Here is a 57,671-nt window from a genome sequence, read left to right on the forward strand (position 1 = left end):
ACGAATTTTAACTATTGGCCAGCAATTATTGGACGAAATTTCCAAACCCTTTGTACACGAAGGGCAGGAATTCTTTTTATCCGCTAGTGCAGGGGTAAGCGTGTATCCGGAAGACGGAAAGGATACAGTACTCATTTTAAAAAATGCGGATATGGCGATGAACCGGGCAAAAAAATTAGGGGGAAATAAAATCACCTTTTTTTCTAATGAAATGAATAATCAAATCAAGCAACGGTTTGAGTTGGAAAATTATTTACGAAGAGCGATTGAAAAGGACGAATTACGTTTATGTTATCAACCGCTGATCGATTTGAAAACGGGAGCGATTATCGGAAGTGAATCCCTTATTCGATGGCATCATCCAAAACTCGGTTTGATCTCACCGTTAAACTTTATCCCAATTGCCGAAGAAACTGGCTTGATTCATGAAATCGGTAATTGGGTATTACACGAGGCCTGTAAACAAAATAAAAAATGGATCGATGAGGGGATTGGAAATTTATCGATATCCGTCAATGTATCAGCCGTCCAGTTCCAACATCCGAATTTTATTGATTATGTAAAAAATGCTTTAAATACTTCGAAATTAGATCCGACGTTGTTACATTTGGAATTGACGGAAAGTGGAATGCTTTTTAATCTGCAACATGCGGTTGAGACGATGAAAAAATTACAAAAACTTGGCGTAAAAGTTTCCATTGATGATTTTGGAAAAGGTTATTCATCGTTAAGCTATTTAAAAAATTTGCCGATAAATATATTAAAAATCGATCGTTCTTTAATTCGGCATATTCATGAAAAGCAGGTGGATCGGTCTATCGTCCAAGCGATTATAACGATGGGAAATGGTCTTTCAGTGAAAATTGTTGCGGAAGGTGTCGAGTCCTTCGAACAAATTGAGGAGCTAAAGAAATTAGATTGCCATTACGCACAAGGATACTATATAGAAAAACCAATCGATGCACTTACTTTTTCAGAACGAATAAAAAACCACCGACAAATTCTTTCAAATCCATAATTTATAGGGGGGCTGTCTATTAAGTTGATTTTCCGGCTTATAGACGCCCTTTCTAATTTAGATTCTTTGTCAAATCGTGTTGGTGAATAATTTCGTGGATTTTTTTCGGATCAGGGTCCATTCATCCAAAATCGATTTGAAGTGACTCGTCCCATTGGCGGCCGCATCCCGCGGGCACGGCTCGAGCCTCCTCGCCACTTGTTTCTATTTTTTTTGATTAAAAAAAGGTGCTGGTTTTTAGTCACCAACACCAAAAATGATAGAGCCCTAATTTATTAAAATTGAATAATCAATGGTGATTGTTTCCTTTCAAGTGAAACTAATCTACTAGAAAGCCTATTTTTCTATCGATTGCTATACTTTAAACGTGCCAATTAATTGATTTAAATTGTTTGAGTAATCTTCCAGTCCTTTTAACACATTATCAATTTCCTTTAGCAAGTTCCATTGTTTTTCCGATGCAATGGATATATTTTGTGCATAATCGTTCGTTTTGTTTGCAATGGATGCCGTTTCGTTAGCTGAAACAGAGACCTGTTCGGTTACGGCAGATATTTGTTGGGAGGACGAAGTAATTTCACCGATATACGTATTGATCTCACCCATCGATTGTTTTAAATCGGTAAATAGTTTTTCTAAAGACCGAACGTTTCGAACCCCATTTTTGACGGTTTCGTTCGTTTTTACCATCTCTTCCGCTGCATGGAATGTGTCCTTTTGAATAATAAGGACCGTTTCATCAATTTGTTTTGTGAAGTTTGCCGTTTGCTCAGCAAGTTTACGAATCTCCTGTGCAACGACAGCAAATCCTTTTCCTGAGTCACCTGCTCTAGCTGCTTCGATTGCAGCATTTAAAGAGAGTAAATTCGTCTGTTCCGAAATTTCATGAATCATTTGTGTCATTTTTCCGATTTCCTTCGATTTTTCACTTAAGGATTGGACTCGTTCGGCAGATTTTTCAATTTGTTCATGAATGTTGTTCATTTCTTCTACCGTTTTCAACATTTGGGTATTTCCTGCATTCGTTTTTTCAGTGACAAGATTCGTTTGATTTAATGTATCTGTCGTTCGTTGTGCAATGGTAGCCATTTCCTTTGATGCCTCTTGAACGGCTGAAGCACTTTCTTCAGAAAGCAATCTTTGTTGTTGGGCCCGGTCAGCCATTTCCACGATTGACTGATTGATCGATTCGGTAAAAGTGGTGAATTCTTCGATATCCTTTGAAAGTTTATCCGATGCTGCTTTTAAGTCATTGGCATTCCGTTTCACCGTATGTACGATACTTTGTAAACTTCGTAGAAATTTGTTGAACCAAAATACTAATTCACCTAGTTCGCTATTCCGATTTTTAATTTGAATTTCCTTCGTTAAGTCTCCTTTTCCCGCAGCAATTTCTTTAAACTGACGAATCATCTGTCGCATGGGGATTAAAATTGAACGCATTAAAAAGATGGTAAAACTAATTGCTAAAGTAATAATAATAATCGCTGTAAGGATTTGGATTAGTTCCATCCGATTTTGTAAGGAGACTAAGTTGTTTCTTTCGTTCTCCACTTCCTGTTGAACAACTTTGACCATCGAATCGATGACCGGCTCGATTTTCGTTTCGTAAATCGTTCGTTGATCATATAAATGTTTTGCTTTCGCCCGCTTTTCATCGCCTTCATCGTAAAGTGCCATCGATTCTTCATGCAACTGTAAATATTGTTGGAAATATGTATCGAATTGTTGAAGGAATTCATATAACTGTTCTGTTTTTGCTCGACTTTGCAAAGAGGAAACGATCCGTTGCACGTCTTCGGTCTTTCGCTCAATTTCCTTCGTGTAATTCTCATTTCCCGTTAGTAATAATGCTCGCTCCTCCTTTGATATCCCGGTTAGCTGAAGTTGGAGGCTTTCCAAATCCCGTTGAAATTCCAATAATTCAATAAAGGATTCATTTTTCTTTAATTGATGATTTTGGATAAAAATAGATAAGCCACCGATCATCACCATGCCTATGACCATAAATATTAATAAAAACGTTAATCGACGTTTAATTGTCATCATCGTCAACACCTCGAATGTGAATAAGAATCGGTAAAATGGAAGAAACCAAAATACAAAAGATTGGATTGTATTTTGGTTTCGCTCTTTCTATATAAAAGGGGGAATAGATGTGAACAAAATTGAAAATTTATGAAATTGATATGGATTCTTTATTTCTGAAATAATAAAAACCGAAAACCGTAAGCATCCGTTTGAACTTTCATGTTATGGCCGGGAACTTTTCTTTCCTCCGTCCATAGATCGATATATGCGGAGTAAGGTGAAAGATCAATCGGGATTTGGATTTCTAAAGGCTTATCCGAATGGTTCATTACACATAGGAGCAATTCGGATTTATTTTCTTTCATATAAATCAAATGGTTCGTTTCATCATTTGCTTCAACAAATTTCAACGTTCCATCATTGGCCATAATTGGATATGTTTTGCGAAGATGAATTAATTTTTTTACATGCTGAAATAATTCTACATTTTGCTTATCCCGATCCCATATCATACACTTTCTACATCCCGGATCCTGTTTTCCAGTCATCCCTATTTCATCACCGTAATATATACATGGGGTACCGATAAAACTCATTTGAAATGCTAACATTTGCTTGATTTTCGGTTGGTGGAACTTGGCGACATTTTGAATTCGCGGTGTATCGTGACTCCCGAGTAAATTAAAGGAAACTTCATTGACATTTTGTGGATACGAATGGATGACATGCTGAATTGTTTCGGAAAATTCCTTCGCTTTCATCTCATCCTTCGCAAAGAAATTCAACGTACCGTATGTAAAGGGATAATTCATTACCGCATCGAACTCATCCCCCTGTAACCAAGGCATGGAATCGTGCCAAATTTCTCCAAGAATATATACATCTTCTTTAATTGCCTTTACTTCTTTTCGAAATTCTCGCCAAAAGGCATGATCCACTTCATTGGCAACATCTAATCTCCATCCGTCAATATCAAATTCTTTAACCCAATACTTTCCTACATCTAATAAATATTTTTTTACTTCTGGATTTTCCGTATTTAACTTTGGCATCTGACTCGTAAAGGCGAACGTGTCGTAATTTGGAATTGGCTCCATTTTTAAAGGGAACTCGCGAATATGAAACCAATCTTTATACTTCGATTTCTCTCCATTTTTTAAAACATCTTGAAAAGGAGGGAAGTAATAACCGCTGTGGTTAAAGACAGCATCGAGCATAATCTTTATTCCTCGTTTGTGACATTCTTCCACGAGTTTTTTAAAGGTTTTTTTATCACCAAATTGGGGATCGATTTCGAAATAATCGATCGTATCGTATTTATGGTTTGAATACGCTTTGAAAATCGGTGTAAAATAAATGCCGTTGATTCCAAGCTCTTCCAAATAATCTAAATGCTGCATAATCCCTTCGAAATCTCCACCGAAAAAATTCGTCGGTGTCGGATCCGTGCTACCCCATGGGAGAGTATCTTTTGGATCATTATTCGGGTCCCCATTAGCAAACCGTTCTGGAAATATTTGATACCATATTGTATTTTTCACCCAATCGGGCGCTTTAAAAACGTCGACCGGATTAATAAAGGGGAAACAAAAATAATAAGCGGTATCATCTAACGGTGCTTCTCGGAAAAACCCTTTTTCCGTATAAACGATCGTTTCTTCCCCTTCAAATAATTCGAAACCGTACCGCATACGCCGAAATTCCGGTTGAACCGATGCAAACCAATAATCGAAAAGAGTATCTTGTCCTGATTTAACCATCGGTATTTTCTTCGTTATCCATTTTCCATTATTCCATTCATACGGATCTCCATAAATTAGGGATACTTTTTCCATCTCTCCCTTTTTAGATCGGATCCGAATATGTAATGTTTTTTCATCGTAAGCATAGACGAACTCGTTTTTTGGACGGTGAAATATTGCTTCTTTAAGCATGGAATCCCTCCTTCGATTGTGCAAACGATTGCATAATAATTATATATGAAAACGGTGTCAAAGTCAATCGTTTTCATTACTTTTTTTGTAAAAATTTATGCTTGATTTTTTATTTTGAGCGTTTTATAATTAAATTCGAAAAGTGCAATCGTTTTCATTAGAGGCTTGAAATTTTAACTTTAATTATTTTTTTAACATCTAATGCAAACGTTTGTACAAATTTTAATAAAAAGGAGTAGGGGAAAATGAAAAAAGCTCTATCCGTATTTCTCGTCTTTCTTTTAATGGTAGGAATTCTTTCTGGTTGTGGTCCAGACCGTGATTCGGAATCGAAAACGGGAGATGACCAAAACACGAATAACTCTGGAGAAGAAGTAGAAAAACCGGACAAGCTCGTCGTTTGGGTAAACGATGAAGAAAAGCAGAAGGAAGCATTGGAACAAATTTTTAATAAGTACACAGAAGAAACTGGAATTGAAATTGAAATGGTTGAAGTGAGTATGCTAGATCAAATACAAAACCTGTCGTTGGATGGTCCAGCAGGTAAAGGTCCAGATGTGTTTTTCCAACCCCATGACCGAATCGGAGATATCGTTTTACAAGGTTTAGCTGATCCGATCGATTTAGGGGATGAGAAAGAAGACTATTCAGAAACGGCTATTTCAGCTGTCACTTATGATGGAGAAACGTACGGTGCCCCCCTTGTTGTGGAAACATACGGAATGTTTTATAACAAAGATCGGGTAAGCGAAGCACCGAAAACCTTTGAAGAATTACAAAAAATCGCTGATGAGCAAACGAATGCTTCCAACGAAGAATATGGATTTTTAATGGAAGCTGCAAACTTGTATTTTATATGGCCCTTTTTCGCTTCAAACGGTGCCTATATCTTTAAACGGGGAGATGACGGCTCTTACGATACAAACGATATCGGTTTAGCCAATGAAGGAGCGAAAAAAGCCGGAGAAATTATTCGAAATTGGTTTGATAAAGGTCAAATTCCGGTCGGTATAACTCCTGATATTATGAACGGATTGTTTAAAGATGGAAAGGTTAGTGTTGTCATTAACGGACCTTGGATGGCTCGTGAATATCAAGATGCTTTAGGAGATAAATTAGGCATTTCGATTTTACCTGAAATTGATGGTAACGTTGGAAAATCCTTCGTTGGTGTAAAATCTTGGATGCTATCCGCTTATTCGGAAAATAAAGAATGGGCCGTTGACTTTATGAAGTTTATTACAAATAAAGAGAATTCCTTAACGTACTTTGAAATAGCTGGAGAAATGCCTGCTAACGAAGCTGCTCTTACTGACCCGTTAGTAACGGACGATCCGATTGTTGGTGCCTTTGCAGAACAAGTTCAATATGGTGAACCGATGCCGAGCGTTCCAGAAATGCAACAAGTTTGGGAACCTGCGAATAAAGCATTAGAACTTTTGTCAAAAGGTGAAGATACAGGAGTATTAGATGAAGCAGTAGATCAAATTAAGGCTAATATTATCGCCAGCGGTGGCGGACAGTAAGCGGAATGGGTGGATAGGAACGTTTCCTATCCACCGTATTCCTTAATGGGAGGGATTTATATGTCGAAGGTAAAAAATGAAACTCGAGACAAAAGTAGACATAACCCAAAACTTGCGATGATTTTATCCATTTTGTATGCCGGGCTTGGACAGTTGTACAATCGACGTTACGGAAAAGCAGCTGTGCTAATCATCGTCGAAACTGCCTATTTAATTGCCTTTGCTGATTATATGAATATCGGATTTTGGGGACTTGTTACTTTAGGCGAGATTCCAATGGTCGATCATTCGATTTTTCTACTTATTCAAGGACTAATTTCTGTTTTATTACTCGCTTTTGGATTGACGGTTTATATTATTAACGTACGTGATGCGTATAAAGAAGCGACGGAAATACGGAATGGGAAAAAACGGCCGTCCTGGAGTGAAGCTCTACGCCATGCTTGGGATACGGGCTTTCCATATATATTCATCACCCCCGGTGTCGTCATGCTTATGTTCGTCACCTTTCTTCCAATTATGTTTATGATTGCCCTAGCCTTTACAAACTACAACCAATACAATTCCCCACCGAGGAAACTGTTGGATTGGGTCGGCTTTGAAAACTTTGTTAACTTAGTCAAGATCGATATTTGGTCGGATACGCTGTTTAGTGTTTTGGCTTGGACATTAATATGGACGCTCGTAGCAACAACGTTACAAATTGCATTAGGCTTATTCCTTGCCCTACTTGTAAATGATCCCCGTATTAAAGGAAAAAGAATTATTCGGACGATTTTAATTTTACCTTGGGCGGTTCCTGCTTTTGTAACGATCTTAATATTTTCAGCGATGTTTAATGATCAATTTGGCGCAATTAATAAGGATATCCTCTCCATATTTGGATTGTCCTTCCCGTGGTTAACGGATCCTTTTTACACTAAAATTGCATTAATTATGATTCAAACGTGGTTAGGTTTTCCCTTTGTCTTTGCGTTGTTTACTGGCGTTTTACAAAGTATTTCAAAAGACTGGTATGAAGCCGCTGAAGTGGATGGGGGAAATCGTTGGCAAAAATTTCAATATATTACGTTACCGCATATTTTATATGCAACTGCACCCCTTTTAATTATGCAATATACTGGAAACTTCAATAATTTCAATATCATCTATTTGTTTAATCAAGGGGGTCCAGCCGTTCGTGGGCAAAATGCTGGAGGAACGGATATTTTAATTTCTTGGGTTTATAAATTAACTTTTGAAACGAATAACTACAATATGGCAGCGGCTATTTCGATTATTATCGGTCTCATTGTGATCGGGTTTGCCTTTTTCCAATTCAGACGGACGCGATCCTTTAAAGAGGAGGGGAATATCTAATGTCTAGAAAAACGAAATCACGGATCGAAGTGACCCTAATTTATCTATTTCTCACTTTTATGGCAGTCGTAATCTTTTATCCACTACTTTGGACGATCGGTTTATCACTTAATCCGGGGACAAGTTTGTATTCATCTTCCATGATTCCTGAAAATTGGTCGCTGGAACATTATAAATGGTTATTTACAAGTCCAGATAGTGATTATTTGCTTTGGTATAAAAATAGTTTGATCGTGGCGTTTGCCAATTCCTTTTTTTCTGTTATTTTAACAGCATTGATTGCTTATGCCTTTTCTCGATATAATTTCATAGGTCGAAAATGGGGACTGTATTCTTTCCTACTTTTACAAATGTTCCCATCTTTAATGTCGATGGTTGCATTATACATTTTATTGAATTCTTTAAATTTACTTAACACATTAACGGGATTAATCCTCGTTTATGTCGGTGGACAAATTCCATTTAATGCTTGGCTTGTTAAAGGATATTTTGATACGATTCCTCGGGAACTGGATGAAGCGGCAAGAATCGACGGTGCGGGTCATTTAGGGGTATTCTTTAAAATTATGCTACCTCTTGCTACACCTATTTTATCCGTTGTCGCTCTGTTTAACTTTATGGCACCATTTACCGATTTCCTTTTGCCAAGTATCATTATTCGGAATCCGGAAAAATATACGTTGGCTGTCGGTTTATTCAATTTTATTAATGACCAATTCGCTAACAATTTCACCCGATTTGCTGCAGGTTCCATTTTAATCGCTGTACCAATCGCCATCGTATTTTTATATTTGCAACGGTATTTGATCACAGGGCTTACGGCAGGTGGAACAAAGGGTTAAGATGCGGAAGGAGGACTGGAGATGAAAAAATTCTTTTTTGCGGTCATTTTCCTATTTTCATTCCTTTTGAATACGACCGTGTGGGCAGCTCCTTCTTTGGAAAGACAGTGGCGGGATGAAACGATCTATTTTATCCTAATCGACCGCTTTAACAACGGTGATGAATCCAATGATTATCATGTCGATCCTTCCGATCCGTTGGCATATCATGGCGGTGATTTTCAAGGCATTATCGACCGGTTGGATTATTTAAAGAATTTAGGTTTCACCGCCCTTTGGTTGACTCCGGTTTTTGATAACTCTGATAAAGGATATCATGGGTATTGGATTCGGGATTTTTATAATACGGAAGAACATTTCGGTACCATTGACGATTTGAAAAGATTGGTGGAGGAAGCCCATAAACGGGATATGAAAATAATTTTGGATTTCGTCGTCAATCATACATCACCAGATCATCCTTGGGTAACGGATCCGGAAAAAAAGAACTGGTTCCATGAAAAGAAGGAAATTTTCGATTGGAAGAACCAGGAACAGTTAGAAAATGGATGGATATTTGGGCTTCCCGATTTGGCCCAAGAAAATCCAGAGGTGAAGCAATATTTGATTGACGTGGCGAAATGGTGGATTACGGAAACGGATATCGATGGCTATCGACTCGATACGGTGAAACATGTGCCGATCGATTTTTGGAAAGATTTTTCGAAGGAAGTAAAATCGGTAAAAGAGGATTTCTATTTATTAGGAGAAGTGCTAGATTATGATCCGAACTATATTCACGAATACTTCGATGCGGGAATCGACGGTTTTGTTGATTACCCCCTTTATGATCGGATACGAACGGCCTTTTCTAAACCTGGGAATTTATCGAGAGTAATCGACCTTTTAGAGTACAATGAAGAACTGTATGAACATCCGGAACTGATGGGACAATTTATCGATAATCACGATACTCCCCGATTTACGAGGGAAATATTACAGGCAAATGAAAAACCTGAAATTCGTTGGAAATTAGCGCTTACCTTTATGTATACGACACCAGGAATTCCGATCATTTATTATGGAACGGAAATTGCCCTAGACGGGGGAGGAGATCCGGATAACCGACGTTTGATGGATTTTGAAAAACAAAGTGATTTAACGGACTATATTAGCAAATTAGGTGAAATTAGAAATGAAAATCGATCATTTACTCGCGGGGATATAACATTTCTTTATAACTCAAATGGAATGGTCGTATATAAGAGGGAATACGAACATGAAACGACAATTGTCGCCTTAAACAACACGGATCAACCCCAGGAATTATCCCTTTCTGAACAAGATATTGGAAAAGATGTCGTGTTAAATGAATTGACTGGGAATGGTGAAACGATCCATAACCAAAATGGTTCGTATATTTTTAAACTCGATGGGGAAACCAGTACGATTTATCGGATGGAAGAAAATGAACGGGAACATGTATCGGGAATATCTTTCCTTTTCATTTTCCTTGCAATTTTAGCAGTGATTAGTATTTTTTATCTTTTCAGACATAAAAGGGTTATCGAAAAGTAATAAGAACGTAGTAAGTGAGTGAATGACTTACTGGAAATAGATGCACGATTTTCGTCTCACCCTTTTGAACAGGAGGAATTTGCGATGGGTTATTTACGACTATTTGAAATTGATGAATGGAAAATAAGAACGAAACAACTTAGCAAAGAACATAAACGATTGCAAGAAAGTCTCATAAGTATCGGAAATGGCTATATGGGAATGCGGGGGAATTTTGAAGAGGATTATTCCGGTGATCACCATCAAGGAGTTTATATTGCAGGCGTTTGGTTCCCAGATAAAACGAGGGTTGGCTGGTGGAAAAACGGGTATCCTGAATATTTCGGAAAAGTGATTAATACGGTTAATTTTTTAAAAACAAATATTTATATAAATGGCGAAAAAGTCGATTTATTTGTAGATCAACTGCATGATTTTCATTTAGAATTAAATATGAAGACTGGTGTATTATACCGAGACTTTACTATTGAAAAACACGGCTTACGTTATCGCATACAAGTGGAACGGTTTGTAAGTCTAGATGTAAAAGAACTTTGTGCTGTAAATATTTCCGTTACTAGTCTAGATGCTGATGCGGATATAAAGATTGTATCTGCTTTGGATGGGGATGTTCGGAATGAAGATGCCAACTACGATGAAATGTTTTGGATGCCGGTAAAATCGGAAAAACGTTCGTTAGTAGTGGAAACGAAGCCGAATCCCTTTGGAATCGAACAGTTTTCCGTGGCGGTAACGATGGAAAATCGAACGTCAAATTTAGAAAAACAATCTGATCATGTGACCGATTTGGAAGTGTCTGAAAGTTTTTTAGGAACCGTTTTAAAGGGAGAAAAGGCGACATTAGAAAAGCGGATCATCGTTACAACAAGCCGGGATTATGAAAAGGAAAAGGTTCTCTCAGCTGGAAAAAAAATATTGGACGAAATCGGAAAATTTCGTTATGATGAATTGAAAGAAAGCCATGAACGACTTTGGGAAAAGCGGTGGGAAAGGGCAGATGTTACGATCGGTGGTGATCCAGCCAATCAGCAAGGAATCCGATTTAATATTTTTCAACTGTTTTCCACCTATTACGGGGAGGACAAACGGCTCAATATCGGCCCTAAAGGATTTACTGGTGAAAAATATGGAGGAGCGACCTATTGGGATACGGAAGCCTTTGTTTTCCCTTTTTATTTAGCGACGGCGGATCCAAGCGTTGCGAAACATTTATTGGAGTACAGATACGAACAGTTACCTCAAGCTTATGATAATGCGAAAAAGCTCGGATTGAAAGGTGCCCTGTATCCAATGGTAACCTTCAATGGAGTCGAATGCCATAACGAATGGGAAATTACCTTTGAAGAAATCCATCGAAATGGTGCAATCGCTTATGCCATTTACAATTATACGAATTACACGGGAGATCAGAGTTATTTAGTTGAAAAGGGAATCGATGTTCTTGTTGGCATTAGCCGATTTTGGGCAGATCGGGTTCATTTCCATAAAGAGAAACAGGTATATATGATTCATGGTGTTACCGGACCAAATGAATATGAAAATAATGTCAATAACAACTGGTATACGAATTATATTGCGGTTTGGACGTTGAAATATACGTTGGAAGCGTTGAAACTTGTATCAAAAGAAAAGCGCTTAAGTTTGAATATTACCGATGAGGAAACAAAAGATTGGCAACATATTATCGACCATATGTATTTTCCGTATGATGAAAAACGGAAAATTTATGTGCAACACGATACATTTTTAGATAAAGAATTAAAAACCGTTCAAGATTTGTCATCGGATGATCTACCCCTTAATCAAAAATGGTCGTGGGATAAAATCTTACGCTCATGTTTTATCAAACAGGCAGATGTATTACAAGGGATATACTTTTTTGGTGATCATTTTACGATGGAGGAAAAAAGACGCCATTTTGAATTTTATGAACCGATGACCGTTCATGAATCCAGTTTGTCACCGAGTGTCCATACGATTTTAGCAGCGGAACTTCGGAGAGGCGATAAGGCGGTGGAATTATACGAGCGAACGGCAAGGCTTGATTTAGACAATTATAACAATGATACAGAAGATGGTCTTCATATTACTTCGATGACTGGGGGGTGGCTTGCCATCGTCCAAGGTTTTGCCGGTATGAGAACGTATAACGGTCAATTATCCTTTGCACCGATTATCCCAAAAAAGTGGACCGATTATAGTTTCCATGTGAATTATCGCAACCGCCTTTTATTCGTTCATGTGAAACGGGATGAAACGTCGATTACTTTGGTAAAGGGTGATCCGTTAGTTTTAAACATGTATGAAAAGTCAATTGAAGTTCAACATGAATATAAATGTAAGACCGAGATCGTTGAATAGAATGATTAAATAGGGAGGAACCGATGATGGCAGTGACAATCAAGGATGTGGCAAAGGTGGCAAAGGTGGCCCCATCCACGGTTTCTCGGGTAATCGCAGACAGTCCGAGAATTAGTGAAAAAACGAAAAAGCGTGTTCGAGAAGTAATGGTTGAACTTGGTTATCATCCAAATTTGATTGCTAGGAGCCTTGCAAATCAATCGACTCAAACGATCGGGATTGTTTTCCCTAATTCCGGTGATTTAGCCTTTCAAAACCCGTTTTTTTCCGAAGTGTTACGGGGAATCAGTGAAGAACTTCATGAAAAGCATTACGTATTACAAATGACAACGGGAAAGACGGATGAAGAAATTTTTGACGACGTCGTTAAAATGGTACAAGGAAAACGGGTTGATGGAATCATTTTACTCTATTCTAAGGTGGACGACCCGGTAACGGATTTTTTATTGGAAAAGAATTTTCCCTTCGTCGTAATCGGAAAACCAAATGAAAAGGCGGAACAAATTACCCATGTGGACAACGATAATATTACCGCCGCGTTGGATGGTACCAACCATTTACTACATTTCGGACATGAACGAATCGGTTTTATCGGTGGAAATAAAAATTTGATGGTTACACTGCACCGATTAGAAGGTTATAAAAAAGCGTTAGAAGAAGCGAATATCCCGATCCGTGAAGATTATATTATTCATGAAGAGTTTTTACTTGAAGGTGGTCAGGAAGCGGTAAAGGAATTGATGACATTACAAAAGCCACCGACCGCACTCCTTGTTGTTGACGATTTAATGTCATTAGGTGTTTTACGAACGATTCATGGAATGGGATTGGAAGTGCCGAAGGATATTTCAATCGTTAGTTTTAACAATGCACTATTTGCACAACTTGCCACACCGCCCCTTACATCCATTGATATCCATATTCTTGACCTCGGTGTTGAGGCGGTAAAACATTTAATTGCTCGAATCGAAAATCCGAAGGAACCGATCAAACGAATCATTATTCCCCACGATCTACTCGTTCGTTCTTCCTCAGACTTTTGTATTGAAAAAACGAATCATTGAACGGATAAAAAACGGGGCTGTCCATAAGTACAGCCCTTTTCTTTATTAGTGAAATTCGATTGATTCCATTTCGATAGCGGCGCATTCCGCGGATACGGCCTAGCCTTTTCGAATCGCATCGTTAAGGGGTTCGGCTCGTGCTGTTCTATAAAGAATAGACCGCATCTCTTTCATCAACTTAGGGACGAATCGAGCCCCTTTTTCCATAAATTATTTGTCCATTATATTGCTTTAACGGAAATTGATAAATTGGATATCTAAGGACAATTCTGTTGTTTCTCTCAAGAGAGCGATTACCTTTTGGAGATCGTCCTTATTTTTTCCGAACACGCGTATTTGATCTTCTTGAATTTGGCTTTTCACTTTCCGTCCGCTCTTTTTTATGATTGAGTTGATGATTTTGGCGTTCTCCTTATCAATTCCTTGAATGAATATAGCCCGTTGTCTCACCAGTCCACCGGAGGCCTTTTCAATTTTCCCATACTGTAAATTTTTTATAGGGACTTTTCTTTTAATAAGTTTTCCAAGGAGAACATCCTTTAACTGGCCGAGTTTATATTCGTCATCGGAAATGAATACGAGTTCATCTCCATCGATCGTGATTTCACTTTTACTTCCTTTAAAATCGTAGCGGGTACGGATTTCTTTCATCGTCATTTGAACCGCATTCGTTACTTCAGAAAAATCAATTTTTGAAACGATATCGAATGAAAATTCTTTTCCCATATCGATGCCTCCGTGTATTCATCTTTTTAAAAAAGAGCGATGAGAAGATCCCCTTATACAGAAGTTACTTCTTTTGATTTAAAAAGAAAATGGCAAGGGTACCTGGTCCGGAATGACTCCCGATGGCAGAACCAATCATATTAATATAAAAATTTTTACATCCAAGCTTTTCTTCTACTAGCTCCTTTAATTCGAGGGCGCTTTGTTCATCATCACCGTGACTGATGGCGATCGTTTGATTTTGTAAATCGTCGCCCCTTTCTTTCATCAATTCAATAATCCGATTGAATAATTTTTTTCTACCGCGATGTTTTTCTAACGGAACTAATTTTCCATCTTCAACGTTTAAAAGAGGTTTGATATTCAACAGACCACCGACGAAAGCAGTCGCTTTGGATACTCGCCCTCCGCGATATAAATATTCCAAGTTGTCTACGGTAAATAGATGCTCCATATGGCGACTATACCACTGGGCTTCCTCTATGATGACATCCTTTGGTAATCCTGCTTCAATTAGTTCCGCTACTTTCATAACGACAAGTCCATATCCGAGGGAAGCACATTTCGAATCGATAATTGTTAAATCAAAATCCGGATATTCTTCCAAAACTTGATCGCGAATCATACATGCCAATTGGTAAGTTCCCGATAATTGGGAGGAGAAGGTAATATAGATCGCCGGTTGTTCATCTTCTGCTAGTTTTGTAAATTCCTTTTTCAATTGGTCTGGAGATGCTTGAGATGTTTTCGGGACTTTTCCTTTTCGCATTCCATCATAAATCACCTTTGGATCAATTGTAACTAAATCTTCATATTCTTCTCCATCTAGATGTACCCGTAAAGGAATGAATGTTATACTATGTTCATGGAAAAAATCTAAAGGAAGATCGCTGCCACTATCGGCAATCAGTTTTACGTTATTCAAATATAATCACCACTTTCCAAGCTTCTTTTTTCAGTTTACCGTTTTTATACCATTTGAACAATCTTTTTTCAAGAAATTTTTGAAATCATTTGATGAGAAGGGAATACAACAATGTTAAGCAATATGAGTTTCGTCGGAGGACATGCATTAGTATCTACGAATATCAAAAAAGTTTTAATCGTTGTCATCGGTGCCTTTATTTACGCAATAGGTATCAACTTTTTTTTAGTTCCAGCAAACGTATATGCTAGTGGTTTTTCCGGGTTATCACAACTTTTAATGACTATTTTTCGTAACTTTTTTCATATCAATATTTCGATGGGGATTTTTTTACTTTTATTAAACATTCCAGTTATTATATTAAGTTGGCTCAAACTCGGCCATTCCTTCACCTTTTATAGCATTATGAGCGTTGGATTCACTTCCTTTTTTTTGCAAGTGATTCCGATTCACCCGGTATCTGATGATATCATTTTAAATGCGGTTTTCGGTGGCACCATTTCTGCGATCGGAGTCGGACTCACGTTGCGGTGGGGGGCTTCCACTGGAGGAATGGATATTATAACGTTGTTTTTGTCAAAATGGAAGGATCAACCGATTGGAAAGTATCAAATGGGACTAAATAGTATTATTATCCTTTCTGCTGGGATGTTATTCGATTGGGAAAAGGCATTGTATACGATGGTTGCCCTTTATGCATCGTCTAGGGTTGTCGATATGATTCACACTCAATCCCAAAAATTAACCGCAATGATCATCACAAATCAAACGGAGGAAATGAAAAAGGAGATTATTTATCGTCTCGGTAGGGGAATTACTATTTTACCTGCACAAGGGGCGTATTCCGATGAAAAACGAGAAATGTTAATTGTCGTAATCAGTAAATATGAGTTGTTTGAATTGAAACAAATTATTAAACAAGTCGATTCCCATTCCTTTACGAATATCGTCCATACGGAAAGTGTCTTCGGAAGGTTTCGAAGGGATGAAAATTAAAGACTAAAATTTTAGACGATCATTCCTCAAAAAGGGAGGGAATTTAAAAGACTGATTGAAAAACCCTTATGTTCTTCCAATGGAAAATGATACTGATTATTCAGTCCATTTAGTTGAAGAAAGGGTTTTTTATTTTTGTCTTTTTATTCCTCGATTTTTTTAAATTGACGAGGAATGTTTTTAGTCCCCGATTTACGATATTGTTTGTTTCATCCCTCCTAGAAAATCGACTAACCAATCTATCTTCCTTGAATTGAAAAATTGACGGTCACTGAAACAAAAAATATTGCTCCAATAGACCGTCGATCGTACATTCCCCGTCAAAGGGGGAAAGTTTCCATTTTTATCAAAAGACAAGTTTTCGATTCGATATTAAGATAGAAGTAGTTTTTCCAAATAGACAGCAACCCCGTCTTGCTCATTTGTTAATGTGACATCCTTTGCCACTTCTTTCACCCGATCGATTCCGTTTCCCATGGCGATTCCGTATTTTGCAAATTGAAGCATTTCCACGTCATTATCCTCATCCCCAAAGGCGATAATCCGATCTTTCGGAATTTGATATGAATCGGCTACTTTTTTCAATCCGACCGCTTTGTTAATTCCCCGTTTATTAATTTCAATGACATGATACGGATCGGCCCAAGTGCGGTATTCGATTTTGTCCGAAAGGGTATCGGATAAAAAGCTACGAATGTGATCCACACTTTTTTGGTCGGAATGGATCAACATGTTCGTCGGATTTTCTAATAAAGACGTCCGTAAATCCCCCGTTGTAATGGTCGGATTACCAATCTGAATTAAATTTAACAATTTTTCATCATGATAATGGATAAATACTTTGTCGACCACTTCTGCCACAATATTGCGGAACGAATACTCTTCACAGGTCGTTACGATTTCTTTTGCCGTTTCGATTTCCAACGGTTCATGAATCGTCCCCCATTCAGGTTTGAGGGGATGATGGACGAAAGCTCCATTAAAATTGACGATTGGAGACGTTAAACCTAATTCTTTATAATACATTTCACTCATTCGATAGGATCGACCGGTGGAAATCATCACGATATGCCCTTCTTCTTGCACCTGTTTTAACACTTTTTTCGTTTTATCGGAAATGGTTTTTTTATCAGTTAATAAGGTACCATCTAGATCAAGAGCAATTAAATACTGTTCCCTCATATATAAATTCCTTTCTATGTTGTATTTTTAACAAATTAAATGAACAGTGGTAAAATGATATTCGATAATATTATTACATACTAGTTTATAATAAGTGAAAAGAAATTCAATAGTTTTTGTAAATTTTTAATGGAAACGGGGGAACGACCAATGATTGGAATTAAAAAGAAAAACGTGCAGGGTATTCCCGTGTTAGAAGTGGGAAAATTAAGTTTAGAAAAACAAGCGTTGCCGACGGTTTTTTTTATTCACGGTTTTACGAGTGCGAAGGAACATAATCTTCATTATGCCTATTTGTTGGCCGAAAAAAATTTTCGAGCCATCCTTCCAGAAGCAAATTTGCACGGTGAACGAAGCCAATCGATTTCTGAGAATGAACGGAATACACAATTTTGGTCAATTGTCGTACAAACAATTGAAGAATTAAACATATTAAAAGATACATATGTTGAAGAAGGATTGACCGTACCAGATAAAATCGGTTTGGCTGGTTTATCTATGGGTGGAATCATTACATTGGGCGCCTTAAGTCGATATCAATGGATTAAGGTGGCTGTCAGTTTAATGGGATCTCCATCCTATGACAAATTTTCTCAAGATTTAATCCATCAATATGAAAAGCAAGGCGAGAAATTACCTTTTACAAATGAACAAGTGGAAGAAGAAATGAAAAAAATTGAAAAGTATGATTTAAGTAAACGTCCGGAAACATTGCAAGGTCGTCCACTATTGTTTTGGCATGGGAAAATGGATAAAGTCGTCCCATATCAATATGCATGGGAATTTTATCATAAAGTAAAAGATGAATATGGAAATCATCCTGAAAAAATACAATTTATTTTAGATGAAAAGGCTGAACATAAGGTGACGAGGGCAGGCGTATTAAAAACGGTAGAATGGTTTGAAATGTATCTAGCATAAAAGGATTGGAAGGGGAGATGGGATGGAGGACGAGTAAGTGAAATCGGTCGATTCGCCTCCATCCATCTTCCTTTTTCTCCAGGAAGCAGGCATTGTGAATATACGTATATCCGGTTTCCATAGTGGAATTGTTTACCCGTTTTTTGTTATGATAAGGTAGAATGGAAAGGAGGTTTTCAAAATGGATGAAGCCTTAAAGGAAAATATATATGGTGCTTTGGAACAAGTGATCGATCCAGAGCTTGGAATCGATATCGTGAATTTAGGATTGGTTTATGATGTGGATTTGACAGAGGAAGGAAAAGCGATCATTACGATGACGTTAACAACAATGGGTTGCCCGTTGGGAGGAGTGATATCTGATCAAGTAAAGGCTGCCCTTAGCGATATACCAGAAGTGAAAGATACGGAAGTGAATATCGTTTGGAATCCACCTTGGACAAAGGATCGGATGAGTCGTTATGCTAAAATTGCCTTAGGTATTCCGGATTAAAACAGTTGGGTATCTTCTCTGTTGTGATATGACGTCAAGTACAATGATATTTTCAGTAACGGTTAACATTTAGGTCTATTCGAAAAAACAGTCGAAAAGTAGGATAGAAAAAAGGGTCTCTAAATTTGAGACCCTATTTTTCTGCGGTTTGTCCATCTTTCGGTAACAGGATCGGTATGAATAAAACTAAGATGAACAGTCCGACAGTTAGGAAATTTCCGGTTTCAAAACTGTATGTGGCACCAAGTATCGAACCGACCACATATGTAACCATGTGAGATAATAAAAAGCTCCAAATAAATGTAAACAAGTACTTCATTTAATCACCTTCAAATAGGAAAATTCCTTCTAAGTCTTCATAAAAATGATACCATAAAAAATAAAAATCGCAAATGGATTAGACTATGAAGACAATAATAATTTAGTTAAAGCCGTCTAGCCCAAATTGTTGTTAGTCATGAAAAGGGAGAAAAAATATACGCTCAAATGGTTGCTTTCATCGAGATTTGAAATATAATATAGTACTCGTTTATGTAGAGGGGATTCAGATGAAATATCGTATTTTTTTATTAAACAACCGACATTGTATTGTCCATTATCCAGAAAAGCCGAACGGTTTCGGAATTCTTATTATCGGTGATAAAGATCAATATGTAGATGGGAAGGGCAGCAGTTGGATGAGTCAAGAAAACAAGTCCCCCTTATTACAGTCATTGTTGAACGAAGGTTATTTATTATTTTATCCTGATTTAAGCTTCAACCATATGGGAAACAGCCAAGCAATTGAATTAACAAAACTCGTTTATGAGTATGTAAAAAGACACGAAATCATCAACCATAACATTCATATTATTATCGAAGGAATTGGAGCACTTCTGTTATCTCCCTTTTTGGTAGAATATCATCAATATGTACGTTCCATTCTTTTTATCAATCCGATATTTTCACTAGATTGGATGAAGGAACAAGTAAAGGACCAACCTTTTTTATATCGGAAATTTTTACAAGAAATTCGGGATGCATATACAATCGACGAAGATGAATGTGAACAAATAATCGCCAATAATAAACGGGCTATCCTTCATTTAAACCACCCCTTTAAGATCATCCATATTTTGGAACATGGGATGAAGGATGAACGTTGGATTAAAAACTATAAGAAGTTATTTGGAGAAACGGACCGCATTCACGTTTTATTACGAGAAAAAAGAAGTGCCCAAATAAAGTACGCCCTTCAATTATTTAAGCAGGCTGAACATTTTTTATGATCGAATGAAGAGCAAAAAGAAATGAAACGGGTGATGGCAAGTTGAATAATTTAATATATGGGAGTTATGGACTGCTCGGTTTCGAACTTGGGAAATGGTTTTTAGAGATGGGAGAATCGGTTTTTCATATTAATATTGGAGATGAATTTGAAAATAAACAAAAATTAGAGGAAAAACAGTTGTTATTTGGAAGAAACAGCAATTTTAAAGAAATCGATCGAATGGAAAAGATGGAACCGATTGAGGGGAAATCCAGGGTAATCGTGCCGTTCATTGATTGGGAACGGTTTGGAGAGGGAGAAAAAAAGAAGATAATCGACAGGTTACGAACACATTTACACATTCAATGGCAAAATCCAACCTTTTTTTTCATCCTGATTTTACTAAAAAGGGACAACTTTGAAGATTTGAAAAGGGATTTTCCATTTCTTTTTTCAGAAAGTAAAAGGCTCCAAACGATCATTGTTCCAGAAAACGATCGAAAGGAACCGTTGGAAGAGGAAAAAGAGGTGGAAATCATTCCTTTAACTAGGGAAATTATAACTGTAATTGAAAGTGAAAAACCTGGAGACCATACCGTTACACATATGTTAATGCTTTGAAAAATGGAAAGGGCGGCCCAAATCATCCGCCCTAAAAAATTATTTAAAAAATCTCTTCGTCATCGCCCGTAATTTCGATGCCGATTCTATAATTTGATTTAGCTGTTGGAAAAACTCCATCCGCTCATTTCGATTTTGGTCCTTTCCTCCCGATTCCATTTGGAAAGGGGGGTTTTTCCTTCCAAATTTTTCGTTCGATGGAACCGTTTTGTGAACACTGTCTTTTGGTGTGCGAATAGCCCTTTCACCAAACATAAAGCGGATAAAACGTGTTTCACGATCTTCCTGTTCTGGAAGTGCATTTCTTTTTCCCGCCGTTTTCTTTTCTACCATTTTCCCACCTCCAGTTTGGTTTCACTTTTTTATAAACATATGCATATGGACCGACTTCTGTCCGAACTTTTCTAGAAATAGGCATTTTTTTCTGGCCGTTGATTATGAATTGAAAAATGGTTACGAATCAGGTAAAATTAGTACCAGGTAATAATAACAGATTTCAAAATCTTATACAGGTAGCTTTTTTAAATAAAGGAGTGAAGAAAATGAACGCAGGAATTATTGGAATTGGCAGATATATTCCCGAAAAATTGATCACAAATTTTGACCTAGAAAAAATGATGGACACATCTGATGAATGGATTCGGACAAGAACGGGGATTGAGGAAAGAAAAATTGCAGACGAAAATACGAATACGTCAGATATGGCATATTATGCGGCAAAGGAAGCCATTGAAGACGCCGGTATTAGTGGAGAAGATATCGATCTGATTATTACTGCAACAGTGACACCGGATCATTCTTTTCCGTCTGTATCGAGTATGTTGGAAGAAAAACTAGGTGCAAAGCATTGTGCGGCAATGGACATTAGTGCTGCCTGTTCCGGTTTTATATACGGAATGGTAACAGCTAAACAATTCATAGAGACAGGAACCTATCGATATGTATTGGTCGTAGGTGCTGAAAAGTTATCGAAATTGATCGATTGGAATGATCGGAATACGGCGGTACTTTTTGGTGATGGAGCGGGCGCTGTCGTGATGGGCCCCGTATCGGAGGGGAAAGGAATTTTATCCTTCGAATTAGGTTCTGACGGATCCGGAGGAAAATTTTTATATGAAGATCAAAAGATTTGTATGAACGGAAGAGAAGTGTTTAAATTTGCAGTGAGACAGATGGGAGATTCCGCCGTACATGTCCTTGAAAAGGCTGGTTTGACAAAGGAAGATGTTGATTTTCTCATTCCCCATCAGGCCAATATCCGCATTATGGAAGCAGCGAGACAAAGGTTGGATCTCCCTGCGGAAAAAATGTCCAATACCGTTGGAAAATATGGAAATACGTCTGCAGCCTCCATCCCAATCTCCCTTGTGGAAGAAGTAAAAGCTGGGAAAATCAAAGATGGAGATTCTATCATTATGGTTGGTTTCGGTGGTGGCCTCACTTGGGGTGCGTTGTTAATGAAGTGGGGAAAATAAAAAATTTGAAAATGTAAGCAAGGAGTTGAATAAAAATGGATAAACGAAGAGTTGTCATTACTGGGATTGGAGCAGTTACTCCTGTTGGAAACGATGTGGAGACGGCGTGGTCAAATATCGTTGAAGGGAAATCAGGTATAGGGGTCATGACTCGCGTTAATCCTGATGACTTTCCATCGAAAGTGGCTGCGGAAGTAAAGGATTTTCGTCCTGAAGATTTTATCGAACGGAAAGATGCAAGAAAAATGGATCGATTTACCCATTTTGCATTGGCAGCCTCTTTTATGGCTGTTGAGGATGCAAAATTGAAGATTGATGAAAGTAATGCCCATCGGGTTGGGGTCTGGATTGGATCTGGTATCGGTGGAATGGAAACGTACGAAAAACAATTTGATATTTTTTTAAAACGTGGGTATCGGAGGGTCAGTCCCTTCTTTGTACCGATGATGATTCCGGATATGGCTGCTGGACAAGTATCCATTTTTTTAGGTGCTAAGGGAATCAATTCGTGTACGGTAACCGCTTGTGCTACCGGAACGAATTCCATTGGCGATGCTTATAAAGCTATTCAGCGGGGCGATGCGGATGTGATGATCACCGGAGGGACAGAAGCGCCAATTACGAATATGGCAATCGCAGGTTTTTGCGCAAGTACAGCCCTTACAACAAACCCAAATCCGGAAAAGGCTAGTAGACCTTTTGACAAAAATCGAGATGGTTTTGTAATCGGTGAGGGAGCAGGGATTGTCGTATTGGAAGAATTGAATCATGCAATCAACCGCGGTGCCAAAATTTATGCAGAAATTGTCGGCTATGGTTCGACAGGGGATGCTTACCATATTACGGCTCCTGCACCAGGGGGAGAAGGCGGAGCAAGGGCGATGAAAATAGCATTAGACGAAGCGGGAATATCGCCGAGTGACGTGGATTATATAAATGCCCATGGGACGAGTACGGAATATAACGACAAGTTTGAAACGGAAGCAATTAAATCGGTGTTTGGTGAGTCCGCCTATCGATTGGCGGTAAGTTCGACCAAATCGATGACCGGTCATTTATTAGGAGCGGCTGGAGCAGTGGAAACAATATTTTCTGTCTTGTCCATTACAAATGGGGTGATTCCACCGACCATTAATTACGAAAATCCTGATCCGGAATGCGACTTGGATTATGTTCCAAATGAAGCGAGAAAACAGGATGTGCGGGTTGTTATGAGTAATTCCTTTGGATTTGGTGGGCATAACGCAACCCTCCTATTTAAGAAATACGAGCAATAATACTTTATATTATTTTAATCTTATCCATCATCCCAATATATGAAAATCACCGGTCTGAAATCGGTTGCTCATTACCTAGTTCTCTTTTTTATTTTTTCACATATTTTATGATTAATGAAGGTTGAATACGTTATGGGAGGAAAAACGATGGGCATCATCCGAACGGACCGGTGGCTTGATCAATGGTTTTTCCAGCCGGAAATCATATGTGAAAAGTTGATGAACCACTTCGATCGATTAACTGGTCAGAGCATCTATTTGTTTTTGCAATCAAAGGGAATGTATAAACCGAATCGATTGACAAAGAAAAATTTCCACATGATGAAGGAAAGAAACCATTGGGAAAAGGTAGAAGATTTTTTCAATAAATATAAAAAACGGTGGAAGGGACCAAATATCTCCATTTATGTTTTTCCATCATCCTTTTCTTTATTCGATCCAATGAACAAAAGAGAAGGATTTACCTTTCCCCATGCAATGTTTTTGTTTTTGTCACCTAATCTTAATGATCGGGAACTAGAAGCCCTTTTTGTCCATGAGTATCACCATGCCACACGAATGGGTACATTAAAAAAACCGGTTTCTGAAAACAATTTAGCGGATTCTGTCGTGATGGAGGGCTTAGCGGAATTTGCCGTGTGGAAATATTGTGGGGAACCATATTTGTCGAAATGGATTTTCGCATATGAGGAAAAGGAAATCAAATATGTGTGGAAAAAATGGTTTCAACCTAATTTAACAACGAGTATTTCCGATCCCCTTCACGATCAACTTCTATATGGAAAAATTTTTTCAAAGCCGATGTTCGGCTATGCAGCAGGATTTTATTTTGTAAAACAATTCGATCAACAGTCGAAACTCTCAATGGAAGAATCCTTCATATTACCTGCAAATACGTTTATCCTAAGGAATGAAAATCAAGGAAAATAACGTATGTGAAGGAATAAATTACCCGTCACTTGCCAATACTGTACTCAAACAGTCTGTAAGTGAGGGGTTTAACGATGCTATATTTGCATGATGTTTGGGTCAATTGGTTTGAGGGAGAAGAACATGGTTATAATGTCTGTCCATTTCATGAATGGAGGAAAACCGATACGATTGAATTGTTAGATCAAGTTCCGATTATTAAATCCACTTCGGAATTATACCATTATATCGAAAACCATTTAGAAGATCTACCCGAACCTCTATTAAATGACGTATATCAAAAGGCTTATATGCGAAAGAACCACGAGCGTATACCACTCGATTACTGTTTTCTTATAACGGATGGAATTGGGATTTTAGTTGTCGACACGTTAGGATATCAAATTCCGACGAGAAAAAGTCGAATCATTCCGAGGCAGGAACAACTTGTCTACGAAATGGTGGAAAATGTGGAAGTAATTGAATATAGTTTCCAACCCCCGAAAAAAAAGAACGATCACATTCTTTCACCGGATCCATTACTGATGGTTGGCTTGACGAGGAAAGAAAGGCAGTTAAAAAAGTTACTATTTATGGCTCTCGATCAATTACATATAGCAAAAAATACCGCTGAAATACGCTACTGGTATACGGAGTGGAAACCGGAAAAATACTCGGTGATACGAAAAAAAACCTTTGAAGAAGTTTGGCAAGAGTTTTACGAGGATGTAAAAAAGGGCTGGTCGAAAAAACATGAAACATTATGCGAACGAATGGTAAAAGGGCAGCCGTTATTAGAAAAACTTTGGGAATTGGAACAAGGTTCAAAGGTGAATTAAGTGTTGTTTTATAGACAAAGATTCGAAATAAACCGATTTCAAGTTCAAATCCACTTCCTTGAATAAAGGCGCTATGATTTATGGTGTTGGTGACTAAAAACCAACACCTTTTTTGATTAAAAATAAAGATAAGTGACGAGAAGGACCGAGCCGTGCCACTGGATGGGCGTCCGACAATGGAACGAATCACTTCAAACCGATTTTGGATGAATGGAAAACCTAATCCGATTACATTTTACTGAAAAAAATCACGAAATTATTCACCAACATTATTTGACAGAACCTTAATACCCCTTTCCTACGATCCATTTACAAACCGGAAGAATAAAATCTGGTTTTAGGAAAGAATAACTTTTTAATAGATAGTTCACTGATAAATGTTAATTTTCTATTTAAAAAAATTATTCATTATTTGTAAATGTTATGATAAAATAAAATATATTTTAAATTATGGAATAAGGATGATGAATAAGGGGGAAAATAATGACTGATTTTATTTATCAATTGTTAGCCATTGTTATTTATTTAGTGGGAATGTTATTTATTGGTTGGTATGCGTATAGGAGAACGTACAATTTATCCGATTATATGCTGGCGGGAAGATCGTTACGTCCTGCGGTCGCAGCATTAAGTGCCGGAGCGTCGGATATGTCCGGTTGGCTGTTAATGGGGCTTCCCGGTGCGATTTTTCTCTTTGGTTTGGATAAGGTTTGGATTGCGATTGGTTTAACGATCGGTGCCTATTTAAACTGGTTATTTGTAGCACCGCGACTTCGGGTATATACCCAAGTATCCAATGATTCGATTACAATTCCGAGTTATTTGGATAATCGATTAAAGGAAAATGTGAAATTTTTACGGATTGTGTCAGGAATTATTATTTTCATTTTCTTTACCTTTTACGTTTCATCAGGGATGGTGGCAGGTGGCGTCTTCTTCGAAAGTTCCTTCGGTTGGGATTATCATATAGGTCTTTTGATCATGTCTGCGGTTGTCGTGGTATACACATTTTTCGGGGGATTTCTCGGAGTTAGTTTAACGGATTTTGTTCAAGGAACGATTATGTTTTTTGCCCTCTTACTCGTTCCTATTGTGGGAGTTTTTGTGACGGGAGGTATGGGGGAAACGGCAGAGACAATTCGTGAAGTGAATCCAGAACTTCTTTCCCTCGTATCCGGGACAGGTCTTCTTGGAATTATTTCTTCTGCCGCTTGGGGACTTGGTTATTTTGGACAACCCCATATTATCGTTCGATTTATGGCGATTAAAACGGTACAAGAAACGAAACAAGCAAGACGAATTGGAATCGGCTGGATGATTTTAAGTTTAGCTGGAGCGATCGCCACAGCCCTCGTTGGGATCGCCTATTTTCAACAACATCCGGATATGACGTTAACAGATCCGGAAGCGGTATTTATCGAATTAGGTCAAATTCTTTTCCATCCATTTCTTGCCGGTGTTATGTTAGCGGCGGTTTTAGCAGCCATTATGAGTACCGTCTCATCCCAACTGTTAGTAACATCGTCGGCACTTGTAGAAGATATTTATAAGGCGATATATAAAACGAATCTTACCGATTCCAAATCGGTCTTTTTCGGTCGAGTTGCGGTACTTATCGTTTCGGTTATCGCATTAATTTTCGCTTGGGAACAGTCGAATACGATTTTGAATCTCGTTTCCTTTGCGTGGGCCGGATTCGGTGCCTCCTTCGGTCCGATCATTTTACTTTCACTATATTGGCGAAAATTAACCGGGATTGGAGCATTGTCAGGAATGGTCGTTGGAGCGTTGACAGTATTAATTTGGGGAAACGTGGATGCATTAAAAAATGTTATGTATGAAATTGTTCCAGGCTTTTTGTTGAATATGATCGTCGCGTATATCGTAAGTTTATTCACGTACCGGCCGAATGCGGAAATCGAGCGGGAATTTAATGAATCCCTTGCTTTGTTAAAAAGTGAAAGTGGTAAATAATTTATTCGAAAGGAAAAAAGGTTGAGTCAAAAGGACATGTTATGAAAAAAATGATGTTTTGAGACTCAAACCTCTTCTTTGTTTTGGGATAATTAATATGGTTATTTTATACAAAAAAAGTGGGTTTCCCACATGTTTTTCTGCTTGACTTGGTCTTGTTGCCTCACTACTTGCCACTTTTTCAGGCGACTCCAGTGAAAACAGTACGAGGCGATGACCCTGCAGACGAGTTTCCGAGTCGAAAAGGCTCGGCCGTGCCACTGGATGCGCGTTCCGCCTTAAGCGAAAAAGTGTATGACCAAAAACAACAATCTTTTATAAAAACCTTGTATTTTCAAACAAAGAATGGGTGTCCCAGCTATTTTTGAGACACCCTCTTCATTTTTTTCCTTAATTTGAATATTTGTTTCATCCTTCTTTAACAATTGATTCGACAGTTATCTACATGATTTCCTTCAGTTTTGTTGCCTTTTCAAATTTTGATTGGCGAGGATCATCAAGCGTTTCCTTTCTATCGCCGCTTCCTTCCTAATCCCATCGCCGCTTCCATTTTTTTCACCATTTTTGACGCGACCATATTTGCTTTCTCTGCACCTTCATCTAAAATTCGATCCAGCTCAGGGGAATTGATTAATTCCTTGTATTTTTCTTGAATAGGTTGTAATTCCTCAATGATGAGTTCTGCTAAATCTGCTTTAAATTGGCCATATCCTTTTCCTTCGTATTGTTTTTCAATTTCCGATATGGATTGATTACTGAATGTGGAATAAATGGATAATAAGTTGGAAATCCCCGGTTTATTCTCTTTATCATATTTGACGATTCCATCTGAGTCCGTGACAGCACTTTTTATTTTTTTCATAATTTGTTTCGGTTCATCGAGGAGAGATATGTACCCCTTTTGATTCGGATCCGATTTACTCATCTTTTTCTTTGGATCTTGAAGCGACATAATTCGAGCCCCGACTTTTGGAATTTGAATTTCAGGAATTGTGAAAATTTCTCGATATTTTTTATTGAACCGTTCAGCCAAGTCGCGGGTTAATTCTAAATGTTGTTTTTGATCCTCACCGACAGGTACCAAATCGGTGTTATATAGCAATATATCCGCAGCCATTAAAGGAGGATAAGTTAATAAACCGGCAGATACCGCTTCCTTTCCAGCGGATTTATCTTTGAACTGGGTCATTCTTTCTAATTCGCCGATATAAGAAATGCACTGTAACATCCAAGCGGCCTGTGCATGGGCGGGAACTTCCGATTGGATAAAGAGCGTCGCTTTATCGGGATCGATTCCAACCGCCAAATAAAGAGCTGCAAGACTTCGAATATTTTTTCTTAATGTTTGTGGATCTTGCGGAACGGTAATGGCATGTTGATCGACAATGCAAAAATAACATTGATAGTCATTTTGCAACTCGATAAATTGTCTCATTGCACCGATATAGTTTCCAATCGTTAACGTCCCGCTCGGTTGAATACCAGAAAAAATTGTTTTCATGATTTAAACCTCCTTAAAACAAAATATAATAAAAAAACCATTCGTCCAAAAGTCAGGGACGAATGGTTGAAAATCCGCGGTACCACCCTAAATTGCCAAAAATGGCCTCTCTCCTTGTAACGTAAGGTAACGCATAAACATACTAGGAACACTAGTTGCCGTGTTCTGTTCTGTTTATGGCTCGAAAGTCCATTCCATCCGGGTTGCCGTTTGTTTCCACCAACCACAAACTCTCTGAAGACAACGACCGAATGTACTCCTCTTTCTCATCGCTTTTCCGTATTAGATTGGTAATAATTATAAATGATTCCTAATCCGAATTCAAGATGATTATTTGTTTACTCCGCCGATTCGTTTCCAATTTTTTTGATTTTTTTCCCGTACGCGGATATATTCATACCGCTTTTCTTTTTTTCGGAAAATTTTTCCGAAAAACTGTAACACATTTCCGAAAAAAGCTGTTATAATGATAATGAGAGATGAAATAAAAAAATAATCAATAAAAAATTTGTTCATTTTTGTCCCCGCCTTTATATATTGAATATAATTTCACGTTACGAGTTCGTCTTGTCATTCGGCCCCTTTAAATCTTCTGCCTTTTTTCGTCCAAAATAAATTTTTTCAATTGCTATGGATAATTGATAATCAATGGTCAAAAGGAGAATACGTGATTTTACTATATAATATGTGATTACGTATAAAAAATGAAAAATTGTACAAAAACCAGTGAAAATGATAACAAAAAAATAAAAAATTATATTAAAAAATATACCATTTCGTGACAAAATCATGTATAATGATTATGTGGTTTTAATTTAAATTAATTATTAATAAGGAATTAGTTTTTAAATAAATTTTTCCAGTAAAATGGAACGGGAGAAGGAGTGAAAATAAAAAATGGTCACATTGTACACTGCACCGAGTTGTACTTCGTGTCGGAAAGCAAAGGCGTGGTTAGAAGAACATGATATTCCATATAGAGAACGAAATATTTTTTCAGAACCTCTTACGATGGAGGAAATTAAGGAAATTTTTCGTATGACTGAAGACGGTACGGATGAAATTATTTCAACTCGTTCGAAAACGTTTCAAAAATTGAATGTGAATTTAGATGCCCTTCCACTCCAAGAATTATTTAAATTAATTCAAGATCATCCGGGACTTTTACGTCGTCCAATCATCATTGACGAAAAGCGGTTACAAGTAGGATATAATGAAGATGAAATTCGCCGATTTTTACCGAGAAAGGTCCGTACGTATCATTTAATTCAAGCGCAAAGACTCGTTAATTAAAATAGGCTTTTCCCCTTTACTCGAAGAAGAAAAACGGTTATAATAATGGACAACTAGGCACCTTCATGCTACAAATGCGTGAAGGCTTTTTTTCTAAAATCAAATCCCCATTCAGTTGTAATAAATTACATTTTTGTTTCAGAATAGGTTGTTTTCTCATTTTATTACATTGAATGGATTTCGTTTCCCTTCAGCAAATTTTTATCATAAAATAAAAGTAGGAAGTGTACAATATAGTTAATTTTACGGGATTAACCGGGGGATTCGTCCCTTCATAATACGGATCAGAAGGGAGAGTAGCCATATGGAAATAGAGCGAATCAATGAAAATACAGTCAAATTCTTTATCTCATATGTCGATGTGGAAGAACGGGGATTTGACCGTGAAGAAATTTGGTATAACCGGGAAAAGAGTGAAGAGCTTTTTTGGGAAATGATGGATGAGGTACATGAAGAGGAAGGATTTGTATTTGACGGTCCATTATGGATTCAAGTCCAAGCTTTGGAAAAAGGGTTGGAAGTATTGGTAACGAAAGCTCAAATTTCCAAGGATGGTAGCCGTTTTGAGTTGCCTTTTTCCGAAGAGAAATTAAAGGACTTCTCCCTCGATGAACAAATTGAAAAGTACCTGGACCAGCATTTCTTTGAGAATAGTTTAGATTCAACTGAAAGTGAGGAAAATGAAACGGTCTCCTTCGTAACTTATTTCCAAGATTTGGAAGACCTAATTTCTTTATCGAAACGGTCTTTACCGGAGGGTATTCAATCTCGATTGTTTTCAATGGATCAAAAATATTATTTATATACCGAGTATTCCTTCAAACATTTTTCAGAAGAAGAAGTCGATAATATGATTAGCATTATTTTAGAATATGGTGTTGAGTCTGGACGAACATTGGAAGTTCTAGAAGAATATGGGAATGAAATCATTAAGGAAAATGTTTTTGATGTGTTGAAACAATATTTTAATTAATGAAAAGTTCAATTTTCCATATCATTTCACCGACAAAATCCGATTTCCTTTATTGGAATCGGCTTTTTTTTATTTTTCACCAATTGAAAAAGGAATTTTCTCCTTTTGACCTGTTTTCTTTTTCTTTTCATAATAAAAGGAAACGATGTTTAATCTTACTCCATTAATTAAAGTTCATTCCCCAAACAAACTTCAAAAAAAGGAGTGAATGGATTGTTTGTGGCACTTAATCGTTTAGGGGTTTTACGAACAGTATTACATCGTTCCTATGCATATGTTGAAGGATTAAAAAAGGAAGCACCATTTTACTGTCCTGATTGTAAGCAGGAGGTAATTTTAAAAATCGGAAAGCGAAAACTTCCCCATTTCGCCCATAAAAGTGTATGTCCAGCCAAAGGGGAAGGAGAAACAGTAGAACATATAAAAGGAAAAATAGCCCTCTACCAATGGCTAAAAAATAACGGTTTTACTCCGGTTATTGAAAAATTTTTACGTGAAATCAATCAACGACCCGACATATTTTTCCATTGGAAGGGAATGAGGACTGCAGTCGAGTTTCAATGCTCCCCAATTCCGCAAGAATTGCTAAAAAAACGTACAGAACAATATAAAAATAATGGAATTGTCCCCATTTGGATCATTCATGAAAAACTTATTCGAAAAAGTAATCGTCATGTAATGCATTTTACTGATTTTTCCACCCAATTTATTCAAAACATCTTTTTATCCGAGCCGTTTCTTTTATCCTTCGATCCGAATATACAGGCTTTTTTTCGCTACACCCATTTTATTCCCATATCGAAACAACGGGCATTTGTTAAAGAAGAAATATTTGACCGTAAAGCAAAATGGACGGATATTTTTGCAAAAACGAATCCTTCCTTTGAGTTTTACAATATGTGGCCTGAAAAAATGGAAAATTGGTTATTGACCCGTAACTTACAACCGGGGGCAAGAAAAGACCCATTTTTGTTATTTTTTTACCGACATCATATTCATCCGACAATGTTTCCCCCAGAAGTAGGTCTCCCTCTCCCATATATGTATATGATTATAAATTCCCCCTTTGAATGGCAAGCGTATTTATGGCATCGATTTTTTTACGGGAAAAAACGAGGGGATTATTTTTCGACCCGTGATATTCAAAACTTTCTTTTGAAAGAAATGAACGGAATGATTCATTGGCGTTCCTTTCCCTTATTGAAATTAAGGGATAAAAACCTCCCTGTTTGGCATTATTTTCGATTTTTTGTAAAAATCGGGACGTTGAGAAAAGAAGGGGATACGTTTATCATCAAAAAACCAGTGGAACCCATACCACTTGGAAGAGATGGTTTTGGGATTCGAAAAGATTTCTTTCGCCGGTATAAAGGCATTCTATTAAAAAATTTGGTTGACTGATTTGAAAAATATGTATATTTTATTGATTATACATAACTTTATTTTGTGGTAATATGAAATCAATAATAAATGTGGATAAAATGGAGGGAATAGGATGACTAATGGAAAAAGCACAGTAAAAACACTTCCTGCAAGAAGTGAAATCCCAGAAGAAGCTACATGGAGATTAGAAGATATTTTTGCAACGGATGAATTATGGGAGAAAGAATTTCATGAAATAAACGATTTATTACCGAAAGCATCGGAATATAAAGGAACGTTAGGAAAAAGTGCGGATCACTTGTTCAAAGCATTAAAATTTCGGGATGATGTCATGTTCAGGCTCGAAAAACTATATGTATATGCCCATATGCGTTATGATCAAGATACGACCAATGCTACTTATCAAGGAATGAATGATCGGGCAAAGATGTTATATACACGGGCAAGTAGTCAATTTGCATTTATTGTCCCTGAAATTTTATCAATTGATGAAGAAAAAATTCGTCAATTTTTTGATGAAAACGAAGATCTAAAACTTTATGAACATCAAATTGAAGAAATTAATTTACATCGACCACATGTATTATCTGCTGAAATGGAAGCAATTTTAGCCCAAGCATCCGACGTTTTCGGTGCATCAAGCAATATCTTTGGCATGTTAAACAATGCGGATTTACAGTTTCCTACAATCATTGATGAAAATGGGGAGGAAGTAGAAGTAACCCACGGGCGTTTTATCACCTTTTTAGAAAGTGACGATCGTAGAGTAAGACGTGATGCATTTAAAGCTGTTTACGACACATACGGACGCTTCCGAAACACTTTTGCCAGCACCCTTAGTGGTCAAGTGAAGCGGGATAATTTTATCGCATCCGTTAGGAAATATAATTCTGCTCGGCATGCAGCCCTTTCCGCTAATCATATTCCTGAAAAAGTATACGATCAGCTAGTTGATACAGTAAACAAAAATCTCCATCTTCTCCATCGCTATGTGGAATTGAGAAAACGGATGTTAAACATTGACGATTTGCATATATATGATTTATATACTCCACTTGTGAAAGATGTAAAAATGGAGATTTCTTATGAAGATGCTAAGGAGATCGTCTTAAAAGGTTTAGCACCCCTTGGAGAAGACTATGTGGCCATTTTAAAAGAAGGATTTGAAAACAGGTGGGTCGACGTTTATGAAAATAAAGGAAAGCGAAGTGGCGCCTATTCTTCAGGTGCTTATGGAACGAATCCGTATATTTTAATGAATTGGCAAAATAACGTGAACAATTTATATACGCTAGCCCATGAATTTGGTCATTCCGTTCATAGTTATTTAACACGGAAACATCAACCGTACCCATATGGAAATTATTCCATTTTCGTCGCTGAAGTTGCCAGCACTTGTAATGAAAATCTTTTGACAGATTATTTATTGAAAACGTTGGATGATGATAAAAAACGGCTATATGTATTAAATCATTTTTTGGAAGGCTTCCGTGGAACGGTTTTTCGACAAACGATGTTTGCAGAATTCGAACATGATATCCATGTTCGGGCTGCCCGGGGAGAAGCGTTAACAGCAGATTTATTAACAAAGGTGTATTACGATTTAAATAAAAAATATTTCGGTGAAGGGATGACCGTAGACGAAGAAATTGGTTTAGAATGGGCGAGAATCCCGCATTTTTACTATAATTATTACGTTTACCAATATGCTACCGGATTTAGTGCCGCATCCGCATTAAGCAAGCAAATTATCGAGGAAGGAGAGCCGGCAGTAAAACGATATATCGAGTTTTTGAAAGCAGGTAGCTCCGACTATCCAATCGAGGTATTAAAGAAAGCAGGAGTCGATATGACGAGTCCTAAGCCGATGGAAGAAGCTTTACGAGTATTTGAAGAAAAATTAAGTGAAATGGAACGATTACTTTCTTCTGTTGATCAGTAATATAATCAATTAGGGGGCTGTTCAAATTGAACTGCCCCTTTTTTTATAAACAAAATTCGATTGATTATATTTTGGTGACGGCCCTTTCAGCAGGCATGTCCTAGCCTTTTCGATTCGTATCGTTCGTGGGGTCTTCCGCTCGTGCTGTTTTCTCTGGAGTCGCCGCCCCCTTCCCTTTTATCAACTTTAGACAGTCCCTTTCCTCTATTTAACGGTAAGGTAAAGACAAATTACGCGAAATTTTTTATTTAAAACCTTTAAATCGATTTCGGTGATTGCGGGATAAAATGTAAAGGAAAATGGAAAAATAAAGTAAGGGAGCGGTGATATAAGCGGGATAAAGGTTCATCATTCCAAACATATGAAAAATAAAAGAGAATGCGATGGCAACGAGCATGACAAATGTAGTCAAACGGTTCATTTTCCATCTCCTATTTTAAATAATCGTTAGTATATTTTATGTACAAAACCAACAAATTAGAATTTTAGATGATGATTTGAAAAAAGTATTATGTTACGAATTTGTGAAAAGTTGAATGAACTCTTGCATATTTTTAACCCGATATGGTATTATAATGACGTGAAGAAATTCACAAGCAAACATATACCCCTTTGTTTGACCGTGAAAATTTCTCCCATCCCCTTTGTTCGTAACAAGAAAGGAAAGTCCAGTAGACCACCCATCTACTGGACTTTCTTTTTAACTGAAAAAAAGGAAATTCTGAATAAAAAAAGCCCCGTATTCCCAAATGATCGAGAGAATGCCTAGGACTAAATTTCCATATCACTTTACAATTTTCCCGTATAACGCCAAAATGTTCCGAATGATGATTGATATTTTTCCACAAGTTGTTGAAGTTTTAATTTTTTCATTTCCTTTTCCACTTGTAAATGGGACCAATTATATAGAAGGGCAATTTCCCGTGTCGTGACTAATTGGTAATGTTTCATAAAGGTTATTAATGAAGGAAGGGGATGCCTAATCGGTTTTTTCCCTAAAACTTCCTTGAAAATTTCAATATATACTTCGTATGGATGTACGCCGGTTAGTTTTAACCCTTCTTCTTCCACCCGATTATTAAAAAATACGACGGTAGGAATTTCATTTACGTCCATTTCACATGTGATTTTCAAATCGCATTGAAAGGCGTGGGATGTGGTCGAAGAGTGAATATCCTTCGAAAATTCTTCAACGTCTAATCCGGCTTCCTTTGCACATTGGATAAGGGTTTTCAATTCATGGATGTTCTCGTTTTTAAGGTATATAAATTCGTGTAATTTCCTCAAATATAGGACTCCCGCTTTTCTACCTTGTAATTCAGCGGCTTTAATAGCAATCGATGCAAGATAATGTTGTGGAAGATGGGTTTCTTCACCGCATTGGAAACAATTCTTTGAACCGATCCTTTTCATTAATTTCAAGGTGGTATATTTTTTGAAGGGCGATTTTGAATGAATAGGTTCGTTCGTTTTTCCACTTAAAACATACGTGAGGGAAAAGTAATGCCCATATTCAACTTGTAATTTTTTCATAATGGGTTCGAGGGAAAAACAATCAACACATAAAGGATCTATAAAAAAATACAGCTCTAACGGTTTATTTTCATGCCAAGATAAATAAGGGAATTGCCCATTCTGTTTATTTTTGTCAATCACAAAACTTCACCTTTTTCTATCTAGTTTGACGTGTTTATTCTATTGATGAAAAAGCAAGGCGAATATGAAATCCTTGGTAATACCTTTTCCGTTCGATTTCATGCCATATATAGCTCGTAGTGTCAGTAATTGGAAGAACGCTGAACGAATCCGATGAAACCATTTTGCCAAAGTTTCAAGAAAGAAAAAGGATCAATTGTTGATTCTGTTTTAAGAAACCAAGTCATTTAACGAACGTCTATGAAAAATTCCTTTTTCAACTTTGAAATAATTGTATCAATGGTTTTTGATTATCTCAAATAAATCGCTCAATCTTATATCTTCTTCATCCTTTTTGACGAATGTTTGTATCTTTTAGAGGATGGTTGAAATTGTTAATGTTATTCCGAACAAAAAGGTGCCTATACGAAAGATAGACACCAATAGAACAACGATATGGACGTTAGGCTAAAAAGTCGTTCATCACTTTTTTTACATAACTTACCGTTTCATTAAAGGGAGGTATTCCGCCGTATTTTTCCACATTTCCCGGTCCAGCGTTATAAGCAGCAAGAGCTAAATCAAGACGGTTGAAACGATCGAGCATCATCCGCAAGTATTTTGCTCCTCCCATAATGTTATCCTTCGGGTCATAGATGGACTTTACGCCGAGGGATTCGGCAGTACTTGGCATTAATTGCATTAATCCACGTGCTCCCGATGGGCTTTCTGCATAAGGATTAAAATTCGATTCATTTTTAATTACCGCATAAATTAAACGTTCTGGTAACTGGTATGTTAAAGCGGCTTCCCTTATGATTTCTTGATAATTCGTATTTTCCCTTAACGTTGGGGCAATAGGGGAAAAATGGGTAGTTGGTATATTCGGTATACTGGTGGTCATCGGTTCCTTATCGATTTCCTTTTTCGTATGTAAATAGAGATTTAATAGTTCAGAAAAATTCGTTTGTGTTCCGATTTCTTGTTCTTTCATACCATTTGAACCGATGTTTTTTATCGCTTGAATTTCCAACAAGGTCCGAATTTGTTGTACGTTCATTCGTACATCGCCTCCCGATTTTTCCTTGATGCTTGGCGCATTTTTTCGTTGTATAAGCGGGCAATTTTATTTTCCGTTTTTCTTCTTGGAATTTGAAATTGTCGTAAAAGGTCGATGAAAGATTGTTCGCCAACTTCTGCATCCTTTACTTCATATTCTAGTTCATAATCGGTCTTTTTTAAATACATACTTTTGTCTAAAATGAATAGTCCGTCTCGATAAGGTCTTTCAGCTCGAAAGGTTTTTAATTGACCGAAACAACGAATCGTATCCAAAGGGATTTGCAACTGTTCTAAACGGTTTTTAATATCCCCGTGGAAATACATTTGACCGTTTATGAATGATTTTGCATCGGATAGCGAGAGGGGTTCCGTCGTTTCTAATAGGCCTACATCTCTTTGTTCCTTTAATGTCAATTCATAAACGTTCATTTTTTTTCGGATTCGCAGAGCCATGCCGTTTGTTTTTAATAAGAAATTCGGGGTGTCAAAATAATAATTTTCTTGGCAAAAAAACTCTTCTTCACGAATGGAAAAATAGTCTTTCAATTGATTGAATTCATGTTCCGTTAATAAATTTTTAAATTCGATCTCCAATTGTTGCATTTTTCGTCCTCCGTAATCGGGATAAAAATCCGTCGCTTTTCCTGTGTTTAAAACCGTTTTCTACTGAAACTTTCGTTTTCTATGGTAAAATGATAGCAGATATTTGTATGTTTTGGAATGGTTAACATATTTGCCAGGGGTGATCGTTTTGGAAGACTGGGAACATTTTCTCGAACCGTATCGTCAAGCGGTGGAGGAATTAAAGATTAAGTTTAAAGGTATTCGAAGGCAATTTGAATTAGAAGGAAGTCATTCGCCAATTGAGTTTGTAACAGGCAGGGTCAAACCGATTCCAAGTATTTTGGATAAAATGAGACGGAAGAATATTCCCTTTGATCAGTTGGATACAATTAACGATATTGCAGGATTACGGATTATATGTCAATTTGTGGACGATATTAAGAAAGTCGTGGAATTACTGAAAAAACGAAGTGATATTGAAATTGTTGAGGAAAGGGACTATATTTCCCATAAAAAGAAAAGTGGATATCGATCGTATCATGTGAATATCCGTTATCCCGTTCAAACGATCCACGGTGAAAAAAAGGTATTGGCTGAAATTCAAATCCGAACGTTAGCGATGAATTTTTGGGCAACGATTGAACACTCGTTAAATTATAAATATAATGGACAGTTTCCTGAAGATATTCAATTCCGTTTGCAACGGGCTGCAGAAGCGGCTTTTTTATTGGATGAGGAAATGTCCTTAATTCGTGAAGAAATTCGGGAAGCACAAGTCTTTTTCTCGAGTAAAAAAGAAAAATGAAAGGGAGTTCAAAATGAATTTCACGGTTATATCAAAAGGGGATGACAAGTCAAATGAGTTGATGAATCGCCTTTACGATCGTTTATTTGCCCACGGTTTAACATCCGATCAGGAAAAACCAGATATCGTGATCTCCGTCGGTGGTGACGGGACGTTGCTATATGCTTTTCAGCGATATCGGCATCGTTTAAAAACAACAGCCTTTGTCGGTGTACATACCGGTCATTTAGGCTTTTATGCAGATTGGGTGCCTGGTGAAATTGAAAAACTTGTCCATGCCATTGCGACGATGCGGATTCAAGTGGTGGAATATCCTTTACTAGAAGTTGTCATCCAGTTTGATCGGGAAAATAAGAAACAGTCTTTCTTGGCATTAAATGAAGCGACTGTAAAGACGAAAGAGGGCACGTTCGTTATGGATGTGGAAATCAACGGAGAGCATTTTGAACGTTTTCGTGGCGATGGTTTATGCATTTCCACTCCGTCGGGTAGTACGGCTTATAATAAAGCGCTCGGTGGTGCTATTATCCATCCTTCACTAGCATCGATTCAAATTGCCGAAATGGCATCGATTAACAATCGGGTTTTTCGAACGATTGGATCCCCTTTAATCTTACCTAGCCATCATTATTGTGATCTAAAGCCTGTGACCGGAGATGAGTTTTTAATTACGATTGACTATTTATCTTTTGAACAAAAAAACGTCCGATCGATTCGTTGCCAAGTGGCAAAGGAGAAAATCCGTTTTGCAAGATACAAACCTTTTCCGTTTTGGGATCGGGTGAAAGCTTCCTTTATCGGAGATTGAGAAATACGAAACGTTTAAAAGGAGACGTTCGATGGTTCAACTTGTTTTGGAATGGAAAATCGAAAGAATCGATGCAGAAAAGACTGTGAAACAATTTTTAAAGGAACAAAATATTTCTAGGAAATCATTAACGGAAGTCAAATATCGCGGGGGAGCTTTACTCGTGAATGACTTTGACGTTACGGTAAGCGATCGTCTGAAAGAAGGGGATCGGTTAAAAATCGTTTTTCCTAAGGAAGAAAAAAGTCCGATCTTAACCCCTGAACCGCTCCCCCTTTCAATCGTCTATGAAGATGAGTATTTATTGATCGTAAATAAACCGCCATATATGAATACGATTCCTTCTCCTATCCAACCGACCGGTAGTTTGGCAAATCGGGTACTTGCTTATTTCGAAAAAAACGATTTACATTCCACCCCTCATATTGTAACAAGGTTGGATAAAAATACATCCGGATTAGTTTTAGTGGCGAAATATCGTCAAATCCATCATTTATTGAACACGGCTGGGAATCGATCTTTTATTCAAAAGGAGTATGAAGCGTTTGTAGAAGGATGTTTGAAGGCGAACGTCGGTCTAGTCGATAAGCCAATCGGAAGAAAACCGAATAGCATCATTGAGCGAGTCGTAACAAAGGACGGTCAGGCGGCAAGAACTCGATACGAAAGGATTTGTCAATATGATCGATTTGCCCATGTGCGCTTGCAATTGGATACGGGAAGAACCCATCAAATTCGTGTTCATATGGCTCATATCGGTCATCCGATCGTAGGGGACGATTTATACGGAGGGAGTAGGGTATTATTGGATCGCCAAGCTTTACATTGTAGGCGTCTGGCCTTTATCCATCCTATTACAAAGGAATTCCTGCAATTTTCGGCAGATTTGCCTGAGGATATGAAACGAATATTACGAAAGAATAATGTTTACCATTGATAAAAAATTGTCAACACAATGGTAAAAAATATTTAATTAACCTCTCCCTTCATCCCCTTCCTTTTTTTCATCGTTCAATGAATGAAGAGAAAAAATGAATCAGATTCAGTGTGTAATAAATCTAACTGAAATATTCCATTGTTGACCGGTTTTTTGTTTATGGAATGTTTCCCTTCAATCATAAGGACGTATGAAGCGAACTCTCCTTATAATGATTTGTAATTTTCCCCTAACTGTTGAAAATATAAAAGTGAAAATAAGATCAATGAATTTCCTTTTTCATGTAGACAATATCATCCGGAATGATCCCTTAAACTCCGTGTATGTCATTCGTTGAATCTTAACGTATTTAACATTTTGAATGGTTACAATGGAGATAAAGAAATTTTTTTCAATCATTGCCTTTTCTTTTGACAATTGTTTATTAATCAGTATAAAATGTGACCATTATCCCATACTTAAGAAATTCTACTCATTTTGGAGGGACGAAATATGGCCCATGGCACATCTTTAACTTCTTTAGTTATTGTCATTTTAGCAGCATTTCTTACACCGATTTTCCTGCATCGAATGAAATTGAATTTGATCCCCGTTGTCGTTGCAGAAATTGTAATCGGCTTAATCTTAGGAAAATCCGGATTCAATGTCGTTCATGAAGATACCTGGTTGGAAACTTTATCGACACTAGGGTTTATTTTTCTTATGTTTTTAAGCGGACTCGAAATTGATTTTCAAGCTTTTTCTAAGGAAAAAAATAAAAAAAATAACGGTCCAAATCCGCTATTTTTATCAATTATTATTTTTATAGGAATCTTTTCCGTGTCTTACGGACTTTCTTACTTGTTTATGATTGCGGGATTTATTGATAATGCTTTTCTGATGACGATTATTATTTCGACGATTTCTTTAAGCATCGTCGTCCCCACATTAAAAGAAGAATCGTTGATGAAAACGAAAATTGGTCAAATTATCTTACTTGTGGCAGTAATAGCAGATTTGGCGACGATGATTTTACTCGCAATCTTCGTTTCCTTTTACGAGGGAGGGGGAAATACTTGGCTATTACTCCTATTATTTGGTGCTGTCATCCTTTTATATTTTGCCGGAAAGAAATTTAAAGACGGAAAACTAATTGAGAAGCTTTCAAGAGGAACGGTACAAATTGGAACCCGCGCTGTCTTTGCATTGATCATCTTTTTCGTCGCCTTATCGGAGCGGGTAGGTGCAGAAAACATATTAGGTGCTTTTCTTGCCGGTGTTCTCGTATCATTACTTGCACCGTCTAAGGAACTAATTCAACGTCTTGATTCTTTCGGATACGGATTTTTTATTCCAATCTTTTTCGTTATGATCGGAGTAGAGATTGATCTTTGGTCTTTACTTGGGGATCCGAAAATGGTATTGCTCATTCCTTTGTTACTTTTGGCTTTATTTTTGTCAAAATTCATTCCGATTTTACTATTGAAAAAATGGTTCGATTTTAAAACTGTTTTTTCGTCTAGTTTGCTATTGACGTCTACATTGTCATTAGTTATTGCCGCATCGACCATCGGGGAACGATTAGGAATTATTGAAACGGAATTGAGCGGAACACTTATATTAGTAGCAGTAATTTCATGTATTATTACGCCTATATTATTCAAAAAATACATGACAAAACAAGAAATAGAAGATTCACCAATACGTGTTGCTATGATCGGTGCGAATAATACGTCCCTTTCCGTATATAAAGATTTAAAATCTTCCAATTTGTCACCGACACTTTTTCATCGAAAGCAAGAAAAAGAGTCGATTAAAACGAGTGAATCAATATTTAATATAACGGAATTGGATGATTATGAGGATGAATCATTAGAAAAAAACGGGATTTTTTCTTACGATGTCGTTGTACTTTCCACAAGTGATCAAGAACTGAATGGAAAATTGGCTTTAAAAATGAAAGAGCGTGGGATAGAACGGGTAATCGCCCGGATTGAAAGTCCAGATTTACAACGATTTTTACGTGAAAAAGGTGTGGAAATCTATTCCAATTTATTATCGCAACACGTACTGTTACGAATTGCAATCGAATCACCTTCAATGGTCGACTTATTAACAAATAAAGAGTCGTCCCTTTACGAAATTTCAATTCAAAATCCAAAATACCACGGTATGAAAATTCGAAAATTCCCATTTACTGGCGACGTACTGTTTGTTCGGATCTTTCGAGGTGACGATTTAATCGTTCCCCACGGTGAGACGGAATTGAGATTAGATGACCGACTCATTGTGTCAGGTACAAAAAAATATGCGGATGAATTAAAAATGGAATTGGAACGAAAGGAATAACCGGCTAAAAAAGGAGGGATGAAACATTCCTCCTTTTCTTTTATAACAAAATACGATAAAATTAGTATCAGATACTAGAAACTTGTATTAAAACTAGGAGGTTAAATAGATGACAATATCTCTACAAGGAAAAACGTTCGTCGTTATGGGTATTGCTAATAAGAGAAGTATCGCTTGGGGGATTGCTCGTAGCTTGAATCGTGCCGGGGCAAGACTCATATTAACGTACAATCGTGATCGTATGCAAAAAAATGTTCAAGCATTGGCAGAAACGTTAGAACGGGATGATACGATCATTTTGCAATGCGATGTGTCGAAGGACGAATCGATCGAACGTTGTTTTCAAGAAATCAAGGAAAAAGTAGGTACGATCCACGGTTTGGCCCATAGCATCGCTTATGCGAATAAAGAGGATTTAGAAGGGGAGTTTGTCGATACGTCTAGGGAAGGATTTTTGCTTGCCCATAATATTAGTTCCTATTCGCTGACAGCAGTTGCACGGGCAGCGAAGGAACTAATGGCGGAAGGTGGTAGCATCGTCACGTTAACGTATTTAGGTGGTGAGCGAGTCGTAAAAAATTATAATTTGATGGGGGTAGCAAAGGCTTCCCTAGAAGCAAGTGTCCGGTACTTGGCGAATGATTTAGGAAAAGATGACATTCGCGTAAATTCTATTTCTGCAGGTCCAATCCGTACCCTTTCTGCAAAAGGTGTCCGAGATTTTAACTCTGTACTGAACGAAATTGAGGAACGCTCCCCATTACGGAGGACAACTACGGCTGAAGAAGTTGGTGACACGGCCTTATTTTTATTAAGTGATTTATCGAGGGGAATTACCGGCGAAAACATTCATGTGGATTCCGGATTTCACATCGTCTCAATTTAATCAAATCGTCGTTGTATGAGGATACTCGTCACTTTTTGACGAAGTTCCTCTTTTTTTATCATTAATTTCCTTTCTCCATACATATTCAATTTATATTTTAACATCGATTTTCCGTTTGCATACTTATATATTGACAGATTTTGAGGAGGTGAAACATTTCGTGGGAAATGCGCTAAATAAACACCGTTCCAAACCGCTTTTATACATTCAACAACCTGAATTTCCGGAGGTTTCAATTATACAACAAGAAAAAATCTCCATACCTGTCGATCATTCGAAGGAACAATTGGAATCCGATGGAAAAGGGAGAAGAAAAAAACAAAAAAGGTTGCCTGTCGTTGATATACTTGTCATAGAAGATAAGGAATCTACAGAAGGGAAGATTACACCATCGGAACAAAATGCGGAGCCCTCAAGGGGAAAAACTGGGCGACGAGAATGGGTGCAAAAAGGGGATAAAAACCCGATAGCTGGAAAAAGCATTGAACATATTTCCATCGATGAAAAAGACGAAGCAAAAGCGAAGGAAAAGGATTCGAATATAAAAGAGGTCATTCGTCGCCTTGCCCTTTACCCACCTGTGTTAGAACGACCTATTTGTGAGGCGACAATACGTGGAGAACGGAAACGATTTCAAGTATTAAGTAAACGGGGAAATTTCGTTCGCATAAAAGTTGACAATTCAATCGAGATGTATAACTACAAAGAATTTTATGATTTTCAAATTATCAACCCTACAAACAATAACGAAGATAGTAAATAAATTCCAAAAATGAAAAGGTGACTCAAGGGTAGATCGCGCCCATAGAGTCACCTTTTTCAAAAAGGGAGATTGGTGAAGTCCTTTCTATTACAAATTGACAGGTGGTAAGCATGTGACGGCACAAAAGCATTTCAAATCAACGGTAATGCAAACATTTGTCGCTTCTAAGTCCGCATGTTCGATCTTCTTTAATAGATCGCCTCGATTTCTTGTATCCGCTTCTTGTAATAGTTCCAAAGTGGCACAACAGGTTTCTGGGTCTACATCATTAACTCGGAATACGATGGAATTAATCACATCTAATTCAGTATCCGTTTCATCGGATCTTCTGACTCCATGACCGACAAACAATTCGCAAGTCCCTTTGCAAGTTAACATAACGGGAATGGTATTGTATGGACTTGATGCGCCACCGACAAGTTCTTGAATGGCCGTATCGCAACTAAATTGGCAATCATTTTCCACTTGGTCCTGTGCCTCCACTATGGATAGCAATGTATCGCAGACACAATTCGTAAATTTTTCGGAATGTTTCCCCATACTGCTTCCTCCTTGTATCCATGAATTGATTTCAATATCAGACTATGTAAACATCCCATAGGTGGAATCGGTAATTTGCCTAATTTCAGGTATTTTCATGAAAGAAATAAGCCTAGAATGGAAAGGAAATGGTGATGGACATGGAAAATATCGAATTGGAAATGGGAACGTTTCTTCTCTTTGTGCTCGCTTCCTTTCGTCTAACACGTTTGATCGTTTTCGATAAAATTACAGAGTTTATTCGCCGTCCCTTTATGGAAGAAGTAACAGAAATGGATGAAAAGGGAGAAGAGGTCGTTTATATCGTTCCAAAATCAAGGGGAATTCGGAAATGGGTTGGAGAACTGCTTGCATGTTATTGGTGTACGGGCATATGGGTAAGTGCCTTCCTCCTTTTGATTTACTACATTGACCCTTACGTTTCTACACCGATCCTTCTTCTTTTTGCCATTGCTGGAGCTGCTTCACTGATCGAAACCGTAATTGGTAAATTATTGGGACAATGAAATAAACAGAAGGCATTTTATGTTCATAAACTATGAAGGAAAGGAGAGAGTTCAATGACAAAAAGTAAAGCCGTTTTATCCAATGAAAAAAGGACGAATCTTGTGAATAAAAGGAAAAAAAGGCCTTGTGGCTGTAGAAAAAGGAGAAAAACGAACAGATGAAAGGAGTAGCTGCCTAAACGAGGCGGCTTTTTTCATGAAGAAATTTCATTCATAAAACAAAAAGAAATGAAAAAAATATATATGAGTCATTCCGTCAAATTTAAAGTTAGGAAGGAAAACGATGAAGATTAAAAACATATCGAAGCTATCCATACTTATTCTTACAATATTGCTTGTTCAAGCATGTAGCAACTCCGACGTAGATAAACAATCGCTCATGTCCTTAATCAAGACAACCAATCCACCTCCGATATCTGCAATAAAGGATCCGAAGGAAGAAAGGATCGTTCTGGACATACAGGAAGAAGTTTTATCCAATGAAAAAATTTATGATGTAGCTGTGATAAAAGGAAAGACCGATGTCCTTGTCGCTTATAAAGTAAAACATATTCATCGATTTCGGATGAAACAAATCAAAGGTGAATTGAAAAAACGACTGGAAGACCAATTTGAAAATGTACAATTTACCCTATCCAGTGATTATAAAATATTTTTGGAAGCTGTAAAGTTACAAAAACGAACAGAACAAGATAACTTATCAGAAGAGGAATTCGATGAACAGTTGAAAGACATCATTCAATTGAGTAAAGAACAAACGTAAAGGAGGAGAAGGATGAATCATCAACAAAAAACGTATGAACAAAAGGCGTATGAAAAAATCCAAAAGAAGCACGAAGCGAAGCGTCCCCTATTACGGAATTGTATCGTCGCCTTTTTTGTAGGCGGATTGATTTCCATGATTGGCCAAGGAATTACATACTTTTATATATATTTTTTTAATTTTACGGAAAAAACAGCTAGCAACCCGACAGTTGCTACGATGATCTTTTTATCCATGCTGTTAACCGGATTCGGTGTGTACGATCGATTAGGACAATTTGCAGGAGCAGGAAGTGCCGTCCCTGTTACTGGGTTTGGAAATGCTGTAATTTCTGCAGCCATCGAACATCGTTCAGAGGGGTTCGTTTTAGGAGTCGGTAGTAACATGTTTAAATTGGCTGGATCTGTTATCCTATTTGGCGTTTTTTCTGCCTTTGTTGTAGCACTAATTAAAACGATTTTCACTGGATTGGGGGGAGGATAATGCTGGCGGGTGGTCAAAGTTGGATTTTCAATCGTTCTCCGATTATTTTATCAACGGGTATCGTCGGAGGGCCCTTTGAAAGGGAAGGAAGGATTCCGGAAGAATTTGATTATTTTTACGATGACTTATGGATGGGTGAAGATTCTTATGAAAAGGCCCATCGGAAATTAATCGAAGAAGCAGTAACAATAGCGCTAAAAAAGGGAAACATCCAAAAGGAAGTCGTTCAATTTATGATTGGTGGGGATTTAATTAATCAAATTACACCAACGAATTTTGCTGCCCGTAACATATCCATTCCCTACCTTGGCATCTTCAGTGCCTGTTCCACTTCGATGGAAGGATTAGCTATAGCTGCATCGATTATTAACAATGATGGAGCGAACTACATTATAACTGGAGCAGCAAGCCACAATGCCGCTGCTGAAAGACAGTATCGGTATCCGACGGAATATGGGGCACAAAAACCTCCAACGGCCCAATGGACGGTAACAGGGGCCGGATATGCAATCATCGGAAAATCAAACAATCAATCGAAACCACGACCGAAGATCACGAGTGCAACCATCGGAAAAGTAGTCGATATGGGCTTAACGGATCCATTTAATATGGGACAGGCGATGGCACCGGCTGCAGTCGATACGATCATCGCCCATTTCAATGATTTAGGAAGAGATTTTGATTATTATGATTTAATTATCACCGGTGATTTAGGAAAAATTGGGCGAACCACTGCCATTGAGTTATTGAAAGAGAAGGGGATACCGGTTGCGGAAAACAAATTTCTCGATTGCGGGTTAATCATTTATCGAGAAGATCAACCTGTCCAAGCAGGTGCAAGCGGTGCGGCATCTTCGGCTACCGTTATTTACGGCCATATTTTCAACCAAATGAAAAAGGGTGTGTATACAAAAGTCCTTTCCATTGCAACCGGTGCATTACTTTCACCGATGACCTTTCAGCAAAAGGAAACGATTCCTTGTATTGCCCATGCGGTATCGATTGAAATGGAGTGAAAAAAGATGACGATTTGGAAAGGAGAATGGACTATGTTAGCTATGTTTTTTTGGTCCTTTATTGTAGGTGGTTTTATATGTATGATCGGTCAATTGCTTTTCGATTTGGCTAAACTTACACCGGGCCATACGTTAAGTCTGTTAGTTGTAATCGGTGCGATTATGGACGGTCTCGATTTGTATGAACCGTTGATTGATTTTGCAGGAGCTGGTGCAACCATTCCGATTACAAGTTTCGGCAACGCTTTAGTTCACGGTGCAATTCAAGAGGCGGAAAAGCATGGAATCATCGGTGTGATTACAGGTATGTTTGAAGTAACTAGTTCGGGTATTTCCTCAGCTATTATTTTTGCATTTATTGGTGCACTTCTTTTTAAATCAAAAGGTTAAAAATGTACGGAATGATTCTCAAAATGAATCAACATAGGAACCGTCAAGTGCCCATACTTTTTTCTCCTTCTGAACATATCCTACAATGAAGCAATGAATAAGTGAGGTGAAAGGGATATGAGTTGGGGTTACGGATGTGGTCTTGGTGGCTATGGCTCAGGCTATGGACCTGGATACGGTTGTGGTTACGGTTCATCATTTGTGTTGATCGTCGTTCTGTTCATTTTGTTAATCATCGTCGGTGCAAGCTTTATTTAAAGGTTGGAACTTACCGGCTTTTCCATGAAGGTAATTAGAGAAAAGCAATTAGGGGCATCCTAATTTTTCGGATGCCTTTTTCATGTTGTAAAAAAACATAATGGGATCATCCTATTTTTCACCCTTTTTAAGTGAAATAGCGGGAACGTTCAGCACTTTCTTTTCACTTCCGCATAAAATAATGTAGTCTATAAAGGAGTGTGACTGCGTGAATGGAAAACCAGTTTTTTAAAAACATTGAAAAGAAAACCGGTGTAAATATGAATGAAATCTTCCAATTGGCATCATCGCTACAAAATGCAAATTTTCAAGATGAAAAAACCGTCCGATCGGTGATTCAAAAAGTTGCACGAATTGCAAATCGGTCCATTTCAAAAGATTTAGAGAATAAAATCGTCCAAACGATCATCCAAGATGGAAAACAGCTCGATTTTAATACGATTGCCAAAATGATCAATCAAAAAAAATAAAGAATACATCCTTTTTCTTTTGAAAAGATAAGAAGGGGAAGAACTCGTTTATACAGTCGTTTGAAAATTATTAAAATATGGAATATAATAAAAGTAAGAAAAGGATGGGGAGGGGTTGGACATGGGTTATATTTTACCAATGAACCATTATGGAGACCGCCATTTCCGTAATCGAATTGAGAAATATAGATCAAATAATCTTTTGGTCCAACCGTCGATGAAAGTTGAGAAGATTCAATTCGATCCCCGTAAATTGTCTCAAAAAAGAAAAGGCGATCAATTGAAAGGTATGAAATTTGATCGCTATGTTTAACTATTGTAGAACGGTTTTTCATCAATGGAGAGGTTCAAGTCCTCTCCTTATTCGTTTTCATATTCTTGTATGTAAAGGCGTTGCTCTTTTTCCCATTCACAGTAAAGGATATCATTTATGTTGGTAAATCCTAATTTAGCTAATTCTTTCTTTAATTTTTTCTCATCCCATCCGATCGTTTGTAAATTTTCATCAACGATTTCTCCATCTAAAATAAGCGGGTAGGATAAACTTGGAGGATTCGTTTGAATTTGCATATCTTTTTTTGTCACACACTCATAGTCTGGTTTTTTCATAACACTAATCGTTCCGTCTGTTTCTAAAATAGCGAATTCACATTGTTTAATCGAAAATACATCTTTTGAACGTAATAAATGTTGGAGTTGATCTAAATCTAGATGATTTTTTTTCAACGCTTCATAAACGATTTTTCCATTTTGAATAACGATGGATGGTCCACCTTCTAAAAATGGGCGGGTTTTTCGAAATTTTTGCGTAACCATTTCCGTTCCGAAGACTAATAATCCCCACAATGAGAGGACAAATAAAATTTTTCCAATGCCAATTTGTTCATCGAATAAGGCATTTCCAACCAACTCTCCTAAAACGAGGGCGGAGATAAAATCAAAGGCGGTAATTTGGGAAAGTTGGGTTTTCCCAAGGAACTTCGTTAAAATAAGCAAGGCGAAATAACCGACAATTAGCTCACTTGCTATACGGACAAATTCCATTTAATTTCTCCTTTTTTCATTAAAATTGCCCGATAGAAAGGAAACTATTCATAATGTTCCTTGAGGGGATGAGTGGATTGGATTCGGATGAAAATCAATATTCCAATTTTTTAAATGAATCAATTCCAATGGCAGGTCGGAATAAAAGATCTTTTAGAAACAAAAGAGGGGATGTTGTTAAATGGAATAATTCACGGAGATGTTTTGAAGGTTTACTCTTGCGCCTTCAAAAGGGACGCAAGAGCTATTTCGATAAAGAGCGTTCCATCGTTTTATGGGGAATTCCGGCATCCATAAATTCGTCTGAAACAACAGTAAAGCCGAGTTTTTCGTAAAAGGGGATTGCATGGGTTTGGGAGTTTAATTTTACCTTTGAAAAATGGTTTTCCTTTGCAAATTCGATAATCTTTTCCATCAATAATTCCCCTAAACCGCGTTTTCGATAAGAGGGTAGGACACAAATTCGCTCGATTTTCCCGACACCGTCCACTTCACGAAAACGACCGGCACCGATCGGCTCCTTTTGATTATTGTATAGGACGAAATGGGTAGACTCGTCTTCGTACTGATCAATTTCTTCTTCCAGTGGTACCTTTTGTTCCTCAACGAACACAATATGTCTTACTTTCAACGCATCTTTTAACTGTTTTTCTTGTTGAGCAATGATAACTTCCATTCGTTTGATTCACTTCCCTAATAAAAAAGTTTCGTATACGTTCCAAACGCCGTTGTCCAACTGGTAGAGAAGATGGAATCGATCGATCGTTTCTTCGTGCTCGATTTTTAATAAACGTAACTGGCTATACACATCCGCATGTTCACTATTCGACAAATTTTGACCGATTGTAATATGGGGAACGAAAGTATATTCCGGTGGATTTCCGAAAAAGCTGGAATGTAAGTCATCAAATAATCCTTCAAGTTCAGCAACCGGTTCTACTTTAAAAAAGATCACATTGTTTACAGGATAAAAGGAACTAATTTTTGTCGTTTTCAGCGGAAAGGGACCGTATTTTTTGGAAATACGTTCTAATTCGGTTGAGATTTTACCTAATTCCTCTTCAGACGACTCAAAGGCGGATTTTAATGTTAGATGGGGAGGTATTAATGAATAGTGCGGATCATACCGTTTTCTATATGAATTCGCTAAATCTTGTAATTTTTTTGAAGGAAAAATGACGATTCCTACTTTCATGAAACAACCTCCTTTATTATAAAATCAATTTGAATATTTTCGGTTCTTTTTATTATAACAAACTTATGAAAATAAAAAAGCAAAAAAATATCATTCTCCCCCAATTGAAGGAATTTTCTTTTTTCTCGGCTATTCGTTTCTTCGGTCTTTTATATAAACGAGAGCGATAAAAACGATAACACGTCTATTTTTTTTCGAATAAATATTTCAACCCCCGTTTTAGATCCTGTTGCCAGTATTTCCACGAATGGTTTCCAGAAAAAATATCGAAAAAGTACTCAGCTTCAGTTTGTCGAATCACTGCTTGAAGATTTTGATTCGGCGTTAGAAAATCATCGGTAGAACCATCGATTAACGATGCTTCTTTTTCCTCACTTCCAATGACGTGATACATTTGTAACAAGTGCCATTGGTCAAAATTTTTCGCAATTTGAATCATTTCTTCGTTCACATATGGGGAGTGAAGCATTAATTTTCCAAAGGTATTCGGGTATTTCATCGCAGTGAGAAAAGAAATAGAGCCTGCTAAAGAATCTCCAGCAAGGGCGCGATTTGTTCCAGTGTTTGACAAGGAAAAATGATTTTCCACGACTGGAATCAGTTCATGGGCAAGAAAACGAATATATGCATCTTTTTTTATACCATTTGGATGATATTTTTTTCTACGGTCTTCCACCCCATGATGGCTAACACCGATGAATAAAATCGGTTCCATTTCGTTCTTTTGAATTAATTCGTCTAATGTTCGGGCTATTCTACCTAATTGGAAGTAATGTTTTCCATCTTGAGCCACAACATATGGATATGGATGAAATTCGGAATAATTGGGAGGTAAGTACACGAGGAGTTCTACGTCCTCATTTAGTTCATCGCTAAAAAAGGTAATATCTTGCATTCGCCCTTTTTCCATTATTACAAATCCTCCTAACCGTCACAAGTCTTCTTGAAGTAGAAAACTGGAATCGACGAATGATATAGATGATCATTTTTCAAGTTTTTACGAAATCATCATACCATAAGACGGTGGAAAAGGGTGAATGGAAAGACTTCATTGGAAAGGATATGTTTAGTAATGTAAATATAGTTATAAGGAAGTCTATGATGCAGACTCGAATGTTTTTTTCTTTTTATAGGGGATCGCAGCTAAAATTTGTTCAGTCGAAAACTTTCGATAGTGTCTTTTCGTCAGACAATAGGCGAAAATATAGGTTTCCTTCACTTTTTTCACATAGATGATCCGTTTGGTAAACTCACCTTTTTTTGATACATAAATAATTTGTAAGGGGATGTGATGAACTAGGCTTTTCATGAAATATTGATACACGAAAAATCCCTCCTAATATACCCTTTGTTTTATTTTATACGAATATATGTTCGATTTCAAGCGATAAACAGTTTCTTTCCGTTTCGTATGCAGATAGGGAAAAGTAACATTTTCAAAATATACTTTGTATGGATGAATTAAAAAAGAAGATGGAGATTCTGCCATTATTATGTCATAATAGTGAAATTGTGGTGAAAAAATATATAGGAGAATAAGGGAAGGAAGGGTTTTACATATGGAAAAATTGCTCCCAGGCAAAATTGTCCCATTAACTGTCGTTAGGGAAGCCCCGTTCGGGTATTTTTTATCAACTGGAAAACAAGATGTGTTGTTACATGAAAGTCAAATCGTTACCGAGTTGGAAATTGGAAAAGTAATCGATGTATTTTTATATCGGGACAGGGAAGGTCGTTTAGCAGCTACTGAAATCATACCTGAAGTTCGAATTGGCACATTCGGTTGGTGTGTCGTAACGGATACAAAACCAGGACTCGGTGTTTTTATCGACATCGGAATCGGAAGGGATATTTTGCTTCATGAAGGCGATTTACCTAAAGTGAAGGACGTTTGGCCGACAAAAGGTGGGAAGTTATATTGTACATTAAAATTGGATAAATATGAAAATTTATTGGCGAAGTTAGCCAGTGAAAAAGATATGGAACCGTTATTTAAAAAGGCCGATCGAGATGCGTTTAATAAGGATGTGATGGGAATCGTTTATCGAACGTTGCGATCTGGTACATTTGTTATCACGGAAGAAGGTTATCGAGGATTTATTCACGAAAGTCAAAGGCAAAAGGAACCGAGAATCGGATCGAAGGTAAGTGGAAGAGTGATCGATGTGAAATCTGACGGAACGGTAAACTTGTCCCTTTTGCCTAGAAGTTATGAAGCAATCTCCGTAGATGCTGATTCCATTTATCATTATTTGATCGAACGTGGTGGTTCGATGCCCTATACAGATAAAAGTCATCCGGAAGATATTGAAAAACGATTCGGTATGAGTAAAGCCGCATTCAAACGGGCGATTGGTAGATTAATGAAGGAAAGAAAAGTCGTACAAGAGAATGGGTGGACGAAATTAGTAGAAAAAGTTGATGATAAATAATGATTGAGAAAAGAAAGGAGCTTTCCGACGAGTCCCTAAGTTGATGAATGGGAAGGTGTGGCGGTAACAGGCGGGAACAGCACGAGCTGATGATTCCACCAGATGCGAGTCGAAAAGGCTATGCCGTGCAAGCGGTAAGCGTCCCCACCGAAATGAAACCAATCGAATTTCATTTACGAAGAAAAGGGCTGTACTTTCTGGACAGCCCTCTATTTGTCAATCGAAGGATTCTATTTTATTGCAAATTGTATTTTTTAGCGGGATTTTTGTTCAAATAAATTCGTTAAAACGGGAACGACTTGTTTTTTCCTTGAAACGACACCCTTAAGTGGAATTCGGTTATTTTCGATTGGATGATTAAACGCTTGTTCCACCACTTCTTGTTCTTTTCCTAACGTTAAGCCGACAGATGTACTGTTTAAAATATCCGTGATGACAAAAAGGAACAAATCAAGCTCTTTTTCAGCAATTTTTTCTTCCATTGCCTTTTCAATTTCCCCTTGTTTTTCCAACACATCATTCGGATCGACTGTATTAATTTGGGCGATTTCAATACGGAAATCACCGATTTGGAATTGTTTGGCATCTAACGAAATCATTTCTTCACCAGATTTTTCACTCACATTTGCCCCTGCTTTTAACATAGCCATACCAAAGTTTTCCAAATCAACCCCAGCAATATCGGCTAACTCTTTCGCTGCTTGTACATCCTCATCCGTACAAGTTGGTGATTTAAATAACAAAGAATCAGAAATAATTGCTGAAAGGAGCAATCCTGCAATTTCCTTTTTTAACGGAATATTGTTCTCTTTATATATTTTTTTAATAATCGTTGCTGTACAGCCGACCGGTTCTGCCCGATAATAAAGTGGGTCTGCTGTTTCGAAATTTGCAATACGATGATGATCGATTACTTCCAAAATTTTTGCCTTATGTATATCATCTGCACTCTGTTGACGTTCATTATGATCTACTAAAATGACTTTTTCCGTTTCCTCCGTGACATTTGTCACAAGTCGTGGAACGTCCATTTTAAAATAGTCGAGTACATATCTCGTTTCCCCATTCACTTCACCGAGGCGAACGGGTTCGGCGTTCATTCCTAATTCTTTTTTTAATTCTGCATAGGCAATCGCCGAGCATACGGAGTCAGTATCTGGATTTTTATGTCCAAAAACCAATACTTTTTCCATTTCATCCCACTCCAATTCATTTTATTCTAGTTTTCAATACTATTATGTTACATGAAAGGACAAAATTTAACAATATTTTAAAAGGAACAAGGGAAACTTTCATTTTTTTCTTTCTTCTGACTACTTAGATGGAAACAATCTCCATCTGTTCAAGTGTTAGTTTTTCTACTATTTAATCAGTCTGAAAATACAGGTCTTATATATAAAAATATGTGAATGATTCACATACTTTTATATTTTAAACAATTTTTTCAAATTATGTAATTGAAAGCGCTTTTACATGAAGAATACAATGAATTTGTAAGAAATAAATCAATACAGGAGGGTCAAAAAATGAAAAAAGCTTTTAGCATCTTTATGGTTCTTTTGCTAATGGTGTCTTTGGCTGCATGTGGAGGGAACAGTGAAGACGGAGATGGGGATAGCAATAAACTTGTTATATATACCCCAAATAGTGAAGATATGCTCAATCTGTTAATTCCGATGTTTGAAGAAGAAACAGGCATTGAAGTGGAATTGGTAACAGCTGGTACTGGTGAATTAATTAAACGTTTGGAGTCGGAAAAGGATAATCCTTATGCAGATGTTTTATTCGGTGGAAGTAAGGCACAAGTGTTGAATTATCCGGAACTTTTTGAAGAATATGTGTCTGTGAATAATGATGATATGTTAGAAGGACATAAAAATGTCGATGGCTTTTTAACACCGTATACAGCAGATGGAAGTGTCATTTTAGTAAATACGGATTTGATCGGTGATATTGAAATCAACGGATACGCAGACTTATTAAATCCGGAATTGAAAGGAAAAATCATCGGTGCAGATCCACTTAGTTCCAGTTCAGCCTTTGCCCATTTAACGAACATGCTTTTAGCTATGGGTGGATATGAATCCGATGAAGCTTGGGATTATGTTAAACAATTGTTGGAAATTATGGATGGAAAAGTAGCAAGTTCTTCCGGTGCTGTCCATAAAGGGGTTGCAGATGGTGAGTATGTCGTCGGATTAACATATGAAGACCCGGCAGCAAGTTATGTGTTGGATGGAGCTCCTGTTGAAGTCGTTTATATGGAAGAAGGTACCGTCTTCCTCGATGCAGGCGTTGAAATTATTAAAGGTGCAAATAATTTGGAAAATGCGAAGAAATTTATCGATTTTGTAACAAGTAAGGCAGCACAAGATGCACTTGGCGGAGAATTGACGAACCGTCCACTTCGTGCAGACGCAGAAGTAGGTGACCATATGGTACCTTACGAAGAAATTAACGTCATCATGGAAGATGAAGAGTATGTGAAAAATAACCGGGATAAAATTTTAGAAAGATATACTGAAGTATTTACAGATGTTCAAGAGTAAATTGAAAAACATAGAAGGGTGATTAACGTGAGTGTTTCCATTACATTTAATAATATCGTAAAAAAATACGGAGACAATACAGTTATTCCATCACTCTCTATGGGGATTCGGCAGGGTGAGTTTTTCACCCTGCTCGGTCCTTCCGGGTGTGGAAAAACAACATTGTTACGGATGATTGCTGGCTTCAACTCGATTGAAGGTGGCGAGATTTTTTTTAATGATCAATTAATCAATAATAAACCACCACAACATCGGAATATCGGGATGGTTTTCCAAAACTATGCTGTATTTCCCCATTTGACGGTGGAAAAAAATGTAGCATTCGGATTGGAAAACCGAAAAGTTTCTAAACAGGAAATCAAACAAAGGGTAGATCGGATGTTAGACGTTGTTCAAATTTCCAACTTTCGAAATCGGTTACCAGAAAATTTATCTGGAGGTCAACAACAACGGGTCGCCTTAGCCCGTGCAATCGTTATTGAACCGGATGTTTTATTAATGGATGAACCGTTATCCAATTTGGACGCTAAATTGCGGGTAGAAATGCGGAATGCCATCCGAGAAATTCAAAGAAAAGTAGGAATTACGACCGTTTATGTAACCCATGATCAAGAAGAGGCGATGGCTGTTTCCGACCGGATTGCAGTCATGAAATTAGGAGAGATCCAACATATCGGTACTCCTCAAAATATTTATCACCGTCCGGCAAATGTTTTCGTTGCATCATTTATCGGTCGGACGAATATTTTAGACAGGACATGTGTTGTAAAAGACGGAAAAACGATTTTACAATTGACGGATCACTACTTTATCGAGATGGACAATATTACGGTGACAAAAAATGACAACAAGATTCCGGTAAAAGTATCGATTCGACCGGAAGAATTCATGTTTTCACGGACGGAAGAGGGCATGAGTGGCACGGTAATTAGCAATATGTTCCTTGGCTTAAATACCCACTATTTTGTAGAATTAGAAACCGGTGAACAAGTGGAGATCATTCAAGAATCTTCAATGGAAAAAATATTGGAACCGGGTACAGAAGTAAAATTAATGGTAAAAAAAGAAAAAATAAATGTTTTTGACGGTGAAACGGAAAAAAGCATAACAAAGGGTGTAATCAATGATGCCAAATCATAAAAATCGGGATATTTGGTCCGTCATTACGATCGCTATTTTAATATTATATGCAATTATTCTCATTTTTCCTCTTTTTACGATCTTAAAAGAAAGTGTCGTAGGTGGGGAAAGTGGCCAGTTTTCGTTGGAATATTTTGCAAAATTTTTTAGCAAAAAATATTATTATGGCACGTTATTTAACAGTTTAAAGGTTACCCTTAGTGTAACGATCCTTTCAGCAATTATCGCCATTCCGTTAGCTTATATCATGACAACAGTAAAAATAAAAGGAAGTGGATTTCTTCAAGGGTTAATTGTTATCTCGATGATGAGTCCACCGTTTATTGGCGCGTATTCTTGGATCTTGTTGTTAGGTAGGAATGGAGCGATTACAAATTTTTTGAAAGATACCTTTAATATTACAACTCCAGACATATACGGTTTTACAGGAATCGTCCTCGTTTTAACGTTACAATTAACACCCCTTATCTTCCTTTATTTGATGGGGGCGTTAAAAAGCATCGATAATTCCCTTTTGGAAGCTGCTGAAAGTATGGGGTGTGTCGGGTATAAAAAAATCATTAAAATCGTCGTTCCTCTTCTTATTCCGACCTTGTTATCTGGTGCTTTACTCGTCTTTATGCGTGCGTTGGCAGACTTTGGAACGCCGATGTTAATTGGAGAAGGCTACAAAACGATTCCGGTTTTGATCTTCAACGAGTTTATTAGTGAAATGGGCGGAGATGA

At 37.4% G+C, this 57,671-nt stretch carries 58 protein-coding genes, 1 pseudogene and 1 other annotated feature (2 of these 60 running past the window's edge); of the genes and pseudogenes, 39 read left to right on the top strand and 20 right to left on the bottom strand.

What is annotated here, in order from left to right:
- A protein-coding gene (locus OE105_RS02640) for an EAL domain-containing protein (RefSeq protein ID WP_275421182.1) crosses the window boundary here: on the top strand, positions 1-1,018 show its final stretch. It extends 1,850 nt beyond the left edge of the window; only the last 1,018 of its 2,868 coding nucleotides appear in the window; its start codon lies beyond the left edge, outside the window; the stop codon is at positions 1,016-1,018.
- A gap of 354 nt (positions 1,019-1,372) precedes the next feature.
- Here the strand turns inward: OE105_RS02640 and OE105_RS02645 are convergent, their stop codons facing one another.
- Positions 1,373-3,067: a methyl-accepting chemotaxis protein gene (locus OE105_RS02645; RefSeq protein ID WP_275421183.1), complete on the bottom strand. Its 1,695-nt coding sequence runs from the start codon at positions 3,065-3,067 to the stop codon at positions 1,373-1,375.
- Between the two features lie 149 nt (positions 3,068-3,216).
- Complete coding sequence (locus OE105_RS02650) at positions 3,217-4,983, bottom strand: alpha-glycosidase (RefSeq protein ID WP_275421184.1); 1,767 nt, start codon at positions 4,981-4,983, stop codon at positions 3,217-3,219.
- Between the two features lie 245 nt (positions 4,984-5,228).
- Between OE105_RS02650 and OE105_RS02655 the strand changes: the two genes are divergently transcribed.
- From OE105_RS02655 to OE105_RS02680, 6 genes are all read left to right on the top strand, one after another.
- Complete coding sequence (locus OE105_RS02655) at positions 5,229-6,509, top strand: sugar ABC transporter substrate-binding protein (RefSeq protein WP_275421185.1); 1,281 nt, start codon at positions 5,229-5,231, stop codon at positions 6,507-6,509.
- Positions 6,510-6,569: 60 nt separating this feature from the next.
- The gene (locus OE105_RS02660; RefSeq protein WP_275421186.1) at positions 6,570-7,868 is read left to right on the top strand and encodes a sugar ABC transporter permease; all 1,299 of its coding nucleotides are present in this window, start codon (positions 6,570-6,572) and stop codon (positions 7,866-7,868) included.
- Positions 7,868-8,710 (top strand): sugar ABC transporter permease, encoded by an 843-nt coding sequence (locus OE105_RS02665; RefSeq protein WP_275421187.1) that lies wholly within the window; start codon positions 7,868-7,870, stop codon positions 8,708-8,710. The genes OE105_RS02660 and OE105_RS02665 overlap by 1 nt, the downstream gene beginning before the upstream one ends.
- Before the next feature lie 21 nt (positions 8,711-8,731).
- Positions 8,732-10,267, top strand: coding sequence for an alpha-amylase family glycosyl hydrolase (locus OE105_RS02670; protein ID WP_275421188.1), 1,536 nt, complete (start codon positions 8,732-8,734; stop codon positions 10,265-10,267).
- A gap of 84 nt (positions 10,268-10,351) precedes the next feature.
- Complete coding sequence (locus OE105_RS02675) at positions 10,352-12,628, top strand: glycoside hydrolase family 65 protein (RefSeq protein WP_275421189.1); 2,277 nt, start codon at positions 10,352-10,354, stop codon at positions 12,626-12,628.
- A gap of 26 nt (positions 12,629-12,654) precedes the next feature.
- Entirely contained in the window at positions 12,655-13,692 is a 1,038-nt protein-coding gene (locus tag OE105_RS02680; protein WP_275421190.1) for a LacI family DNA-binding transcriptional regulator, read from the top strand.
- 231 nt (positions 13,693-13,923) lie between these two features.
- Here the strand turns inward: OE105_RS02680 and OE105_RS02685 are convergent, their stop codons facing one another.
- Both OE105_RS02685 and OE105_RS02690 read right to left on the bottom strand, forming a co-directional pair.
- Positions 13,924-14,418, bottom strand: a complete 495-nt coding sequence (locus OE105_RS02685; RefSeq protein WP_275421191.1) for a YajQ family cyclic di-GMP-binding protein — start codon at positions 14,416-14,418, stop codon at positions 13,924-13,926.
- Between the two features lie 64 nt (positions 14,419-14,482).
- Positions 14,483-15,343: a DegV family protein gene (locus OE105_RS02690; protein ID WP_275421192.1), complete on the bottom strand. Its 861-nt coding sequence runs from the start codon at positions 15,341-15,343 to the stop codon at positions 14,483-14,485.
- 111 nt (positions 15,344-15,454) lie between these two features.
- Here OE105_RS02690 and OE105_RS02695 point away from each other — a divergent pair, with 111 nt between their 5' ends.
- On the top strand, positions 15,455-16,339 hold the full coding sequence (locus OE105_RS02695; RefSeq protein WP_275421193.1) for a YitT family protein: 885 nt from the start codon (positions 15,455-15,457) through the stop codon (positions 16,337-16,339).
- Between the two features lie 372 nt (positions 16,340-16,711).
- Here the strand turns inward: OE105_RS02695 and OE105_RS02700 are convergent, their stop codons facing one another.
- Positions 16,712-17,521, bottom strand: a complete 810-nt coding sequence (locus OE105_RS02700) for a Cof-type HAD-IIB family hydrolase (protein WP_275421194.1) — start codon at positions 17,519-17,521, stop codon at positions 16,712-16,714.
- A gap of 150 nt (positions 17,522-17,671) precedes the next feature.
- Between OE105_RS02700 and OE105_RS02705 the strand changes: the two genes are divergently transcribed.
- Together OE105_RS02705 and OE105_RS02710 are read left to right on the top strand one after the other, a co-directional pair.
- Complete coding sequence (locus tag OE105_RS02705) at positions 17,672-18,442, top strand: prolyl oligopeptidase family serine peptidase (protein ID WP_275421195.1); 771 nt, start codon at positions 17,672-17,674, stop codon at positions 18,440-18,442.
- A 181-nt stretch (positions 18,443-18,623) separates the two neighbouring features.
- Positions 18,624-18,935, top strand: coding sequence for a metal-sulfur cluster assembly factor (locus OE105_RS02710; RefSeq protein WP_275421196.1), 312 nt, complete (start codon positions 18,624-18,626; stop codon positions 18,933-18,935).
- A gap of 133 nt (positions 18,936-19,068) precedes the next feature.
- Here OE105_RS02710 and OE105_RS02715 read toward each other — a convergent pair whose 3' ends face one another.
- On the bottom strand, positions 19,069-19,254 hold the full coding sequence (locus OE105_RS02715; RefSeq protein ID WP_275421197.1) for a YjzD family protein: 186 nt from the start codon (positions 19,252-19,254) through the stop codon (positions 19,069-19,071).
- A 229-nt stretch (positions 19,255-19,483) separates the two neighbouring features.
- On the opposite strand from OE105_RS02715, the gene OE105_RS02720 reads away from it, so the two are divergent.
- Positions 19,484-20,203, top strand: coding sequence for a hydrolase (locus OE105_RS02720; protein ID WP_275421198.1), 720 nt, complete (start codon positions 19,484-19,486; stop codon positions 20,201-20,203).
- Positions 20,204-20,244: 41 nt separating this feature from the next.
- Entirely contained in the window at positions 20,245-20,805 is a 561-nt protein-coding gene (locus OE105_RS02725) for a hypothetical protein (RefSeq protein WP_275421199.1), read from the top strand.
- A gap of 39 nt (positions 20,806-20,844) precedes the next feature.
- On the opposite strand, the gene OE105_RS02730 is transcribed toward OE105_RS02725, so the two are convergent.
- Positions 20,845-21,138 carry a hypothetical protein gene (locus tag OE105_RS02730; RefSeq protein WP_275421200.1) on the bottom strand — a complete coding sequence of 98 codons (294 nt, stop codon included), beginning with the start codon at positions 21,136-21,138 and terminating at the stop codon, positions 20,845-20,847.
- A 209-nt stretch (positions 21,139-21,347) separates the two neighbouring features.
- Between OE105_RS02730 and OE105_RS02735 the strand changes: the two genes are divergently transcribed.
- The 5 genes from OE105_RS02735 (at position 21,348) to putP (ending at position 27,279) form a co-directional block, all read left to right on the top strand.
- Positions 21,348-22,280: a beta-ketoacyl-ACP synthase III gene (locus OE105_RS02735; protein ID WP_275421201.1), complete on the top strand. Its 933-nt coding sequence runs from the start codon at positions 21,348-21,350 to the stop codon at positions 22,278-22,280.
- 35 nt (positions 22,281-22,315) lie between these two features.
- The gene (gene fabF / locus OE105_RS02740; RefSeq protein ID WP_275421202.1) at positions 22,316-23,557 is read left to right on the top strand and encodes a beta-ketoacyl-ACP synthase II; all 1,242 of its coding nucleotides are present in this window, start codon (positions 22,316-22,318) and stop codon (positions 23,555-23,557) included.
- 147 nt (positions 23,558-23,704) lie between these two features.
- Positions 23,705-24,487 (top strand): DUF2268 domain-containing putative Zn-dependent protease, encoded by a 783-nt coding sequence (locus OE105_RS02745; RefSeq protein ID WP_275421203.1) that lies wholly within the window; start codon positions 23,705-23,707, stop codon positions 24,485-24,487.
- A gap of 74 nt (positions 24,488-24,561) precedes the next feature.
- Complete coding sequence (locus tag OE105_RS02750) at positions 24,562-25,305, top strand: YjbA family protein (RefSeq protein WP_275421204.1); 744 nt, start codon at positions 24,562-24,564, stop codon at positions 25,303-25,305.
- A gap of 483 nt (positions 25,306-25,788) precedes the next feature.
- Positions 25,789-27,279 carry a sodium/proline symporter PutP gene (gene putP, locus OE105_RS02755; RefSeq protein ID WP_275421205.1) on the top strand — a complete coding sequence of 497 codons (1,491 nt, stop codon included), beginning with the start codon at positions 25,789-25,791 and terminating at the stop codon, positions 27,277-27,279.
- 511 nt (positions 27,280-27,790) lie between these two features.
- Here putP and trpS read toward each other — a convergent pair.
- Positions 27,791-28,780: a tryptophan--tRNA ligase gene (gene trpS / locus OE105_RS02760; RefSeq protein ID WP_275421206.1), complete on the bottom strand. Its 990-nt coding sequence runs from the start codon at positions 28,778-28,780 to the stop codon at positions 27,791-27,793.
- A gap of 51 nt (positions 28,781-28,831) precedes the next feature.
- Positions 28,832-29,059, bottom strand: a binding site (T-box leader).
- Between the two features lie 51 nt (positions 29,060-29,110).
- On the bottom strand, positions 29,111-29,296 hold the full coding sequence (locus tag OE105_RS02765) for a hypothetical protein (RefSeq protein WP_275421207.1): 186 nt from the start codon (positions 29,294-29,296) through the stop codon (positions 29,111-29,113).
- A gap of 381 nt (positions 29,297-29,677) precedes the next feature.
- Here OE105_RS02765 and spxA point away from each other — a divergent pair, with 381 nt between their 5' ends.
- The 4 genes from spxA (at position 29,678) to pepF (ending at position 34,371) form a co-directional block, all read left to right on the top strand.
- Entirely contained in the window at positions 29,678-30,073 is a 396-nt protein-coding gene (gene spxA / locus OE105_RS02770; RefSeq protein WP_275421208.1) for a transcriptional regulator SpxA, read from the top strand.
- 304 nt (positions 30,074-30,377) lie between these two features.
- Complete coding sequence (gene mecA, locus OE105_RS02775; protein WP_275421209.1) at positions 30,378-31,046, top strand: adaptor protein MecA; 669 nt, start codon at positions 30,378-30,380, stop codon at positions 31,044-31,046.
- A 219-nt stretch (positions 31,047-31,265) separates the two neighbouring features.
- Positions 31,266-32,447, top strand: coding sequence for a competence protein CoiA (locus tag OE105_RS02780; protein ID WP_275422075.1), 1,182 nt, complete (start codon positions 31,266-31,268; stop codon positions 32,445-32,447).
- Positions 32,448-32,541: 94 nt separating this feature from the next.
- Positions 32,542-34,371 carry an oligoendopeptidase F gene (gene pepF / locus OE105_RS02785; RefSeq protein ID WP_275421210.1) on the top strand — a complete coding sequence of 610 codons (1,830 nt, stop codon included), beginning with the start codon at positions 32,542-32,544 and terminating at the stop codon, positions 34,369-34,371.
- A gap of 244 nt (positions 34,372-34,615) precedes the next feature.
- Here the strand turns inward: pepF and OE105_RS02790 are convergent, their stop codons facing one another.
- The 4 genes from OE105_RS02790 to OE105_RS02805 form a co-directional block, all read right to left on the bottom strand.
- Positions 34,616-34,792, bottom strand: a complete 177-nt coding sequence (locus OE105_RS02790) for a hypothetical protein (protein WP_275421211.1) — start codon at positions 34,790-34,792, stop codon at positions 34,616-34,618.
- 368 nt (positions 34,793-35,160) lie between these two features.
- Positions 35,161-36,027, bottom strand: a complete 867-nt coding sequence (locus OE105_RS02795; protein WP_275421212.1) for a ClpXP adapter SpxH family protein — start codon at positions 36,025-36,027, stop codon at positions 35,161-35,163.
- A 442-nt stretch (positions 36,028-36,469) separates the two neighbouring features.
- Positions 36,470-37,066 carry a lytic transglycosylase domain-containing protein gene (locus OE105_RS02800; protein WP_275421213.1) on the bottom strand — a complete coding sequence of 199 codons (597 nt, stop codon included), beginning with the start codon at positions 37,064-37,066 and terminating at the stop codon, positions 36,470-36,472.
- Positions 37,063-37,671, bottom strand: a complete 609-nt coding sequence (locus OE105_RS02805; protein WP_275421214.1) for a CYTH domain-containing protein — start codon at positions 37,669-37,671, stop codon at positions 37,063-37,065. The genes OE105_RS02800 and OE105_RS02805 overlap by 4 nt, the downstream gene beginning before the upstream one ends.
- A 148-nt stretch (positions 37,672-37,819) precedes the next feature.
- Here OE105_RS02805 and yjbM point away from each other — a divergent pair, with 148 nt between their 5' ends.
- The 6 genes from yjbM (at position 37,820) to OE105_RS02835 (ending at position 44,159) form a co-directional block, all read left to right on the top strand.
- Entirely contained in the window at positions 37,820-38,437 is a 618-nt protein-coding gene (gene yjbM, locus OE105_RS02810; protein ID WP_275421215.1) for a GTP diphosphokinase, read from the top strand.
- Positions 38,438-38,450: 13 nt separating this feature from the next.
- A complete protein-coding gene (locus OE105_RS02815; RefSeq protein ID WP_275421216.1) occupies positions 38,451-39,245 on the top strand; it encodes an NAD kinase in 795 nt (264 codons plus the stop codon).
- 31 nt (positions 39,246-39,276) lie between these two features.
- Positions 39,277-40,182: an RluA family pseudouridine synthase gene (locus tag OE105_RS02820; RefSeq protein WP_275421217.1), complete on the top strand. Its 906-nt coding sequence runs from the start codon at positions 39,277-39,279 to the stop codon at positions 40,180-40,182.
- A gap of 492 nt (positions 40,183-40,674) precedes the next feature.
- Entirely contained in the window at positions 40,675-42,510 is a 1,836-nt protein-coding gene (locus OE105_RS02825) for a monovalent cation:proton antiporter family protein (RefSeq protein ID WP_275421218.1), read from the top strand.
- 109 nt (positions 42,511-42,619) lie between these two features.
- Positions 42,620-43,396 carry an enoyl-ACP reductase FabI gene (gene fabI / locus OE105_RS02830; protein ID WP_275421219.1) on the top strand — a complete coding sequence of 259 codons (777 nt, stop codon included), beginning with the start codon at positions 42,620-42,622 and terminating at the stop codon, positions 43,394-43,396.
- Between the two features lie 160 nt (positions 43,397-43,556).
- Complete coding sequence (locus tag OE105_RS02835; protein ID WP_275421220.1) at positions 43,557-44,159, top strand: hypothetical protein; 603 nt, start codon at positions 43,557-43,559, stop codon at positions 44,157-44,159.
- A gap of 87 nt (positions 44,160-44,246) precedes the next feature.
- Here the strand turns inward: OE105_RS02835 and OE105_RS02840 are convergent, their stop codons facing one another.
- On the bottom strand, positions 44,247-44,699 hold the full coding sequence (locus OE105_RS02840) for a CotY/CotZ family spore coat protein (protein WP_275421222.1): 453 nt from the start codon (positions 44,697-44,699) through the stop codon (positions 44,247-44,249).
- Between the two features lie 134 nt (positions 44,700-44,833).
- On the opposite strand from OE105_RS02840, the gene OE105_RS02845 reads away from it, so the two are divergent.
- The 8 genes and pseudogenes from OE105_RS02845 to OE105_RS02880 all read left to right on the top strand — a co-directional run bounded on the left by OE105_RS02845 (position 44,834) and on the right by OE105_RS02880 (position 48,898).
- Positions 44,834-45,205: a DUF1360 domain-containing protein gene (locus tag OE105_RS02845; RefSeq protein ID WP_275421223.1), complete on the top strand. Its 372-nt coding sequence runs from the start codon at positions 44,834-44,836 to the stop codon at positions 45,203-45,205.
- 283 nt (positions 45,206-45,488) lie between these two features.
- Entirely contained in the window at positions 45,489-45,968 is a 480-nt protein-coding gene (locus OE105_RS02850; RefSeq protein WP_275421224.1) for a sporulation protein, read from the top strand.
- A 12-nt stretch (positions 45,969-45,980) separates the two neighbouring features.
- Positions 45,981-46,451: a stage V sporulation protein AC gene (spoVAC, locus tag OE105_RS02855; protein WP_275421226.1), complete on the top strand. Its 471-nt coding sequence runs from the start codon at positions 45,981-45,983 to the stop codon at positions 46,449-46,451.
- On the top strand, positions 46,451-47,467 hold the full coding sequence (gene spoVAD, locus OE105_RS02860) for a stage V sporulation protein AD (RefSeq protein ID WP_275421227.1): 1,017 nt from the start codon (positions 46,451-46,453) through the stop codon (positions 47,465-47,467). The genes spoVAC and spoVAD overlap by 1 nt, the downstream gene beginning before the upstream one ends.
- A gap of 33 nt (positions 47,468-47,500) precedes the next feature.
- On the top strand, positions 47,501-47,857 hold the full coding sequence (spoVAE, locus tag OE105_RS02865) for a stage V sporulation protein AE (RefSeq protein WP_275422076.1): 357 nt from the start codon (positions 47,501-47,503) through the stop codon (positions 47,855-47,857).
- Between the two features lie 189 nt (positions 47,858-48,046).
- Positions 48,047-48,115: pseudogene (locus OE105_RS13915) on the top strand (YjcZ family sporulation protein); the annotation flags it as partial.
- Positions 48,116-48,327: 212 nt separating this feature from the next.
- Positions 48,328-48,585, top strand: coding sequence for a sporulation-specific transcription regulator SpoVIF (spoVIF, locus tag OE105_RS02875; RefSeq protein ID WP_275421229.1), 258 nt, complete (start codon positions 48,328-48,330; stop codon positions 48,583-48,585).
- 121 nt (positions 48,586-48,706) lie between these two features.
- The gene (locus OE105_RS02880; RefSeq protein WP_275421230.1) at positions 48,707-48,898 is read left to right on the top strand and encodes a hypothetical protein; all 192 of its coding nucleotides are present in this window, start codon (positions 48,707-48,709) and stop codon (positions 48,896-48,898) included.
- Positions 48,899-48,945: 47 nt separating this feature from the next.
- On the opposite strand, the gene OE105_RS02885 is transcribed toward OE105_RS02880, so the two are convergent.
- The 5 genes from OE105_RS02885 to OE105_RS02905 all read right to left on the bottom strand — a co-directional run bounded on the left by OE105_RS02885 (position 48,946) and on the right by OE105_RS02905 (position 52,148).
- The gene (locus tag OE105_RS02885) at positions 48,946-49,629 is read right to left on the bottom strand and encodes a DUF421 domain-containing protein (protein WP_275421231.1); all 684 of its coding nucleotides are present in this window, start codon (positions 49,627-49,629) and stop codon (positions 48,946-48,948) included.
- 244 nt (positions 49,630-49,873) lie between these two features.
- Positions 49,874-50,305 carry a GNAT family N-acetyltransferase gene (locus OE105_RS02890; RefSeq protein WP_275421232.1) on the bottom strand — a complete coding sequence of 144 codons (432 nt, stop codon included), beginning with the start codon at positions 50,303-50,305 and terminating at the stop codon, positions 49,874-49,876.
- Between the two features lie 9 nt (positions 50,306-50,314).
- Positions 50,315-50,824, bottom strand: coding sequence for a YjcG family protein (locus OE105_RS02895; protein WP_275421233.1), 510 nt, complete (start codon positions 50,822-50,824; stop codon positions 50,315-50,317).
- A 184-nt stretch (positions 50,825-51,008) separates the two neighbouring features.
- On the bottom strand, positions 51,009-51,734 hold the full coding sequence (locus OE105_RS02900; RefSeq protein WP_275421234.1) for an alpha/beta hydrolase: 726 nt from the start codon (positions 51,732-51,734) through the stop codon (positions 51,009-51,011).
- Positions 51,735-51,920: 186 nt separating this feature from the next.
- On the bottom strand, positions 51,921-52,148 hold the full coding sequence (locus OE105_RS02905; protein ID WP_275421235.1) for a hypothetical protein: 228 nt from the start codon (positions 52,146-52,148) through the stop codon (positions 51,921-51,923).
- A gap of 235 nt (positions 52,149-52,383) precedes the next feature.
- Between OE105_RS02905 and OE105_RS02910 the strand changes: the two genes are divergently transcribed.
- The gene (locus OE105_RS02910; RefSeq protein WP_275421236.1) at positions 52,384-53,256 is read left to right on the top strand and encodes a CvfB family protein; all 873 of its coding nucleotides are present in this window, start codon (positions 52,384-52,386) and stop codon (positions 53,254-53,256) included.
- Positions 53,257-53,510: 254 nt separating this feature from the next.
- On the opposite strand, the gene OE105_RS02915 is transcribed toward OE105_RS02910, so the two are convergent.
- Entirely contained in the window at positions 53,511-54,449 is a 939-nt protein-coding gene (locus OE105_RS02915) for a manganese-dependent inorganic pyrophosphatase (protein WP_275421237.1), read from the bottom strand.
- A gap of 333 nt (positions 54,450-54,782) precedes the next feature.
- Between OE105_RS02915 and OE105_RS02920 the strand changes: the two genes are divergently transcribed.
- The 3 genes in view from OE105_RS02920 to OE105_RS02930 are tightly spaced (at most 27 nt apart) and all read left to right on the top strand, a layout consistent with a single transcriptional unit that may run on beyond the window.
- Positions 54,783-55,805 carry an ABC transporter substrate-binding protein gene (locus tag OE105_RS02920; RefSeq protein ID WP_275421238.1) on the top strand — a complete coding sequence of 341 codons (1,023 nt, stop codon included), beginning with the start codon at positions 54,783-54,785 and terminating at the stop codon, positions 55,803-55,805.
- A 27-nt stretch (positions 55,806-55,832) separates the two neighbouring features.
- The gene (locus OE105_RS02925; RefSeq protein ID WP_275421239.1) at positions 55,833-56,945 is read left to right on the top strand and encodes an ABC transporter ATP-binding protein; all 1,113 of its coding nucleotides are present in this window, start codon (positions 55,833-55,835) and stop codon (positions 56,943-56,945) included.
- Positions 56,929-57,671: the beginning of an ABC transporter permease gene (locus OE105_RS02930; RefSeq protein WP_420842562.1), read on the top strand. Its footprint extends 913 nt past the window's final position; only the first 743 of its 1,656 coding nucleotides appear in the window; its start codon is at positions 56,929-56,931; the stop codon falls past the right edge of the window. The genes OE105_RS02925 and OE105_RS02930 overlap by 17 nt, the downstream gene beginning before the upstream one ends.

This window comes from Fervidibacillus halotolerans (assembly GCF_026547205.1).
Lineage (GTDB): Bacteria > Bacillota > Bacilli > Bacillales > Caldibacillaceae > Fervidibacillus > Fervidibacillus halotolerans.

Excerpts from the sequence above, each read along its gene's own strand:
- OE105_RS02675 (WP_275421189.1), top strand. The coding sequence starts at position 10,352 with ATGGGTTATTTACGACTATTTGAAATTGATGAATGGAAAATAAGAACG.
- OE105_RS02680 (WP_275421190.1), top strand. The coding sequence starts at position 12,655 with ATGGCAGTGACAATCAAGGATGTGGCAAAGGTGGCAAAGGTGGCCCCA.
- OE105_RS02890 (WP_275421232.1), bottom strand. The coding sequence starts at position 50,305 with ATGGAAGTTATCATTGCTCAACAAGAAAAACAGTTAAAAGATGCGTTG.
- OE105_RS02655 (WP_275421185.1), top strand. The coding sequence starts at position 5,229 with ATGAAAAAAGCTCTATCCGTATTTCTCGTCTTTCTTTTAATGGTAGGA.
- OE105_RS02745 (WP_275421203.1), top strand. The coding sequence starts at position 23,705 with ATGGGCATCATCCGAACGGACCGGTGGCTTGATCAATGGTTTTTCCAG.
- OE105_RS02700 (WP_275421194.1), bottom strand. The coding sequence starts at position 17,521 with ATGAGGGAACAGTATTTAATTGCTCTTGATCTAGATGGTACCTTATTA.
- OE105_RS02710 (WP_275421196.1), top strand. The coding sequence starts at position 18,624 with ATGGATGAAGCCTTAAAGGAAAATATATATGGTGCTTTGGAACAAGTG.
- OE105_RS02900 (WP_275421234.1), bottom strand. The coding sequence starts at position 51,734 with ATGGAAAAAGGGCGAATGCAAGATATTACCTTTTTTAGCGATGAACTA.
- OE105_RS02840 (WP_275421222.1), bottom strand. The coding sequence starts at position 44,699 with ATGGGGAAACATTCCGAAAAATTTACGAATTGTGTCTGCGATACATTG.
- OE105_RS02765 (WP_275421207.1), bottom strand. The coding sequence starts at position 29,296 with ATGAACAAATTTTTTATTGATTATTTTTTTATTTCATCTCTCATTATC.
- OE105_RS02790 (WP_275421211.1), bottom strand. The coding sequence starts at position 34,792 with ATGAACCGTTTGACTACATTTGTCATGCTCGTTGCCATCGCATTCTCT.
- putP (WP_275421205.1), top strand. The coding sequence starts at position 25,789 with ATGACTGATTTTATTTATCAATTGTTAGCCATTGTTATTTATTTAGTG.
- OE105_RS02920 (WP_275421238.1), top strand. The coding sequence starts at position 54,783 with ATGAAAAAAGCTTTTAGCATCTTTATGGTTCTTTTGCTAATGGTGTCT.
- OE105_RS02800 (WP_275421213.1), bottom strand. The coding sequence starts at position 37,066 with ATGAACGTACAACAAATTCGGACCTTGTTGGAAATTCAAGCGATAAAA.
- spoVAC (WP_275421226.1), top strand. The coding sequence starts at position 45,981 with ATGAATCATCAACAAAAAACGTATGAACAAAAGGCGTATGAAAAAATC.
- OE105_RS02645 (WP_275421183.1), bottom strand. The coding sequence starts at position 3,067 with ATGATGACAATTAAACGTCGATTAACGTTTTTATTAATATTTATGGTC.
- OE105_RS02820 (WP_275421217.1), top strand. The coding sequence starts at position 39,277 with ATGGTTCAACTTGTTTTGGAATGGAAAATCGAAAGAATCGATGCAGAA.
- OE105_RS02665 (WP_275421187.1), top strand. The coding sequence starts at position 7,868 with ATGTCTAGAAAAACGAAATCACGGATCGAAGTGACCCTAATTTATCTA.
- fabF (WP_275421202.1), top strand. The coding sequence starts at position 22,316 with ATGGATAAACGAAGAGTTGTCATTACTGGGATTGGAGCAGTTACTCCT.
- OE105_RS02850 (WP_275421224.1), top strand. The coding sequence starts at position 45,489 with ATGAAGATTAAAAACATATCGAAGCTATCCATACTTATTCTTACAATA.
- spxA (WP_275421208.1), top strand. The coding sequence starts at position 29,678 with ATGGTCACATTGTACACTGCACCGAGTTGTACTTCGTGTCGGAAAGCA.
- OE105_RS02730 (WP_275421200.1), bottom strand. The coding sequence starts at position 21,138 with ATGGTAGAAAAGAAAACGGCGGGAAAAAGAAATGCACTTCCAGAACAG.
- spoVIF (WP_275421229.1), top strand. The coding sequence starts at position 48,328 with ATGGAAAACCAGTTTTTTAAAAACATTGAAAAGAAAACCGGTGTAAAT.
- OE105_RS02825 (WP_275421218.1), top strand. The coding sequence starts at position 40,675 with ATGGCCCATGGCACATCTTTAACTTCTTTAGTTATTGTCATTTTAGCA.
- OE105_RS02750 (WP_275421204.1), top strand. The coding sequence starts at position 24,562 with ATGCTATATTTGCATGATGTTTGGGTCAATTGGTTTGAGGGAGAAGAA.
- pepF (WP_275421210.1), top strand. The coding sequence starts at position 32,542 with ATGACTAATGGAAAAAGCACAGTAAAAACACTTCCTGCAAGAAGTGAA.
- OE105_RS02880 (WP_275421230.1), top strand. The coding sequence starts at position 48,707 with ATGGGTTATATTTTACCAATGAACCATTATGGAGACCGCCATTTCCGT.
- OE105_RS02815 (WP_275421216.1), top strand. The coding sequence starts at position 38,451 with ATGAATTTCACGGTTATATCAAAAGGGGATGACAAGTCAAATGAGTTG.
- spoVAE (WP_275422076.1), top strand. The coding sequence starts at position 47,501 with ATGTTAGCTATGTTTTTTTGGTCCTTTATTGTAGGTGGTTTTATATGT.
- OE105_RS02685 (WP_275421191.1), bottom strand. The coding sequence starts at position 14,418 with ATGGGAAAAGAATTTTCATTCGATATCGTTTCAAAAATTGATTTTTCT.
- OE105_RS02895 (WP_275421233.1), bottom strand. The coding sequence starts at position 50,824 with ATGAAAGTAGGAATCGTCATTTTTCCTTCAAAAAAATTACAAGATTTA.
- OE105_RS02720 (WP_275421198.1), top strand. The coding sequence starts at position 19,484 with ATGAAATATCGTATTTTTTTATTAAACAACCGACATTGTATTGTCCAT.
- OE105_RS02650 (WP_275421184.1), bottom strand. The coding sequence starts at position 4,983 with ATGCTTAAAGAAGCAATATTTCACCGTCCAAAAAACGAGTTCGTCTAT.
- OE105_RS02805 (WP_275421214.1), bottom strand. The coding sequence starts at position 37,671 with ATGCAACAATTGGAGATCGAATTTAAAAATTTATTAACGGAACATGAA.
- trpS (WP_275421206.1), bottom strand. The coding sequence starts at position 28,780 with ATGAAAACAATTTTTTCTGGTATTCAACCGAGCGGGACGTTAACGATT.
- mecA (WP_275421209.1), top strand. The coding sequence starts at position 30,378 with ATGGAAATAGAGCGAATCAATGAAAATACAGTCAAATTCTTTATCTCA.
- OE105_RS02885 (WP_275421231.1), bottom strand. The coding sequence starts at position 49,629 with ATGGAATTTGTCCGTATAGCAAGTGAGCTAATTGTCGGTTATTTCGCC.
- OE105_RS02735 (WP_275421201.1), top strand. The coding sequence starts at position 21,348 with ATGAACGCAGGAATTATTGGAATTGGCAGATATATTCCCGAAAAATTG.
- fabI (WP_275421219.1), top strand. The coding sequence starts at position 42,620 with ATGACAATATCTCTACAAGGAAAAACGTTCGTCGTTATGGGTATTGCT.
- OE105_RS02845 (WP_275421223.1), top strand. The coding sequence starts at position 44,834 with ATGGACATGGAAAATATCGAATTGGAAATGGGAACGTTTCTTCTCTTT.
- OE105_RS02915 (WP_275421237.1), bottom strand. The coding sequence starts at position 54,449 with ATGGAAAAAGTATTGGTTTTTGGACATAAAAATCCAGATACTGACTCC.
- OE105_RS02910 (WP_275421236.1), top strand. The coding sequence starts at position 52,384 with ATGGAAAAATTGCTCCCAGGCAAAATTGTCCCATTAACTGTCGTTAGG.
- OE105_RS02660 (WP_275421186.1), top strand. The coding sequence starts at position 6,570 with ATGTCGAAGGTAAAAAATGAAACTCGAGACAAAAGTAGACATAACCCA.
- spoVAD (WP_275421227.1), top strand. The coding sequence starts at position 46,451 with ATGCTGGCGGGTGGTCAAAGTTGGATTTTCAATCGTTCTCCGATTATT.
- OE105_RS02715 (WP_275421197.1), bottom strand. The coding sequence starts at position 19,254 with ATGAAGTACTTGTTTACATTTATTTGGAGCTTTTTATTATCTCACATG.
- OE105_RS02670 (WP_275421188.1), top strand. The coding sequence starts at position 8,732 with ATGAAAAAATTCTTTTTTGCGGTCATTTTCCTATTTTCATTCCTTTTG.
- OE105_RS02695 (WP_275421193.1), top strand. The coding sequence starts at position 15,455 with ATGTTAAGCAATATGAGTTTCGTCGGAGGACATGCATTAGTATCTACG.
- OE105_RS02705 (WP_275421195.1), top strand. The coding sequence starts at position 17,672 with ATGATTGGAATTAAAAAGAAAAACGTGCAGGGTATTCCCGTGTTAGAA.